Genomic DNA, 55,712 nt, shown 5'->3' with positions numbered 1-55,712 from the left:
TGCGCGAGATCGCGCCCGGTCATCGCATGGCCTGTCATCTGGGGGATACGCAGTTGGGAGGCGCGGCATGAGCGAACCCTTGCTCCGCGTCAGCGGCCTGAAGAAACATTTTCCCGTGCTCGGCGGCCTGTTGTCGCGCCAGGTCGGCACCGTCTATGCGGTCGACGGCGTTTCGTTCTCGATCAATCGCGGCGAGACGCTCGGTCTCGTCGGCGAATCCGGTTGCGGCAAGTCGACGACCGGACGCTGCGTGTTGCGCCTGATCGAGCCGACCGACGGCGAAGTCGTGTTCGACGGCGAGGACGTCGGCAAGCTCGGCGGTAACGATCTGCGCGCGATGCGGCGGAACATGCAGCTCGTGTTCCAGGATCCGTTCGCCTCGCTCAATCCGCGCATGACGGTCGGCTCCATTCTCGGCGAAGCCTTCACGATCCACAATCTCGCATCCGGCGCCAAAGAGCGCGAGGAGCGCGTCGCGGGTTTGCTGGTCAAGGTCGGCCTCAAGGCCGAGCACATGCGCCGCTATCCGCACGAATTCTCCGGCGGCCAGCGTCAGCGCATCGTGATCGCGCGTGCGCTCGCGGTCGAGCCGAAGCTGATCGTCTGCGACGAGCCGGTGTCCGCGCTCGACGTGTCGATCCAGGCGCAGGTCATCAACCTCCTGGAAGATCTCCAGGCCGAGCTGAACCTCACCTATCTCTTCGTCGCGCACGACCTCTCGGTGGTCGAGCACATCTCCGACCGCGTCGCGGTGATGTATCTCGGCCGCATCGTCGAGCTGGCGAAGGCGAGCGACCTCTATCGCAATCCGCAGCATCCCTATACCAAGGCGCTGCTTTCTGCCGTGCCGGTGCCGGATCCAAGGCTTAAGCGCAACCGCATCCGCCTCAAGGGCGACGTGCCGAGCCCGATGAAGCCGCCGTCAGGCTGCCATTTCCACACCCGTTGCCCGATCGCCCAGCCGCACTGCGCGGAAAGTGCGCCGGAGCTGAAGGAAGGCGCGGGTGGTCATTTCGTGGCGTGCCATCTGGCTTAAGTTGCTCGGTGCATAGGTCTTCGGAGGTCTTGATTCCAAGGGACTGGCTAGCGTAGGGGGGACGCATGAGCCAGGTACAGGAAGTGACTCTCGGCGCGGTCGATACGACCCGTACGACGGATCGCGACGCGACACCGCGCCGGGCGCTGTGGGGATCGGCGCTCGGCTACGCCATGGATGGCTTCGACCTCCTCATCCTCGGCTTCATGCTGACAGCGATTTCGAAAGACCTCCATCTCACGCAGCCGCAGGCGGCCTCGCTGGTGACGGGAACGCTGGTCGGCGCGGTGGTTGGCGGCGTGGTCTTCGGCATGCTGTCGGATCGGCTTGGCCGCGTGCGGGTTCTGACCTGGAGCATCGTCGTGTTCGCGGTCTTCACCGGACTCTGCGCGCTGGCACAGGGCTATTGGGACCTGTTGGCCTACCGGGCCATTGCTGGCATCGGTCTCGGCGGCGAATTCGGCATCGGCATGGCGCTGGTGGCCGAGACCTGGCCGGCGAGCAAGCGCGCGCGGGCAACGTCCTATGTCGGCCTTGGCTGGCAGTTCGGTGTGCTCGCGGCGGCGCTGGTGACGCCGGTCCTATTGCCCATCATCGGCTGGCGCGGGATGTTTGCGCTCGGCGTGTTTCCGGCGGTGGTCGCTTACGTGATCCGGCGCAAGCTGCACGAGCCGGACGTCTTCATCGCGCACAAGGCGAATGCGGCAAATACCGGTTCGTCACTTCGGGCGCTCGTGGCTGATGCGGAGACGACCCGGATCGGCATCGGAATGATCATTCTCTGCTCGGTGCAGAATTTCGGCTATTACGGCATCATGATCTGGCTGCCGAACTATCTCTCGACGCGGTTCGGCTATGGCCTGACGCAATCGGCGCTCTGGACGGCCGTCACCATTGCCGGCATGGCTCTCGGTATCTTCCTGTTCGGTCATGCGGCTGATCGTTTCGGCCGCCGTGCGGCGTTTCTGACTTACATGCTAGGCGCGGCCGTTATGGTGGTGGTCTATTCGCAGCTGACGACCGCTGGTGCGCTGCTGATTGGCGGGGCCGTGATGGGCTTCTTCGTCAACGGCATGCTCGGTGGCTACGGCGCGCTGATGAGCGAGCTTTATCCGACCGCGGCGCGCGCCACCGCGCAGAACGTATTCTTCAACATCGGTCGGGCGGTTGCCGGCTTCGGTCCGCTGGTTGTCGGCATCGTCAGTGCCGCTTACGGCTTTCCGACCGCGATCGCAGGTCTTGCGCTGCTTTACCTCATCGACATCGTGGCGTTGCTCGCGCTGATCCCGGAGCGGCGCGGCGTCGATCTCGCCTGACATCGAATTCGATCGCCGTCCGCCAAGCAGGCCGTAGCCAGCGTCCGGCCGCGATCCGAGTGATATCGAAAGCGCTGCCGGGCGCAATCCCGGCTCATCCATCCAGCGTGAATCCGACGCGCAGCGTCACCTGGTAGTGGCGCACGGCGTTATTCTCGATGTGGCCGCGCGTCTGCACCACCTCGAACCATTTCATCTCGCGGACGGTCTTGGACGCGCGGCTGATGGCGTTCTTGATCGCGTCCTCGATCGAGGTCTCGGATGATCCGACCAGTTCCAGGATCTTGTAGACATGGTCGTTCTCGGCTGTGGGCATGGTGAGCCTCCTTCGGTCATGCCGCGGCGTTCGTCGCCGCGTGCGCGTCTTTCTGAACGGGCGCGGACCTTTCCGGTTCCGTCATTCGCTATGGCCCGCATGCGCCTGTCGAGGTGGAGCAGGCCGTAGTCATGGATTCGGCGCGGCCTGACAGGAGGATTGGCTTCCTCTGCCTTGGTGTGACGGCGATGGGATGGGCGCTGAACGGGCCGTTGATGAAGCGCTGTTCCAGCAATGGCCGCCGCTGTTCGCACGTGGCCTCGCCGTCATCTGTGCCTCGGTCATCCTCGCCACTCTGGCGCTCGACGCTGGCCCTGCGCTGCAGATCGTCGCGCCCTGACATTGGGAGCGTGTGCTGCGACTTATAAGAGTGTCAAATTAACCAAAAAACTCCAATGATTTTGGAGCGCGTGCGACACATAAGATTGTCGCCTGCGACTCATAAGATCGTATCGGACGGGGGGGTGCGACCCAAAAGAGTGTATCGGAATCGCCGACACGGCGACGGCACAACATCCGGTTGCGCCTTCAATCCACGCAAACGAGCGATTTCGACCCAATTTCAGCTGTGACTTGGCTGCCCGCGAATGCATACTATTGCCTAGACCTCGAGTGCGACATCGATAGCCTGCGTAAGCTCGACGACGTAGAACTTGCCGAACGATTAGTTCAAGAGCCGAAACCAGTTCGACGGCTCAAGATCAACGCCTCTCCGCTGCTGTATCCATTGTGGGACATTGATGCTGATCGATTCCTAGGCCAAACGGAGGAAGAACTGACGCGCCGAGCGTCGTCGGTGCGCGCCGACGATGAATTCATGACGAGAATTGCGCGCGCCGCCGCTCTCCATGAGCCGGTCTACGCACCCTCCGAGCACATCGAGTTACAGATATACGGCGGAAACTTCTTTTCAGACGCCGATGGAGAGCTGTGTCGCCGATTTCACGCCCTACCGTGGGAAGCCAGACCAGATCTGATGTTCCTTTTCGCAGATGGGCGCCTCAGGCGACTGGCACGCCGACTGATATACTTCGAGAGACCAGATCTGCTGAATGATGCGGAGCGGCAGACGATTGCAGCAGACATAGCTCTCAGGCGACGTGGAGAAGGAAAATATGTCCCTCCACAGTGGACGACCATCGCCACGGCTCTGGCCGAGCTCGAGACCATGGGGGAGGAGACATCGGACGCTTTCAAGCGATCGTTTCGCGATCTGCGATAGGGGTCCCACTGCAGAACTGGGCATTCACGGAACAGCGGATAACGGCACAGCCTTGTTGCAGAGCCGCTAGCGGATCCAGTTTGCGCAAGACAGCAATCTGTGGTTCCGTTGTGAGGTAATAGCAATCGGGGGGAATAATGCGTGGCTACTTCGTTGTTGCGGCTATCGGCCTACTCACGTTGGTGACATCCGCACAGGCCGAAACGATTCTTATTGAGCGATATCATCGCTCGCCGGAGGAGCAGGCAAAAAGGGAGAAACAACTAATGCTTGAATGCGCTGTGGGCCAAAGATTGTGCGCCACCGTGCCCCTGCAGAACGATGCGACCGATGACGGATTGGAGGCGGTCACGACTGAGGAGGAGCCACCTTCGCCGCCTATTGTGTCCTCACCGCCTCAGGCACGTCCGGTAGCCAAGCCGGTTGCGCCACCTTCGGGAGGGCGCACATGTTATGAGGCCGGCTGCACGCGCGATGCCCGATAGATCAAGGGCAATAGCACGATCTGAGCCAATCCTGGACGATTGTTGGATTGCCATTTTTGGAGCTTGTTTCATGAATTCACGAGCGATGATCGCAATCATTTGCGTGGCCAGCGCGAGCCTTTTCGGAGGTCCGGCGCAGGCCCTCTTAGGACGAATCTATCTCGATGGATACGTCTGCCAGTCCGTCGAAAGTGGTCAGAGCGACAAGAGTATTGCGGCCGGACTCTGCCTTAAGGACATCCCACAGACGACCGCCACGACCGGGGACCTGTACATCGTCGTGGAGAACGAGGACGGAAAGCCAAAGGACGTGTTGATCGATTGCATGTCGGAATATGCCGACCCGACGAAGTTGTTGGAAAGAGTTACGCTGCATTCAGGCGTCGTGCAGCTCAGTTTGCGTTCCAAAAAATACGACTACTATATCCTCGCTCCGCAGTTGACAAAGGCACACCGGGAAGCCTGGAAATCGCCCACGACGGAGAATGCGTGCCGGTGGAAGGTCCAAGAGGTCGGCGACGAGAAGTCGGACTGCCGTCTATCCTTATGCCGGTGACCCGCATGACGAAGTGCTACCTGCGCCCTATTTCGCGTCAGCGCTCTTGGCCTTGTCGATGGCCGTGACTCCATGTCTCTATGGCACCATGAAGGGAGACCCGTCGCTCCGATGACACGTGTCAATCAATTTAGCCGGTCGAGGATCACTTCCTTGCGCATTGTTGTCGCTTGGGTGGTCGTCGTGTGGTGTGCCGGCGACCGGGTGCTGGCAGCCGAATGCTCGCTGAAGGGAGTCAAGAGTGACTGGGTCGCTGCCTCGATCAGTGGGAGCCTCCCACAAGGTGTGAAGGTCGAATGGCGATCTAACTATTCCAAGGCCTTCAGCGATTGCATGAACGAGATCACGTTACGAGTCTCCAACGGCGGGCAGGCCCCCGTGCACGTGGAACTCGACCGTTGCAGTGTCGACGGAGCCAGGCAGATGGGTGTCGATGTCAAGGTGGCCCCGAGCCAAGCCAGCAGTCAGCTGCTCGCGATGCTGAAGAACGTTCCGGACGTGAAGAACGTCGCTTGTTCGGTCCGGGTTGGCCGCTCACCGGCCGCAGGTACATCGCAGGGACGCTTCAAGGAAATCCTCGAAGCAAAGCCGGCCGATGAGAAGACTGAACGCTCCTTGGTGCTGGAGTTGGTCGGATTGTATCTCGACAAGGTGCAGCACAAGAAAGGCGCGTCGGAGTTGCCGGTTTCGGATAGAATCCAGAACGCGCTCATGGAGGTTACCGAGCTCCGAGAGTCTTCGGGAATGTCGACCAACACGCGGCTTCGGGACGCCGAATACTACCTGCACGGATTCTATGCGGGAGCGAGCGGCGACCTGGAACACAAGATCAGCATGTACCTAGTTCCGACTTACGACACGATAAAGAGCTTACAGCAGCGGTACGGAGTCGACTGGATGCGTGCGAACCCGGCCAATCCGAACTCACCGCCGGGCGGAGCGAAGTGGGCGCTAGAAGGGTTCGAGGACGGGAAAAAGATCAGGGACACGGGCGGTACAGGCGGGGTGACGCTGCCAAGTGGGCCGGCAAAGAACGTGCCGAACTAGGCTGAAGACGACCGCCGCTGAGATTGCGGTAATGCTACGCCGCCTCAGGTGAACAAGTGGAGGAAACCATCGCTAGGCCTGGACACACCTTGGCCTAGCCGATCGTGGCTGAAGCCGGTAGTCCTCTCCGAGGACTCCTTTTCCGCTCAAGAAGATAGATCTCCAGGATCTTCGGCCAGCGGAATGGTGTACCGGAAATGTGAAGAAGCCATCCCTGCCGCTCCCACCCGCCGGAGGACTGGCACGAGACTACTAGAAAACTCCGCGGATTTCGGTGTCCCAAGCGCGATCCAGACTGATCTCGACAAGCAAGTTGAAGCCCGCCTCACCGACAACGATATGCCAGCAGGGACGGCGCCTGGCGCTCCATCCTGGTCCTATCTAAAGCTGTAAATTGCGAGCCTTGAGATTGCTCGGCAGTGCCGAAAGCGTGACACTTTGGGTCTATTGACGCTTAATTGAGTCCCAGTACATCTATCTCAGGTTGTATTGTTGGGGCTTCCGGCCAATCCGGAGTGCCGAAAAACGCGACAGTCTTTTGTGTCTTTTGACAGTCTTTTACGTCCCACTTCAGAGCGATGAGCGTGTCCTACGGATCCAGCTCCGTATCCCAGTAGAGATAGTCCAGCCAGCTGTCGTGCAGATAGTTCGGCGGGAACAGGCGGCCGTTGCGGTGGAGCTGGTGCACGGTCGGCGCGAACGCGCTCTGGCGAGGGAACATTCTTGCCTGCGCCGGCGTGAGATTGCCCTTGCGCAGATTACAGGGCGAGCACGCCGCGACCACGTTTTCCCAGGTGGTCTGGCCGCCTTTGCTGCGCGGGACGATGTGATCGAAGGTGAGGTCTTCGGGCGAGCCGCAATATTGGCAGGCGAAACGATCGCGCAGGAAGACGTTGAATCGGGTGAAGGCGGGATGGGTGGTCGGTTTGACGAAGGATTTGAGCGAGACCACGCTCGGCAGCTGCATTTGCAGCGTGGGACTGTGAACCGCCTGATCGTAATGCGCGACGATATTGACGCGATCGAGGAACACCGCCTTGATCGCGTCCTGCCACGACCACAGAGACAGTGGGTAGTAACTCAGCGGCCGGAAGTCCGCGTTGAGGACCAGCACCGGCCAACTGCCTTGCGAGACATGTGCGTTCAAGTAACGCTCCTGGCCTCCAATATACGCTGCGAAGCAGCATGTATTGACATACTACATGCAGCGTGACGGGATTGTGAAGCCCGTTGAGCGACTTATTCAGGCGCAGGTAATGCGGCGGCGGGGTGGCAAACGCTCAAAAACGCCGTGATTTGGGGAGGGGCCGTGCGAGGCTGGTTCGCCACGCTGCTCGCGGCTGAGGATATCCGACGCGCCCCATCACCATGATCGTGCCAGTCCGGCCGGGCGGGCGACGGGCGACCGACCTGGCGCGGTTCTTCGGCAAACGCCTGAACGCCGTGTTGAAACAGCCGGTCGTGACCGAGAATGTCGGCAGCGCCGCCGGATCGCTGGGCGTCGGCCGCGCCGTACGGCGAGTGAAGATGGAGTGACGGGATCGATCACTCCCGCATTCGCTCCAGCTTCTGCAAACACCGCGTGCCGCGCACTTCGGCAGGCATCTCCTCGTCCGGAAAGCTCGTCTTCCAGTCGGTGACGCCGACTTCGCCGACATAGATGTCGCCCTTCGAATCCAGCGCGATGCCGTGTGGTGCCAGAAACTTTCCGCTGGCGATACCGGGGCCTTCCTCGCCGCCGAGCCGCGCGATGCGCTTTCCCGTGGCGTCGACGATCGACAGGCGCGGGCCGAGATTCGGCACCTTGCGGTTGACGGCCATGCCCGGGCCGAGCTCGCCGATGACAAAGATCGGGCTCTTGCCCCCGCCGCAGCAACATAGCGCGCAGGGACGGTGCAGATTGTTCCACTGCGTCTCGTATTTGCCGTCACCGTTGAACACCTGCACGCGATGGTTTTCGCGATCGGCGACATAGACCCAGCCGTCGGCATCGGTGGCGATGTTGTGCACGATGTTGAATTGGCCGGGATCGGTGCCCGGTTCGCCCCAGCTCTTCATCAGCTTGCCGTCCGGCGTGTATTTGTGCACGCGCGCGTTGCCATAGCCGTCGGAGACGTAAATCTCGCCCTTCGGCGACAGCGCGGTGTGGGTACAGCGGTGGAACGGCTCACCGCTCATGAACGGCGCCGGCTTCGTCGGGATGCCGATTGTCAGCAGCACCTTGCCGTCGGTGGTGCATTTGCGCACGGTGTGGTCGCCGTCATCGGTGCAATAGAGATTGTCGTCGGCATCGATATGTAGCCCGTGCGCGCGGGAGAACAGGCCTTCGCCAAAACTCCGCAGGAAATTGCCCTCGCGATCGAGCACCACCATCGGATGAGCGCCGCGATTGAAGACGTAGATGCGGTCCTTGCTATCGACCGCTACCGAGGCGACGTCGGTGAGCTGCCAGCCGTCGGGAAGCTTCGCAAAGTTTTCGACGACGCGGTAGCGGTGCTCGCCGGTACCGAGGATGGCTGACATTGATTCTCTCCCTTTATCCGCCGCCGCGTGCGACACTGTCTCCGCGTCGTCATTGCGAGCGCCGCGAAGCAATCCAGAATTCTTCCGCAGAGACAGTCTGGATTGCCTCGCTGCGCTCGCAATGATGAGAGGCTTAAGCGGTGGCAACCTCACGTCCCAATATTCCTTCCTCGATCGCCTTGATCTGGAGCGCGAGAAATTTCGAGTTGATGCGGCATTGCGCCAAGCTGCCGGCGATGAACCACAGGCCGGGCTGCCCCGTGCGCGCATACATGTTGCGCAGCTCAAGACTGTCGCCAAAACCCCAAACCGGTCCGACGCGGTCGGCGACGCCGTCGCCGAACAATCTTCGCACCAGATATTCCTGCGGCTTGTAGCCGGTCGAGAGCACGATGAGATCGGCGGCGATGGCCGTGCCGTCGTTCATCTGCGCGCCATCGGTCGTGAAGCTGTCGATATCCTCGAACTGCTTCAGCTTGATCGCACCTTCGACGATCAAGTTGGAACAGCCGACATTGAAGTAATAGCCGCCGCCGCGGGTGAGGTATTTAAACTGCCATCCGGTGCCGGCCTCGCCGAAGTCGAGCTTGAAGCCGACACGGCGGAGGCCATCGAGCAGCTCCTTGTCGAGCTCCTTCGACTGCTCGGTCAGCATCACATGCGTCTTCTTCGCCAGCGGCGTCGGCATCGAGGTCGCGATCAGGTCGTTGTCCTCGAGTGTGCCCTCATTGTAAGTGGCGTAGGCCAGCTGCGCCGACGGCTCGATATTTGTGACCAGTGTCGACGAACGCTGTACCAGCGTCACCTCGGCACCGCTCGAATAGAGATCCTGCGCGATGTCGTGGCCGCTGTTGCCGGTGCCGATGATGATGGCGCGCTTGCCCTGCCAGTTCTCGCCGTCCTCGTAGCAGCTGGAATGCAGCAGCGTGCCCTTGAAGCGATCGAGGGTCGGAATGTCCGGGATGTTCGCAATGCCGCTGACGCCGGTCCCCATCACCACATGGCGCGGATGCATGATGCGCTCGCTGCCGTCGGCGCGGCGCAGCGTCACTGTCCAGTGTCCCTTGGCCTCGTCATAGGCGCCGCCTTCGAATTCGGTGCCGGTCCAGAAATTGAGCTCCATCGCGTCGACGTAAGCTTCGAACCAGTTCGCGAGCTTGTCCTTGGGGATGTAAGTCGGCCAATTCAGAGGAAACGGCATGTAGGGCATGTGATTGACCTGCACCTGGTTGTGCAGGGTGAGCGCGTGATAGCGCTTGCGCCAATTGTCGCCGATCCGCGCCTCGCGATCGACGATCAGCGTGTCGATCTGCAACTGCTTCAGCCGTGCTGCGATCGCAAGCCCGGCCTGGCCGCCGCCGACCACCAGCACTGTGGGATCGCGATCGGCATAGTCGCGTGACGCGTTGCGGAGATCTAGCCAGTTCGGTCCGCGGAAGTCGCGCGAATAGGCCTGTCCGCGCGGCCGCGAGGTGCCGAGCTGTTCTTCGAAGCCTTTGAGCTCGTCGAGCGCAGTGAGCAGGGTCCACGCTTTCAGACGGTCGCGGTCGCCGGCATCGGGCACGAGCCGCACGATGCCGCTGCCGCGGCCGAACGCGGTCTCGAAATTGAAGATCGCCTCGATATTGTTGGTGCCGGCACGTGTCACCCAGCGCGGCGCCGCGCGGTTCGGGGTAATCTTGAAATTGCTCGGTGTCGCTTTCGGCGCAAGCGCAGTCAGCACTGGCGCGACGGCATCGCGGCCGGCAAGCGTCTGCAGGTTCCAGTTCAGCGCCAGCACGTCGCGCCAAAAACTGTCGGCGAGGAAAAGCTGGTTGAGCGCTGCACGATCAGGCTTGCCCAGCGCACGCTCAAATTCATCGAGCCAGGCTTGCGCGGAGACGGCAATGTCCTTCGTGCGATCCAGCATGCGCGACCTCGTAGCCGTCTTCGCGGCGTTTCGTCTGAGGTCGAACGCTACACTGGTTCAAGCTATGCCAAAAGCGCTTTACCCGAGCAATGAGAGCATGTGGCCCTGCTCGGGCGGAATGCGCCCTTTCAGTGTGTCGAGGTAGATACGCTGCACCGCTTCGGGCCCGCGGCTCTCGACTACGCTCAGGCATCTTTCCAGCATTGGTGCAAAGCCCGACCATGCTGCGCCAAAACGCTGCTCGATGCCACCCGGGCCCCACTCCTTGGCGCGCTTGCGGATCTGGTCGGGCGCAAAGAACCAGCGCGGCTTTGCGCCGGGCAGCTCGCCCTCGTCGGAATCGGTGGCGCGATGCGTCAATCCGACGCGTATCGAACATTTCATCCGGTCACCGAAATGCCGGTGCAGTTCGGCGCGCAGTGCGCTATTGCCGGCCATGTCGGTGAAGGCGACCGGTGTGTCCGATGGCAACGACGTCAGCCGGTCATAGGTGACGATTTCGTCATAGCAGCCGAGCGACGTGACGAAGCCGGCGTTGCCGGCCGAAGTCAGTCCGATCACCTTGCGGCCGCGGCTCTGCAGGAGATGAGCAAGCCCGAACGCAGTCTTGCTGGAGGCGCTGGAGAGCAGCACACTGCTCGCGCCAAAATCGTCGTTCTCGGCGAGGAAGTCGTCGACCAGGAACGACAGCATGAACAGCGGCCGCAGCAGCGCCTGAAGGTCGCCCTGATGTCCCGCAAAAGTGGGGTCGTCGGTGACGCGGGAATAGAGATTGTAAACGGGCGAGACCTGCTTGCGATGCTCGGCGCCGTCACGAAGAGCGCGCTTGCTGACGTCGGCGGCCTCGATGACGAGATGCGTCGCCATCGGGAAATAGCCGAACAACCGCTCGCCGACCGCGACGCCGGGATGTTTCGAGGCGACCACCTCGCCAAAGCCCCACACCGGGATGTTGCCAAAGCCCTGCGGCGCCGGAAAGATCTGCCAGTATTTTAGCTCGTCGCCCATCACGGCATAGGTGACGTTGTTGGCGGTCAACGCGAAGCGCTCGACTTTCACCAAAAGCGTATCAGCCGGGAGCGCGGCTGCGTCCGGAATGGCAGTCTCGATCAGCTTGCACTGTCCAAGATCGTTGCGCGCAACGATGAAGTCGGTCGATGTCATGACGATAGTCCCGGCTTTTTCCGTGCCGGCATCTTCTCTTTCACCCGTGAGGGCTTTGCAACAGCAACATTGTTTGAAACGGCGTTTGCTTCGCCAGCGATGACGCCTTCGCGCTTCTTCACCGCGCGGTAATAGCTCCACCACAGATGCGCGGCAGCACCACGCAACGGACGCCAGGGTTCGGCGATCGGCGCCATCTGCTTTTCCGTCGGCCGTGCCGGGAGGCCGAGGCCAACCTTGATCCCCTCCTGCACCGCGATATCGCCGGCCGGCCAGGCGTCGCCATGACCAAGGCAGAACAGCAGATAAACATCGGCCGTCCACGGCCCGATGCCTGGCAGCGCAATCAGCGTGTGGTGCGCAGCCTCGGCATCCTCTTCCGCGAGCACGTCGAGGTTCAGTCGCTGCGCGGTGAGCTCACGCGCGAGATGTTTCAGCGTCTTGATCTTGGCGGCCGACAGGCCGAGCCGCCCTAGCCGGTCGGTTCGGGCACGGCGCACGGCCTCGTGGTCGAACGGATCGAAGGCCGCGGACAGCCGTCCCCAGATCGCCGCGGCGCTCGCGGTCGAGAGCTGCTGTCCGCAGACGATGTGGGCAAGTCCGGCAAAGCCCGGCTCGCGCCGCCGCAGCGCCGGCATGCCTGCGGTTTCGAGCACGGGCTTGAGGCGCGGATCGCGCTTGATCAGCGCGTGGATTGCTTCTTCGAGATCGGACTGGGTTTCGAGGTGGATGGTCATTATGGCTCAACTCGTTATGTGCGGCTTGACCCGCGCATCCATCTCCTATCGTAACAGAGTCCTGGAAGATGGATGCGCGGGTTATAGGCGAGCGGAAGCGACGCCGTCCTTGACGGCTATGCCCGGCCATGACGAGATCTTGCCATATGCCGCCACCCGTTTTCCGATTTGCCCCCAGCCCGAACGGCCACTTGCATCTCGGCCACGCCTATTCGGCGCTGCTGAACTTCGACCGCGCGCGCGAAACCGGCGGGCGGCTGTTGCTGCGGATCGAGGACATCGATGCGACGCGTTGCCGGCCGGACTATGAGGCGGCGATCTACGAAGACCTCGCCTGGCTGGGGATCGCCTGGGAGAGGCCCGTGCGGCGGCAGTCGGAGCATCTTGCTGAATATCGCAGTGCCTTGGAAAAACTCTCCGTGCTCGGCCTGGTCTATCCCGCCTTTGAGAGCCGCGCCGAGATCGCGAACCTCGTGGCTGCGCGCGAGTCCAATGGATCATGGCCGCGCGATCCTGACGGTGTGCCACTTTATCCTGGCGATGCGAAGTCGTTGCCGGCCAGCGCGCGCTGGCGTCTGATCGATTCCGGCGTGCCCTACGCGCTGCGGCTCGACATGGCGGCCGCCTGCCGGCGCGTCCCCGGCCTGACCTGGAACGAGTTGGGCGAGAGTCCCGATGGTGAGCGCGGCACGGTCGCCGCGCGGCCCGAGGCGTGGGGGGACGTGATCCTCGCCCGCAAGGAGACCCCGACGAGCTACCATTTGTCCGTGGTGGTCGACGATGCGTTCCAGGGCGTGAGCGAGATCGTGCGCGGCCAGGACCTGTTTCACGCGACCTCGGTCCACCGCCTGCTCCAGGCTTTGCTCGACCTGAGCGAGCCCGCCTACCGCCACCACGCCCTGATTCGCGATGCCGACGGGCGCAAGCTGTCGAAATCAGACTGCTCAACCGGCCTGCGGGAGTTGCGCGCAGGTGGCATCTCGCCCGCCGGCATCCGTATGTCCGTGGGATTAGGCTAAGTTTCTCTGGGGGTTAGCGAAACGCCGCCGTGACTCCGGGGGTTCCGCCGTGCGATGCTTGGCCGATTGCCCGGGGTTCGAAGAGGATACTTCGAAGGGGATTTATGGCGGCCAAAACGCGCACAGCGCGCACCACGCGAAAGTCCAGGCAACCGCCTCGGAAGCGGTCCGGGGCGGTCGGGAAGGTGCGCAAGCGCAGCACCAGGGCCACCGCGTCGGACGTCGTCCAGGCCGCGCTCGCCGCGTTCGCCCACGAGGTCCGCACACCCCTGACCGGCATTCTGGCAATCAGCGATCTGCTGTCGACCTCGGATCTCGGCGAACGGGAACGGCGCTGGGCCGACACCATCAAGGCCGGCGCCGAGCATCTGGCGAACCTTGCGACACTGTTCGTCGATGCCGCCAAAACGGGGAGAGGTGCGGGGAGGAGCGGAAGCTCGCTGCGGCAGGATCTGTTCGATCTGCGGGCACTGGCCCGCACAACCGGCGATTCGCTCGCCGGCCGCGCCGCTGCCAAGGGGCTCCAGGCCGAGGTCGGGATCTCCGACAAGCTCCCAGGCCTCGTGGTTGGTGACCCCGTTCGTCTGCGCGCCGCGCTCGAGAATTTGATCGATAATGCAGTCAAATTCACCGATCAGGGGGGTGTCGCGATCTCGGCTGTGCCCTGGCGTCCCGCCAAGGGCACAGCAAGCGGCAAGGCCAAGGCGAACGACAAGCGCAAGGTCGGTGTCGCCTTCGCTGTGTCGGACAGCGGCATCGGGCTGACCATGGCCGAAATCAAGCGGCTGTTCCGCCCGTTCACCCAGGCTAATGTCACCATCGCCTCGCGCTTCGGCGGTGCCGGCCTCGGGCTGTCCTCTGTGAAGCAGCTGGCGCGCGCGATGGGCGGCGACATCACGGTCGCGCCGCGACGTGGCGGCGGCGCCACCTTCACGCTGACTGTCACGCTCGATGCGGCGGGACCGGCGAAGTCCCGCAAGTCGGGCCAGAGCGAGGCGGATGCGCTCGCGGCGCTGCGCGTGCTCAGCGTCGAGGACAATCCATTCGGCCGCGTCGTGCTCAACACGATTCTGACCGAGCTCGGCCATCATGCCGAGTTCATCGGCCGCGGCGAGGACGCGGTCAACCGGCTCGCGCAGGGCGCGTTCGATGCGGTGCTGATGGACATGGTCCTGCCCGGTATCGACGGCGTCGAGGCGATCAGGCAAATCCGCAAGATGCAGACGCCGCTGGCTCAGATCCCGATCATCGGCGTATCCGGCCGCGGCGAGGACGAGGCGGCGTCGCGCGAGGCCGGCGCCGACGCCTTCCTGGTCAAGCCTGTGTCCCCGCGGGCTTTAGCGACTGCGCTGCTTGAAGCGAAACGCCGTGAGGAAGCCGCGACTTGATGATCGCGGCGTTGAGCTCGCCGCCGAAGACGAAAATCGCGGCGATGAAATACAGAAACACCAGCGCGATGATCACCGAGGCGAGGCCTGCATACATCGTGACGTAATTGTTGGCGAAGCGCGCCAGATATTGGCCGAACACGATGCCCGAGATCAGCGATGCCATAATGGTGAAGACGATGCCGGGCAGGATCTGGAGGAAGCTGCGCCGTCCCGCCGGCAGCCAGGCATGCAGGATGATCAGCGCCACGACCAGCGCGCCGATGGTGATGCCGTAGCGCAGCCAGGTGAGAATGCTCTCGTTGGATTCGACGAACAGCGGAATGTGGCGCCGTGCCGCCTCGATGAAGAGCGGGCCGAGCACGATCAGGAAGGCCATGGCGAGCGCGGTGAAGGCCGCGACCAGCGTATAGCCGATCGACTCCAGCCGCAGCCAGTACCAGCGCCGCATCTCCACCACCGCATAGGCGCGGTTCAGCGCGACCCGCAGCGCCTCTACGCCGTTCGAGGCGAAGTAGACCGACAGCACCGCGCCGATCGTCAGCACGCCGGTGCGGGTGGTCGTCAGCACGTCGTGGATCTCGCCGGACAGCGAATCGGCTACCTGCCTCGGCCAGACCTCAAGCATTAATCCCGCCGCCTGGTCGGCGAGCTCCTTGGAGCCGAAGAAGCCGGCGAGTGATGTCAGCACGATCAGGAACGGGAACAGCGCCATCAGCGTCGACAGCGCGATGTGGCTCGCGATCGCCCAGCCGTCGTCGGCCAGGAACGTGTAGAAGGCGTCCTCCACGACAATGTAGATGGTACGGATTGCTTTCACAGTCGGCCCCGTACTGCTCCCTTTCCCCGCAGAGGGGGAGAGGCGAAGGAGGCAGGCAATGCGCGCAAATCAGAAATCATCCAGCCAGCTTCTGACATTATTGGCTTAAAAGCCAGATTGGGAACGCCCTGGCGGAGCGCCGCACACGGTGTTATCACCCCCAAATGGCATCTCTCCTGAGTACTTTCATCCTGCCCGTGGCAGCCGGCGCCGTGGCGATCGTGCTGCTGCTCGGCCTCGTCAACATGATGCGTGGCGGCTCGCCGAACACCTCGCAGAAACTGATGCGCCTGCGTGTTCTCCTGCAGTTCGTGGCGATCGTCATCGCGATGATCGCGGTCTGGGCGATGGGGCGCTAACATGGTCACGCTCAACCGCATCTATACGAAGACCGGTGACGACGGCACGACAGCGCTCGGAACCGGCGAACGCCGTCCGAAATATGATCTGCGCATTGCGGCCTATGGCACAGTCGACGAGACCAATGCCGCGATCGGCGTGGTGCGCCTTCACACCAACGATGCGCTGGAGCTCGATGCGATGCTCGGCCGGATTCAGAACGATCTGTTCGATCTCGGCGCCGATCTCGCGGTGCCCGAGCGCGAGGGTAAAGCGGAACGGCTGGGGGTGGTGGCAAGCCAGGTCGAGCGGCTCGAGCGCGATATCGACGCGCTCAACGACAAGCTCGCGCCGTTGACCTCCTTCGTGCTGCCGGGTGGTACACCGGCCGCCGCCTACCTTCACGTCGCCCGCACGATTTGCCGCAGGGCGGAACGGGTAATGGTGGAACTGGCAACTCAGCCCAACGAGCAGGTTGGTAGCGCTGGCATCCAGTATATGAACCGCCTGTCGGACTTTCTGTTCGTGGCCAGCCGTGCGGCTAACCATAACGGCGCCGGCGACGTGCTTTGGGTTCCGGGCCAGAATCGCTGACCCATTGAGATCAGCATTTCAGGGGTCTAAAATTACAGCCCTTCGCGCGTTGACCGGGCCGGATCAGGCCTTTAGGTTCCGCGCCAGTTGAATAGCCCCCCTCCGAAATTGAGTGAAAGAGGATCGATGAAGGTCTTGGTGCCGGTAAAGCGGGTGGTCGATTACAACGTCAAGGTCCGCGTCAAGAGCGATGGATCGGGCGTTGAACTCGCCAACGTGAAGATGTCGATGAACCCCTTCGACGAGATCGCGGTCGAGGAAGCCCTGCGCCTGAAGGAAGCCGGCAAGGCGACTGAAGTCGTGGTGGTCTCCATTGGCCCGGCGCAGGCGTCGGAGACGATCCGCACCGGTCTCGCCATGGGCGCCGATCGCGGCATCCTGGTGAAGGCCGAGGGCGCGGTCGAGCCGCTCGCCGTCGCCAAGATCCTGAAGAAGGTCGCTGACGAAGAGCAGCCCGGCCTGATCATTCTCGGCAAGCAGGCGATCGACGACGACAGCAATCAGACCGGCCAGATGCTGGCCGCGCTGCTCGGCTGGTCGCAGGCGACGTTCGCCTCGAAGCTCGAGGTCGAAGGTTCTGATTTCAAGGTCACCCGCGAAGTCGATGGCGGCCTGCAGACCGTGAAGCTCAAGGGACCCGCGATCGTCACCACCGATCTTCGTCTCAACGAGCCGCGCTATGCGTCGCTGCCGAACATCATGAAGGCCAAGAAGAAGCCGATCGCGGACAAGACGGTCGCCGATTACGGCGTCGACGTCACCGCGCGCCTCGAAGTTCTGAAGACGGCTGAGCCCGCGGGCCGCAAGGCCGGCGTCAAGGTCAAGGACGTCGCCGAGCTGGTGTCGAAGCTCAAGAACGAAGCCGGGGTGCTCTGATGACGACGCTGTTGATTGCCGAACACGAACACGAGGTCCTCAAGGACTCCACCAACAAGGCGCTGACCGCGGCCTCTCAGCTCGGTGGCGACGTCCACGTGCTGGTCGCCGGTGGCGGGCAGGGCACCAAGGCTGCGGCCGATGCTGCCTCGAATCTCGCTGGGGTTGCCAAGGTGCTGGTCGCTGAAGGCGAGCCCTATGCGCACGATCTCGCCGAGCCGCTGGCCGCGCTGATCGTTTCGCTGGCGCCGTCCTATGACGCGATCGTCGCGCCCGCGACTTCGCGCTTCAAGAACGTGATGCCGCGCGTCGCAGCTCTGCTCGACGTCATGCAGGTCTCGGAGATCACCAAGGTCGTCGCGCCCGACACCTATGAGCGTCCGATCTATGCCGGCAACGCCATCCAGACGGTGAAGTCGAAGGACGCCAAGAAGGTCATTACGGTCCGTACCTCCACCTTCCAGGCCGCCGCTGCCGGTGGCAGCGCGCCGGTCGAGAGCGTCCAGGCTGCGGCCGATCCGGGCCTGTCGTCCTTCGTCGGCGAGGAAGTCGCCAAGAGCGACCGTCCGGAGCTGACCTCGGCCAAGATCATCGTCTCCGGTGGCCGCGCCATGCAGAGCCGCGAGAACTTCGCGAAGTACATCGAGCCGCTTGCCGACAAGCTCGGCGCCGGTGTCGGTGCCTCACGTGCGGCGGTCGACGCCGGCTATGCGCCGAACGACTGGCAGGTCGGCCAGACCGGCAAGGTCGTGGCCCCTGAGCTCTATGTCGCGGTGGGCATTTCCGGCGCGATCCAGCATTTGGCCGGCATGAAGGACTCCAAGGTAATCGTTGCGATCAACAAGGACGAGGACGCGCCGATCTTCCAGGTCGCCGATTATGGCCTGGTCGCCGACCTCTACCAGGCGGTTCCTGAGCTCACCGACGCGCTCGGCAAGCTCGGCAAGTAAAAACGCGGTAAAAACACCGGCCGGAGTGCTACACTCCGGCCGGTGTTTCTTTTTTGAGGCGTTTTCTTTGGCGTGGGGCACGCCGGGACAGCGATCCAATCTAGGTTTCGAGCCAAGGTTCTGGTTAAATCAGGCCTCCCGGCTCGGGGATTAAGCAGGCGCGACATGCGCGCCGTTCCGGTGGATGACATTATGGCGGCAGTGATCAAGAAGGTCGGCGTGATCGGCGCGGGGCAGATGGGCAGTGGCATCGCGCATGTCGCGGCGCTGGCCGGCTTTGACGTGATGCTCAACGACGTCTCGGCTGATCGTCTCAAGTCGGGCATGGCCACCATCAACGGCAATCTGGCGCGCCAGGTTTCCAAGAAGGGCGTCACCGACGACGACAAGGCCAAGGCGATCGGGCGCATCAAGCTCGCCGAAAAGCTGGACGACCTCGCCGACTGCGATCTCGTGATCGAGACCGCGGTCGAGAAGGAAGAGGTCAAGCGCAAGATCTTCCACGATCTCTGCGCGGTGCTGAAGCCGGAAGCGATCGTTGCCTCCGACACGTCGTCGATCTCGATCACCCGGCTTGCCGCCGCCACCGACCGGCCCGAGCGCTTCATCGGCATTCACTTCATGAATCCGGTGCCGCTGATGGAGCTGGTCGAATTGATCCGCGGCATCGCCACCGACGATTCGACCTTCGAGGCATCCAAGGAGTTCGTTGCCAAGCTCGGCAAGCAGGTAGCCGTCTCCGAGGATTTCCCGGCCTTCATCGTCAACCGCATCCTGCTGCCGATGATCAACGAGGCGATCTACACGCTTTACGAAGGCGTCGGCAATGTCGAGGCGATCGACGCGGCGATGAAGCTCGGCGCACACCATCCGATGGGCCCGCTGGAGCTCGCCGATTTCATCGGCCTCGATACCTGCCTGTCGATCATGCAGGTGCTGCACGAGGGACTTGCCGACTCCAAGTACCGGCCGTGCCCGCTGCTGGTGAAATATGTCGAGGCCGGCTGGCTCGGTCGCAAGACCCAGCGCGGCTTCTACGACTATCGCGGCGCCAAGCCGGTTCCCACGCGCTAAAGCAGCGGTGCCGGGTGGGCAAAGCGAAGCGTGCCCACCGCTTCATCCAATCTGCGAACAGATGGTGGGCACGGCGCAAGCGCGCCTTTGCCCACCCTTGCTACGGCACCTCGGCCGTGGGTCGACCTTGTGACAATTCATGCCGCGTTAACCCACTCCGCCTAGGGTGCAGCCTCTACGAGGGTTTGCGTAATGGACACGATGGCGATGGTCAGCACCATGCTGGCCTCTCAGCAGGGCGCGCTGCAGTCGAATATCTCGGCGACGCTGATGAAACAGAACGCGGATGCGGAGAAATCCGCTGTCCTGACGTTGTTGGGCGCCGGTCAGCCCTCGCTGGCCAATGTCGGCGCCGGCGTCGGCGGCAACCTGAATATCTCTGCCTAAAGCGACGCGGCAGCCGGGCCTAACGCGGCCCGAAGCAGCTTGAGTGCGTCGTCGCTTGCCCACTCCGCCGGCCCTGCGATGGTCGCGATCTCGCAGCCCTGCGGGTCGACCAGCACTGAGGTCGGCATGCCCAGGGCCCGGCCTATCGATTTAAGATCCTGGAAAACCTTGGCTTTTTGATCGGTGAAATAGCCGAGCCTGGTCAGATTGGCGTCTTTCAGGAAGTTTTTCGGCTTCTCGGGGTCGCGGGTGTCGATATTGATCGCGACCACTTCGAAATTCGGGCCTGAAAGCTTGGTCTGGAGCTGCTCTAGCGCCGGCATTTCCTTGCGGCAGGGCACGCACCAGGTCGCCCAGAGGTTCACCAGCAGCGTCTTGCCCCGGAAATCCGACAGCTTCTTCGGCTTGCCGTCGGCGTCCTCGAAGGCCAAATCCGGCAGCTTCAGGGGCGTGCTCGCCATGGTCAGCGCCGCCACCTCGCCATGAGCGAGCGGGGCGATCTTTTGGGCCGTGGCCACCGCTGCCCGGCAGGCCGGGTCGCCTGACGGGGCCCGGCTCAGGCCCAGCCCGTACAGCGCGGCGAAGCCGGCCAGCCCGCCGACCGCCACGGTGGCGATAACGAGGGGGATCCGGCGTGTGGCGGAGGGCTTCTTGTCGAGCATATCGTTTGTCATCCGGTCGCAGATATGGCTATCAGGGGCCTCTTAATACGGCTGGCGCGAGCCAGCAAACGTGGCCAGCGGCAAGCAAGGCGTGAGCAGGGGATCATGAGCAACAAGATGTGGGGCGGCCGGTTCTCGGAACGTCCCGATGAGATCATGGAAGAGATCAACGTCTCCATCGACGTCGACCGTCACCTCTTTGCCCAGGACATTGCCGCATCCAAGGCCCACGCCGCGATGCTTGCCAGCCAAGGCATCATCACGGCTTCTGATGCGAAAAATATCGGCAAGGGTCTAGACACGATTTTGTCAGAGATTGGCAAGGGCGGCTTCGAATTCAAGCGGGCGCTCGAGGACATTCACATGAATGTCGAGAGCCGCCTGACGGAGCTGATCGGGCCCGCTGCCGGCCGCCTGCACACCGCTCGCTCGCGCAATGATCAGGTCGCGACCGACTTCCGTCTCTATGTCCGCGACATCGTCGACGAGACCGATGCCGCGCTCGCCGCGTTCCAACAGGCGCTGGTGGACCGCGCACTGGAGCATGCCGGCACTGTAATGCCCGGCTTCACGCATCTGCAGACCGCGCAGCCCGTCACCTTTGGCCACCATCTGCTCGCCTATGTCGAGATGGCCGCGCGCGATCGCGGCCGTTTCCAGGATGCGCGCAAGCGGCTCAATGAATCGCCGCTCGGCGCGGCCGCGCTCGCCGGCACCTCGTTCCCGATCGACCGCCACGCCACGGCGAAGGCGCTTGCCTTCGACCGTCCGATGGCGAATTCGCTCGACGCGGTTTCCGATCGCGACTTCGTGCTGGAGACCTTGTCGGCCGCCTCGATCTGCGCCGTGCACATGTCGCGCTTCGCCGAGGAGATCGTGATCTGGACCTCGCCGCTGGTCGGCATGATCCGCCTCAGCGACAAGTTCACCACCGGCTCCTCGATCATGCCGCAGAAGCGCAATCCTGATGCCGCCGAGCTGGTGCGCGCCAAGACCGGCCGCGTCATCGGTGCGCTCAACGGTCTCCTGATCGTGATGAAGGGCCTGCCGCTCGCCTATCAAAAGGACATGCAGGAGGACAAACAGGGCGCCATGGAGGGCTTTGCTGCGCTGTCGCTCGCGATCCGCGCCATGACCGGCATGGTCCGCGACCTCGTGCCCGACGAAGCCAAGATGAAGCTTGCTGCCGGTGAAGGCTATGCCACCGCGACCGATCTCGCCGATTGGCTGGTGCGGACGCTGAAGATGCCGTTCCGCGAGGCCCATCACGTCACCGGCCGTATCGTGGCCAAGGCTGCCGAGGGCGGCGTGGCGCTGCACGAACTGCCGCTCAAGGACATGCAGGCGATCGAGCCGAAGATCACCAAGGAGGTGCTCGGCGTGCTCTCGGTCGAATCGTCGGTAAAGAGCCGCACCAGCTTCGGCGGCACCGCGCCGAAGAACGTGACGTCGCAGGCCAAGGCCTGGGCGAAGCGGCTGGAAAAAGAGCGAAAATTGGGCTGAAGGCAAAATTTCGCTTATGTTTCATGGTCATCCGGCTCTCGCCAGAGCGCGCCAATCTCTGTATGGTACGCCCCGCGTAGTGGGGATTTCGTCGTGACGTCAAAGTTTCGCCCGGCCAGCTCGGGGTGGGCCATCATTGTCTTGAGCCTGAGCGTGCTTGCGCTCGCTGGCTGCGGCCGCAAGGGCCCGCTCGACTTGCCGCCGACCGCCTCCAACGCGTCCACGGCCAACATCGCCGCGCCGACCGACACCGAGACCGAAGCCCAGAAAACGCCGAGCGTGTTCAATCCGACCTATGGCGCGGATGCCCCACCGGCGGCGACCAAGGGCAAGAAGAAGCCGTTTATCCTCGACCCGCTCCTGGACGAAAAGCCCGGCCGATAGGCTGGGGTAACTGAGCCAACGCCATGAACCATTTTGACTACCGCAACGGCGTGCTGCACGCCGAGGCGGTGAACCTGTCCGAGCTGGCTGCGACAATCGGCACGCCGTTCTATTGCTATTCGACCGCCACGCTGGAGCGGCACTACCGCGTCTTCACTGACGCCTTTGCCGGCGAGAAGGTGCTGGTCTGCTACGCCATGAAGGCGAACTCCAACCAGTCGGTGTTGCGCACGCTTGCCAAGCTCGGTGCCGGCGCTGACGTTGTCTCGGGCGGCGAGCTGAAGCGCGCGCTGGCCGCGGGCATTCCCGGCAGCAAGATCGTGTTCTCCGGTGTCGGCAAGACCGAGACCGAGCTGCGTGCCGCGCTGGCCGCCGACATCCTCTGTCTCAATGTCGAATCCGAGCCCGAGCTCGAATTGCTCTCGCGCGTTGCGACCGAGACGGGCAAGACCGCGCGGATCTCGATCCGCGTCAATCCGGACGTCGATGCCGGCACGCACGCCAAGATTTCGACCGGCAAGTCCGAGAACAAGTTCGGCATTCCGATCGTCCACGCCCGCGAGGTTTACGCGCGTGCGGCGAAGTTGCCCGGCATCGAGGTGACCGGCACCGACGTGCATATCGGCAGCCAGATCACCGATCTCTCCAAGATGGAGACCGCGTTCCGCATCCTGTCCGAATTCGTGCAGACGCTGCGCTCCGACGGCCACAACATCAGCCACGTCGATTTCGGCGGCGGCCTCGGCATTCCCTATTACATGGACCGCGAGGCGCCGCCGGCGCCGGATGCCTATGCCGCGATGGTCAAGCGCGTCAGCCACAATCTCGGCTGCACGCTGATGTTCGAGCCGGGCCGCATGATCGTCGGCAATGCCGGCATCCTGGTCGCCAAGGTGATCTATGTGAAGCAGGGCGACGGCAAGAATTTCGTCATCATCGACGCCGCCATGAACGACCTCATTCGCCCGACGCTGTACGAGGCCCATCACGACATCCTGCCGGTGACGGAGCCGGCAAAGGGCGCGGCGACCATCAGGGCCGACGTCGTTGGTCCCGTCTGCGAGACCGGTGACTACCTTGCCTTGGACCGCACGCTGCCGACGCCGAAGCCGGGCGATCTCATCGCCGTCATGACCGCGGGCGCCTATGGCGCCGTGCAGGCCGGAACCTACAACACGCGGCCGCTGGTGCCGGAGGTGCTGGTGAAGGGCGGTCAATACGCGGTCGTGCGCCCGCGCATCGAGGTCGAGCAGTTGATTGCGATGGATACGCCGGCACCGTGGCTGTGAGGACGCCGGCGAGGCTGGACTCGCCGGCGCTGCCTGTTCGTCACGGCCCGTATTTCGGAGCCGGCTTCTGGTTGAAATCGTTCTCGTCGGCGACGCAGGTGAAGCTCGCTGCGTTGTTGGTGTCGCCGCTGCCGTTGTACTTTGCGACCTTGGGGAAGAGGCAAAGAGGCCGGGTCATCTGAACCGCCGGCGGCGTATCGGCCACGAACTTCGTGGCGAGGATCGTTTCCGGCGCGACGCCAGCCTCGACCCATTTGACCAGCGGCGTGAGCGCATCGAACGTGTTGGGACCGGGTCCACCGGAGCAATGGTACAGCCCGGGCACCATGAACAGACGCGCGTAGCTCTGGGTCCGGCGCAGCGCCGGATTGCCGTTGCCATGATCGAACAAGGCGACCGGTTGGACGCCCTGCTGGAATCCCGGGCCTTCATTGCCCACCAGCGCCAGGAAATAGTTGATGCTGCTCTGTGACGGAATCAGCGGGTCGGCCCAGCCGTGGTACATCAGCAGCTTGCCGCCGTGTCCCCTGAATTCGCCGAGATCGGTGCTGGTCGCGTTGAGCACCGCGGCGAGCTGGTCGTCGACCTTGTCGATGTCGCGGTGGAAATCGAAATTGGCATAGTTGGTTGCGCTGGCCGGGTAACCGAAGCTCGGGCCGAATACCCAGTAGAACAACCCGTCGAACGCGGGCTCCGGCAGTCGCTCCTGAAACGCCAGGCCGAGGGCAAGGATGTCGTCGGTCTCGTTGCCGCGTTCGGAGCCCGGATTGACGAGCTGTCCGTTCACCGGGTCGATCGTGCCGGCGTAATAGCGCTGCATGGTCGTGACCTGATCGGAGGTCAGGCATGCCGGCGGCAAATTGCTACCTTTGCAGAGCAGGACCTTCGGATCGAAACGACAGTCGCGCGGATCGGTCAGGAACTGGTCGGTCTGGGCGCCGCCGTCCTGGCCGACGCATTGCTTGAGCACGGCCTGGTTGATCAGCGTCATCTGGCCGGCCTGGATGAAACGGCCCGGGCTCGCGTGCGTGTTCTGCCAGCCATAGAGCCCCGCGATGTGCAGGTGGGTGCGGTTGAATGCGGCCGCGCCGGCAAGGATGCCGTCATAATCGTTGGGGAAGCGCTGCGCCTCCATCAGGGCGTTCTGGCCGCCGGTGGAGCAGCCGGCGAAATAGGCCCGTTGCGATCGATGGCCGTAAAACGCGCTGACGATCTCCTTGCCTCGCTCGGTCATCAGATGGATAGCGCGATAGCCGAAATCCTTGATCCGCTCGGGATGCCCGAACAGGCCCGTCGACGGCGCCGTCGGATCGCCGAAGTCGATCGCGAGCGGATTGCCCATGTTGCCGGCCGAGCCGCAGAACAGCGGATTGCATCCGGATGATCCGGTGCCGAGGTCGGTGTTGGTCGCGGCAAAACCGCCCTGGATGCCGATGGCGAGCTCGTTGTAGGTGATCTGGCCCTGGAAGCCGCCGCCGCCGGTGCCGAGGAACCTGCCGTTCCACGTCGTCTCCGGCAACCAGACCTCGATCTTGATGCTGGAATCCGAGCTGGGAATCAGGGTTGCGGTGACGCGGCAGAATGCGGGAAGGCCGGTGATCGGGCTCGAGCCAGGCGGCACGAAGGTGCCGGTCGTATTGTCGTCCGCCGAATTGATCACCGTGTGCTGGAGTTGCAAGGATCGAAGATTGGTGCACGCCGTCGCCATGGCGGGCGAGCTGCCGAATGCGACACAGGCAAACAGGGCCGTGGTCGCACCGACAAGTAAGTGTCGATGACGCTTCATTCCGTCCTCCCTGATGTTTTGCAGGCTTGTAGAGAGGACAGGATAGCTTACAGAGGTTACAACTCAAGGATGAATGGCGGCGTCGCGAAAAAACAATAAGCACGCGCCTCGGTTGTGAGCGAGTAGCCCGGATGAAGCGCAGCGCAATCCGGGACTCTCCAGGTCGTGCAACAACCCCGGATTACGCGCAGCGCAATCCGGGCTACGGGACTGATGTTATTTCTTGCCACCGACCACGACGCCAGCCTTCTTCTCGATCGGCTTGATCGCCGCGGTGAAATCGGATTCGGCGCCTTCCGCGCTGATGACCGTCTCCCACAGGCGACCGACGGCATCAGCGACCTCCATCGACAGGCCGAGCTGCTTCATCTCCTCCAGCGCCAGCCGCACGTCCTTCACCATCAATCCTGTGGCGAAGCCGAAATCGAAGGTTCGCGGCAGCACCGAGCGCGGAAACTTGTCGCGGCTCGCGGTGTTCATGCCCGAGCCGGAATTGATGACGTCGATCATCACGGCCGGATCGAGCCCGGCCTTGACGCCCATCACCACCGCTTCCGACGTCGCCACGATGGCGGTGGCCGAGAGGAAATTGTTGGCGAGCTTCATGGTCTGCGCCGCGCCGGGCTTCTCGCCGATGAAGAACACCTTTCCGATCACATCGAGTGCGGGCTTCAACAGCTCGAACTCTGCCCTCGGTCCGGACACCATCACCGCCAGCGTGCCCTTCTCCGCGCCGCCGACGCCGCCGGACACCGGGCAGTCGATCTGCACGATGTTGCGTTTTGCCAGAAGGCCGTGAATCCTCGCCGCCATCTGCGAGCCGACGGTCGAGAGATCGATGAACCGCCTGACGTGGCTCCCCTCGATGACGCCGTTCGCGCCCGTCGCGACCTCGAGCGAGGCCTGCAGCGACGGCAGGCTCGCCATCACCGTCTCGACCTTGTCGGCGACCTCCTTCGGCGACGTCGCAGCCGTGGCGCCGCGCCCGACCAGCTTGTCGACGACCTCCTTGCGGGTGTCGAACACGACGAGCTTATGGCCGGCCTCGATCAGTCGCCGCGCCATCGGGAAACCCATGTTTCCGAGGCCGATGAATCCGATATCCATAGTGCTATTTCCTTCCCGTCGTCATTGCGAGGAGCGAAACCACCAAGCAATCCAGACTGTTGCCAGTGTGGAATTCTGGATTGCTTCGCTTCGCTCGCAATGACGGAGCAATAGAGTTAAGAGCGGTTGGCTTGGCTCACGCCTTCCCATCAATCTCCGCGAACACCTCGCGCGCGATGCGGAAGCTGTCGACGGCGGCCGGCATGCCGCCATAGATCGCGACCTGCATCAGGATCTCGCGGATCTCGTCGCGGCTGACGCCGTTGGTGAGCGCGCCCTTCAGATGCGCGCGGAATTCGTGCTGGCGGTTGAGGATCGCGATCATCGCAATGTTGAGCATGCTGCGGGTTTTGCGCGGCAGCTCCTCGCGGCCCCACACCGTGCCCCAGCAATATTCGTTGAGCATTTCCTGGAACGGACGGTTGAAGTCGTCGACGCTTTTCAGCGCGTTGTTGACATAGGCTTCGCCCAGCACCGCTTTGCGGACTTCCAGGCCCTTGTCGTGCATCTTCTTGTCCATGGCGTTCCTCTACTTCCCTTGCATTTCCTTTGGAATGGCGCCGCGGAAACTACGAGGTTGCGTCGGACCAGTCACGTCCTCGTGTTATGCGGGAAAAGGGGTGTCTCCCGTGCAGGAACGGATGCCTCAGTGCCGCCGTTGTGGTACGCTTAACTCTGCCGGGTAACCTGGAGAGTTGATTGAACGGCGTCACCCCCGACCCGTCAGACCCGATCCGCGATGATGAGGCTCTGTCGCGGCTGAAGCTGGCGCAGGCCCTGAAGCGGTCCACTTATGCCATCGCATGGGAGCGTGCCTGGCCGGGTCTGGCGCGTGTTCTCACCGTCATCGGCTTGTTTCTGGTGGTGTCCTGGGCCGGACTCTGGCTGGCGCTGCCATTTGTCGCCCGTGCGATCGGTCTCGTCATTTTCGCAGGCCTTGCCGCTGTCGCCCTGTTCCCCCTGATTCGGTTTCGCTGGCCAAGCCGCGAAGAGGCGCTTGCCCGGCTCGACCGTGGTTCGGGCATCCGTCATCGGCCCGCCACGACGCTCACGGACACGCTGACCTCGCAGGACCCGGTGGCGCAGGCGCTTTGGCAGGCGCAGCGAGAGCGCACGCTGGCCTCGCTCAAGCGCATCCGCGCCGGTTTGCCGCACCCGCGCCTCGCCATCCATGACCCCTGGGCGCTGCGTGCGCTGGTCATGGTGATGCTGGTCGCGACCTTCTTCGCCGCCGGCGATGAGCGCGGATTGCGGCTGGGCGCGGCCTTCGACTGGAACGGCGTGCTGGCGCCGACCAATGTCCGCGTCGACGCCTGGGTCACGCCGCCACTCTACACCGGCAAGCCGCCGGTGATCCTGTCGGCCGCCAACAAGGAGGCCGCCGCACTTCCCGCCAGCGGCCCGCTCGCCGTTCCCGCCGGTTCGACCCTGATCGTGCGCTCCTCCGGCGGGAGCCTCGATGTCGTGGTTTCCGGCGGCCTCAAGGAGGCCGAACCGACCGAAGCCGCGCCCAAGGGGACCAACGAGAAGCATTTCACCATCACCGGCGATGGTACCGCGCATGTCCGCGCGCCCTCGGGCCAGCCGCAATGGGCCTTTGCGGCGACGCCGGACCATCCGCCGACGATCGCGCTCGCCAAGGATCCGGAGCGCCAGGCGCGCGGCGCGCTCCAGCTCGTCTACAAGATCGAAGACGATTACGGCGTCACCGGCGCCGAGGCGCAAGTTGCCCCGCGCTCCGCAGATGCCGGCAAGGACAATGATCGCAAGACCGCGGCGCGGCCCCTGTTCCAGCCGCCGCAATTCCCGCTCGTGCTGCCGAACGCGCGCACCCGTAACGGCGTCGGCCAGACGGTGAAGGATCTCAGCGAGGATCCCTATGCCGGCGCCGATGTCATGCTGACGCTCACCGCCAAGGACGAGGCCGGCAACGAGGCGAAGAGCGAACCGTTCAACATGCGGCTGCCCGAGCGGCTGTTCAGCAAGCCGTTGGCGCGTGCGCTGATCGAGCAGCGCCGCATCCTCGCGCTCGACGCCAACAAAAACTCCGACGTCTACACCGCGCTCGACGCGCTGATGATCGCGCCCGAACTGTTCACGCAGGAGATCGGGCAATATCTCGGCCTCTACAGTGTCACGCGCCAGCTCGAGGCCGCGCGCACGGATGATTCATTGCGCGAGGTCGTGGCGAGCCTGTGGGCGCTCGCGGTGACGATCGAGGACGGCAACATCTCCGACGTCGAGAAGGCGTTGCGCGCGGCGCAGGACGCGTTGAAACAGGCGCTGGAGCGTGGCGCCAGCGACGAGGAGATCAAGAAGCTCACGCAGGATCTACGGGCGGCGCTCGACAATTTCATGCGCCAGCTCGCCGAGCAGTTCCGCAACAACAAGGATGCCCAAAATCTCGCGCGTCCGCTTGATCCCAACACCAAGATCCTGCGCCAGCAGGACCTCCAGAACATGATCGACCGCATGGAGCGCCTGTCGCGCTCCGGTGACAAGGATGGGGCCAAGCAGTTGCTCGACCAGCTCCAGCAGATGCTTGAGGGGCTTCAGATGGCGCAGCCGGGACAGTCCGGCGAAAGCGACATGGAGCAGGCGCTCAACGAACTTGGCGACATGATCCGCAAGCAGCAGCAATTGCGCGACAAGACCTACAAGCAGGGCCAGGATTCCCGGCGCGACCGCATGCGCGGCAAGCAGCAGCCTGGCGACCAGTCGATGTCGGACCTCCAGCAGGACCAGCAGTCGTTGCGCGACCGCTTGAAGAAGCTCCAGGACGAAATGGCCAAGCGCGGCCTCGCGCAGAAGGGTCAGAAAGGCCAGCAAGGACAGAAGGGCCAGCAAGGTCAGCAAGGCGACCAGGGTCAGCCCGGCCAGGATGGCGATCAGGATGCCGACCAGGGTGATGATGACGGCGGGCTCGATTCCGCCGACAACGCCATGGGCGATGCGGGCTCGAAACTCGGCGATGGCAATGCCGACGGCGCGGTTGATTCCCAGGGCAAGGCGCTGGATGCGATGCGCAAGGGTGCGCAGAAGATGGCCGAGGCGATGCAGCAGGGCGACGGCGACGGCCAGGGCGACGGTCCCGGCAATCGTGCCGGACGCCAGCAGAGCGGCGGCAACCAGACCGACCCGCTCGGGCGTCCGCTGCACGGCCGCGAATTCGGCGATGATTATACGGTCAAGATCCCCGGCGAGATCGATGTCCAGCGCGTCCGTCGCATCCTCGAAGAACTCCGCCGCCGCCTCGGCGACCCCTCGCGCCCGCAGATCGAACTCGACTATATCGAGCGGCTGCTGAAGGATTTTTGAGGGCTACGCTCTCGCCTCATCCTCCGTCATTGCGAGCGCAGCGAAGCAATCCAGACTGTCTCCGCGGAAAGATTCTGGATTGCTCCGCTGCGCTCGCAATGACGACGTTGGAGCAGTGCGGTAGCTCGGACAAGCCGCTCATGCGGGCTACGACACTGGCGTCGCAGCTACCCCTTCTTCGCCGCAAGCGCATCCGCCACCGCCGTGCGAATGTCCGCGACCGAGAACGGCTTGGTCACGACGTCATGCACCAGCGCATTGAGGTTCGATGCCCGCTCGCGCTGATCGGCAAAGCCGGTCATCAGCAAAATGGTCAGCTGGGGAAAATCACGCGCGGCGGAGAGTGCGAGCGCGATGCCGTCCATCACCGGCATCTGGATATCGGTGAGCAACAGGTCGAACGCGCCGTCCTCGCGGGTCAGGATTTCCAGCGCTTCGGCGCCGTCCTGTGCGGTGACGGTCTCATGGCCATCCATGGCGATGGCGCGCGCCACCAGCTGGCGCATCGAATCCTCGTCATCGGCGATCAATATTCTTGGCATGGGACCAACCTCCCGTGCGGACCTTGCGGACTTGATTATACGCTGCCGCCGGCAATGTCGCGCCGGTTGAAGAAGCGAACGTCGATATTGCGGCCTTCCGGCGGCGGCGAGGCCAGGCGCGAGCGGAAGAAGGCGCGCTCGCCGGGTTGCAGCACGGTCTGCTCCAGCACCGAATTCCAGGCGTAGATCTCGGCGCCTTGCGCGTCGCGCACGGCAAAGCGCAAGCGCGGGATATCGAGCGCCTTCTTGCCCTGGCCGACGATCACGCCCTCGATCACCAGCACCTGCTTGCCGTCCACGGTCTCGCTGGAGAGCTTGACGTCCTTGAAGGCGAGCCCGCGCAGATTCACTTCGAGGCCGGCCATCTTGTAGAAGGCCGCGGTCTGCGGCAGCAGCCGGACCATGTCGCCGCGCCAGATCACCAGCGCCAGCACCACCGCACCCATGGCGGCGCAGGCAGTCGGCAGGCCGAAATAGGACCTTCGCCGGGCCACGGCCGGGGCCGGGCGGCTCACCTTTGCCCCACGGCGGCTGAACAGGCCGCTGAACCAGGACTGGTGCTGCGCGCCGACGACTTCCTCCTCGGCTTCCCGGGCCGCCGCCGACCACTCGTCCTCCGGCTCGGCAGCGTCCTCGGTCGGCCAGTCGCTGGCGATCGAGGGGCTGTCGACCACCGGGGTCTCGGCGGCATCGTCCTTGGCGTAGGAGTTCCACTGCTCGGCGAGGTCGGACTGGTCGTCGGCCTGGCTGGCCGCGGCCATGGCCGGTACGGCCACCTCCTCGACGGCATCCTCCGGATGCGCCATCCAGGTCTCCTTGCAGCGGGAACAACGAACCGTCCGGCCGTTGGCCCCAAGGCTTGCAAGCTTGATGGCGTAGGATGTCGTACAATGGGGGCAGACGATATGCATGGACGGCCTCGACCAAGACTTGTCGCGCGGAACCGGGCGCCAAGGAAACTGCTAAGGATATTGTCGAGGATGCTACAGGGCGACCGTTAACGAACCGGAAACCATAACGGCCGCACAACCCCTTGATCGCATGCGGCGAAATCTCGCTGGCAACGCGCCTGCGTCACCTCTCGAACGGAGCTGAGCTTGGTTCGGTTCGAAAATGTCGGATTGCGTTACGGTCTGGGGCCGGAGGTCCTGCGCGACCTCAGTTTCCAGATCCCGGCGCATTCGTTCCAGTTCCTCACCGGCCCGTCCGGCGCCGGCAAGACGTCGTTGCTGCGCCTGTTGTTCCTGTCGCATCGGCCGACGCGGGGCCTCGTCAATCTGTTCGGCCACGACATCTCCCAGCTCGGCAAGGATGAGATCGCGGATCTGCGCAAGCGCATCGGCATCGTGCTGCAGGATTTCCGCTTGCTCGACCACATGACGACTTACGAGAACGTGGCGCTGCCGTTCCGCGTCATGGGCCGCAGTGAATCGAGCTACCGCAAGGAGGTCATCGACCTCCTGCGCTGGGTGGGTTTGGGCGAGCGTATGGATGCGCTGCCGCCGATTTTGTCCGGTGGCGAGAAGCAGCGCGCGGCGATTGCGCGCGCGGTGATCTCGCGACCGCAACTGCTGCTCGCGGACGAGCCGACCGGCAGCGTCGATCCGACGCTGGGGCGACGATTGCTCCGGCTTTTCATCGAGCTCAACAAATCAGGCACCGCCGTTATTATCGCAACCCACGACATCGCGCTGATGGACCAGTACGAAGCGCGCCGCTTCGTCCTGCATCAGGGACGGTTGCACGTCTATGAGTAGGACCGACGAGCGCGGCGTATTGATCGATCTCGGACAGGAGCGTCCGCAGCTTCCGGCCAGGGCGCGCAACATGTCGCCAATCGTGCCGCGCGCCTCGATCCATGGCCGCGCGCTGGTCGCCGTCGTCGCCATCATGACCTTTCTTGCTTCGATGACAACGGGCACGGTGCTGCTGGTGAGCGCCTCGGCCGCGGAATGGCAGTCGGATGTCGCGAGCGAGATCACCATCCAGGTCCGCCCACAATCGGGACGCGACATCGAGCGCGATACGGCCGCCGTCACCGAGGCGATGCGCGCGCAAGGCGGCATTGTCGAGGTCAAGCCGTTCACCAAGGAGGAGAGCGGCAAGCTGCTCGAGCCCTGGCTCGGCACCGGGCTCTCGATGGACGATCTGCCGGTGCCGCGCATGATCATCGCGCGCGTACAGCCGGGCACCGCGCTCGATCTCGGCGCTTTGCGCGCGCGTGTGACGCAGGTGGCGCCAAGCGCCAGCGTCGACGATCACCGCGCCTGGATCGAACGGATGCGCTCAATGACCAATGCCACCGTGTTCGCCGGCATCGGCATCCTTGCGCTCGTCATCGTCGCGACCATCATCTCGGTCTCGTTCGCGACCCGCGGCGCGATGGCGGCGAACCGCCCGATCGTCGAGGTTCTGCATTTCGTCGGCGCCGGCGACCGCTACATCGCCAATCACTTTCTGCGGCATTTCCTCAGGCTCGGCCTCGAGGGCGGTGTCATCGGTGGCGGCGTCGCCATGCTGCTGTTCGGCTTCTCGGAGTCGATCGCCGGCTGGTTTTCCGGCACCCCGGTCGGCGACCAGTTCGCAGCCCTGCTCGGCACCTTCTCGCTGCGACCGTCCGGCTATGTCGTGCTCGCGGTGCAGGCCGTCCTGATCGGCGCGATCACAGCGGTCGCCTCGCGCCAGACGCTGTTTGCGACGTTGAATGACGTCGACTAGGCCGATAAACCGGACTCCACTTCGCCTCAAAACGTCCTAAAATAATCCGGGGAAGGGATCACCGACATCATATGACCTCGCCGACCGACGATCGATCGCCGAAACTGCCGCGCGGCTGGCTCCGCGCGACCGTCGTCTCGACGATTGCGTTCGTCCTTGTTGGCGCGGCGGCGGGCTTCGTCGCGTTCCTGTCGCAATTGCGCGGCGCCGAGATCGCGCCGGATCGCAAGGCTGACGGCATCGTGGTGCTGACCGGGGGTTCTTCGCGGGTGTCGGATGCGATGGAACTGCTGGCGGCCGGTTACGGCAAAAGGCTTTTGATCTCGGGCGTGCATCCGACCTCGACGGCGAGCGACATCTCCCGGACGCTGCCGGAGAACCAGTCCTTCATGACCTGCTGCGTCGATCTCGACCGCACCGCGCTCACGACCCGTGGGAATGCGGAGGAGGCGCGGCGCTGGGCCGAGGGGCGTGGCTTCAAATCGCTGATCGTGGTCACCTCGAACTATCACATGCCGCGCGCGCTGGTGGAATTCTCGCATGTGATGCCGGAAACCGCGCTGATCCCGTTCGTCGTGGTCGGTGACAAATGGCGCGACGAGCCGTGGTGGACCTCGGCCTCGACGCTGCGGCTGCTGTTGTCCGAATATGTCAAATATGTCGCGGCGGAGCTCAGGGTGCGGCTGGAAGATTTCGGGATTGACCTTTCGCCAGAAGTGTCGGAGCAGCCTGCGGGTCTGCAATCCAGGCGGCCTGCCACGGCGCAGGCCAATTGATCGGATTTTCGATGTTCCTGATTTTCCTGCGCTCGCTGCTGTTCAACGTGCTGTTCTACACGGTGCTGGTGGGCCTCGCGATCGTGGCGCTGCCGACCTTCGCGTTGCCGCCGCGGGCCATGCTGACTGTTGCCAAATGGTGGGCGAGGGCGACGGTTTTCCTGATGCGCGTGGTCTGCAACATCAGGGTGGAATTCCGCGGCGTCGAGAAGATCCCGCAGGGACCGCTGGTGATCGTGGCGAAGCACCAGTCGTTCTGGGAGACGTTCGTGCTGCCGGGCTTCTTCAACCGCCCGATCTTCATTCTCAAGCGTCAGCTCATGCAGATTCCGGTGTTCGGTCAGTTCCTGGTCAAGACCGGGATGATCGCGATCGACCGCAATGCCGGCGTCAAGGCGCTGCTGGACATGACGCGTCGCGCGCGCGAGGCGGTGCGCGCAGGCGGCCAGCTCGTGATCTTTCCGGAAGGCACACGTCGCGCGCCGGGGGCGCCGCCTGACTACAAGACCGGCTTTGCGCAGATCTATTCGTCCTGCGGCGTGCAGTGCCTGCCGATCGCGCTGAACTCCGGCCTGTTCTGGCCGCGCCGGACTTTCATGCGCTATCCCGGCACGCTGGTGGTGGAGTTCCTCGATCCGCTGCCGCCGGGTCTGCCCAAGAACGAATTTCTCATGCGCGTGCAGACGGCGATCGAAGATGCGACCGGCCGCCTCGTCGAAGCTGGCCGCAAGGAGCAGGAGCAGTTGATCGGCAGTGCACCGAGCTACGCTCCGTCAGAGAGCTAGCGGCTGTCTCTGTTGTTGTCGGGAGCCGGCGCGTGCAGCGAATGCGCGTCGCCATGCAGCATCGTCGCGAGCTGATGCAATTGCGTGTCGCGAAACCCCTCGGCCTCGATCGCCTTGACGGTCGCCGTCACATAGTCGCGATTGGCGCCGGACTGGCCATGGCCCTGCAGCACATGGCGATGCTGGTCGGCGAGCGACAGCCGGCCGGCATACTGCACATGCCCGCGGTCGACGACATAGGCGAGCGCAGAGACGCGCTCACGCGCTTCGTTCTCCAGCCACACCGAGCGCATCACCTCGCGATAGACCGACGTCACCTGCTCGCGTGCGCGCAGATAGCCGACGATTTCGGCGCGGTTCTTTTCAGCGACGCGGAAGGCGATGCCGCGGCAGGCGCCGCCCCGGTCGAGCCCCAGCACCAGGCCCGGCTGCTCCGGCGTGCCGCGATGCACGAAGGAATAGACGCAGAGCGCGCGATGCTCGCCGACCAGCCGCGCCGGGACGCGCTCCTCGAATTCGAAGCCCGGCCGCCACATCAGCGAGCCGTAGCCGAACACCCAGAGGTCGCCCTTGGCTGTGGTGACGGAGGGGAGGGTGATTTCCGACATTTCGGGCACGGCTAACAGAACCGCGCCCCCAAGCGAAGCGAATTCTCCGCCTTTCGTCGGAGGCCGGCCTCGCTTACATTTGACAAAATCTGGGGTCAAAGGGTCGCCGCATGTCCGATATGACCGTTGCCGCGGGCCGGCGCTCCCGTTGGGGGCTCTTCATTGCTCCCGTCCTCCTCCTGATCCTTGCAGTCGCCTGGAGCGGCTTCTGGTTCTATGCGGCCTCGCAGGCCGAGGTCGCTGCCGATGCCTGGCGCGCGCAGGAGGCGAAATCCGGCCGCATCTATGACTGCGCCAAGCGCTCGATTGCCGGCTTCCCGTTCCGCTTCGAGGTCCAGTGCTCCGGCGCCAGCGTCGCGCTGGTCTCGCAGAATGCGAGCAAGACGCCGTTCACGGCCAAGCTCGACAACATTCTGGTTCTGGCGCAGGTCTACGATCCCAAGCACATCATCGCCGAGTTTTCGGCGCCGGCAACGCTGACCGATGGTGTCACGCAAAACACCTTCGTGGTGAACTGGAGCAAGGGCCGCAGCAGCGTGGTCGGCTTGCCGGCTATCCCGGACCGCGCCTCCATCGTGTTCGACGATCCCAGCATCAATCGGATGGACGGTAACGTGCAGGTGCCGCTCGCGCGCGCCAAGCAGATTGAGCTGCATGGGCGCATCGCGGACGGATCGCCGGCCGATCACCCCGTGATCGAGACCGTGCTCCAGATCGCGCAGGGCAGCATCCAGGGCGTTCATCCCTTGCTCGCCGAGCCGTTCGAAGCCGACACCCGCGCGAAGATCACGGGGCTCTCCGACCTCACGCCAAAACCCTGGCCGCAGCGCTTCCGCGAGATCCAGGCGGCCGGCGGTCATATCGAGATCGTGCAGTCGCGGATCCAGCAGGGCGAGATGATCGCGGTCGCGGCGGGCACGCTGGGCCTCTCGGCCAATGGCCGACTAGATGGCGAATTGCAGATGACGGTGACCGGCCTCGAGCGCGTCATCCCGGCGCTCGGCATCGAGAAGATGCTGGAGGAGGGCGTGCCGCAGGCGACGCTTGATCGCGTCGCGCCCGGCGTGAAATCAAAGGACCTCAATAATCTTTTCGGCGCGCTCGACCGGGCTATTCCCGGCCTCGGCAAGGTCATCAAGCAGAACGCCAACGCCGGCGTTGCCGCCGGGATCAACTCGATCGGCACCGAGAGCACGCTCGAGGGCAAGAAGGCCCGCAGCTTCCCGCTGAAATTCGTCGACGGCGCCGTGCTGCTCGGCCCGGTCAAGGTCGGTGAGATCCCGCCGCTGTATTGATTCCTGTAGCCCGGATGGAGCGCAGTGAAATCCGGGACAGCGCCAACCGTATCCAGAAATCCCGGATTGCGCTTCGCTCCATCCGGGCTACGAACCCACGTCACGGTCTCTTCGCTGGATTGTGATCGTCTGCCGGGAATGCGGAGCCGCCAAGCCCGCTCTCTCTCCATGTCGACTGCCCACTGAAGTGGGGCCGCCGAGGCAGGAGAGAATATCATGTCCACGTCAAAACTGTTGGTTGCCGCCATCGCCGTCACGGCTGCGTTCGCGACGCCTGCGTTCGCGCAGTGGCAGTCGCATGAGCCGGCTGCGTACGAAGCCCAATTCCCGAACGGCGACCGTCATCTCGCGAGCCCGGCGAGGCGCGATATCATGCCCTACGTGTCTTCCGCGAAATCACCGCGCCCCACGGTGATCCGCGCGACCAAGGGAAAATAGCCGCCATTCCCCTTGAGACGTTGCGCGTCGCGGAGTTGGGCCCGGCCATGTCCGGTCGGGCCCAATGCGCGCTGCATGTGAGGCGGTCATGCGCGTGCGGATCGGACAAGCGGCGAAAATATTCCGAACATGATCGTCAGGAAAACGTGATGCAGAAGATGCGCGGGCCTGCGAATAACAGCCGGCCCATTCAAATCACTCCACACCAGGGAAGCACGCACGCGCCGGAGGAGGCGCGACCATCAGGACAAGCTTCCCAAGTGGAGGGAGGCTTACGTGCGGATCATCAACTACGGGCTGATGCTGGGACTACTCGCTGCCTGTTCGGGACAGGCGCGTGCCGACGACACTGTCACAACCGAAATCCAGGCGTTGAAGGCGAAGCTGAAGGAGCTGCAGCAGCGGGTGGATTCGGAGGCGCGTAAGACGCGTCAAGTCGAAGCAGTGCAGGCCAAAGTCATGCCGATGCCGGGGATCTACAAGGCACTCCCCGTCGAGGCATGTGCGGGCGGCAAGGTCTGCTACAAGGGCGTCACGCTGACATTCGGCGGCTGGGTCGATCTCACCGGTATCTACCGTTCGCGCAACATCGCCTCCGACACCGGCTCGGTTTTCAATTTCATCCCCTATCAGCAGGCTCACAATTTCTACTTCCCGGAGACGCGGTTCTCCGCGCGCCAGAGCAGGTTCTCCGTGCTCGCCGAAGGCAATGCCGATCCCGATACACATCTCGCCGGTTACGGCGAAATCGACTTCGAGGGCGCGGCGCAGACGGCGAGCTCGGTTGCCACCAACTCCTTCAACCCGCGGATGCGGCAGCTCAGTCTCGAGCTCGACCGGACCGATCTCGGCCTGCACTTCCTGGCTGGCCAATCCTGGTCGCTGAACGCGCCGACCAAGACGGGCATAGATCCCCGCGGTGTCGATGCGCCCGGCGTTATCGACTTCGAATCCGTCCCGGGTTTTCTGGCGGCACGACAACCGGGTCTGCGCGTCTGGAAGGATATCGGTCCCGAGTTCAAGCTTGCGGCGTCCGTTGAAAATGCGCAGACCGCCTTCTTCGGCGGCAACACGCCGACGGTCGGCACGCCCGCGGTCGGTCCGCAGGGCGTGCTGAACCCGAACCTTCAGGTCAATCTGACCGGACCGGGCGGCAGCTTCTTCAACAACCTCAACAATGTCAGCTTGAACCAAATGCCTGACTTGACCGTCAAGGCGGCGTGGGATCCGCGGCTCGGACCCTACAAGCTGCACGTCGAAGCCTGGGCGCTTTATCGCCAGCTGTTCGATCGCTTCAACGGTGCCAACCACACCTACGACACCGGCAGCTTCGGCGGTCACGTGTTCGCCGAACTGATTCCGAAGACCCTCGACCTCCAGCTCTACGGCGCGCATGGCGTGCTCGGCCGCTTCACCGCGACGCCGTTCCCCGATGCGGCGGTGGCGCAGGACGGCACGGTGCTGCCACTGACGATCACCGCGGCCGCGGTCGGCCTGATCTGGCACGCAACGCCGAGCCTCGATGTCTACAGCTACGCCGGCCTCGAAAAGGCCAAGGCCAATTTCGCCAATGTCGGGACCACTCCGTTCGGTTACGGCAATCCGCTCTACAACAACACCGGCTGCTTCACCGAGAACACGCCGGCCGCGACCTGTAACGGCAACACCAGGGAAGTTCGGCAGATCACCGCCGGCATCTACGACACCATCTACCAGGGCAATTACGGCACGCTGAAAGCCGGCGTGCAGTACTCCTACACGCAGCGGTTCGCCTTCGCCGGTGTCGGCGGCGCGCCCAAGACCGACGACAACATCGTCATGACGCAGATCCGGTACTATCCGTTCTAATCTTCAGAGGACGGCAATTGTCCGACGGTCTTCTGATCCTTCGGCTCGCGCACGTCGTCGCCCGGCTTGGCCTGGCGATGACGGGTGCGGTCGGCGCCACCTTCGTCGCCGCATTGCTGATGCGGGTCGAGCTGCCCTGGTTCGACACGGTCGAATTCACAATCTTGCTGATCGTACTCGGCATGATCGGCGCCTATCTCGGGATCGACATCCCCCGCTGGCCGCAGCTTCAGGCAGGGCCGGCGCGTCGATCGCCCGCGATTGGTCTTGCCAGCGCGACCGGCACATTCCTCGCGGCCGGAGCCGGCCTGCTCGCGCTCTATGCTTTCGTCTTCGACGAGACGTCAGATCCCGCCGGCAATCTCCTGTTCGGCGCCACCTGGATGCTGGGCGTGTGCATGCAGATCGGCGCAGGCGTTGCCGGCCGACGCCGCATCGCGCGGATCAAGGATCGCTGTTAGCCCGGCTTCTTGTCGAGCTGCCCGTGCTGGCGGCCGAAATCTGCGGCGGCCGAATCCTGGCCGATCTCGACGATGCCGCGGCGGATGGCGCGGGTGCGGGTGAAGTGATCGAACAGCGCTTCGCCGTCACCGCGACGGATCGCGCGGGTGAGCTTTGCCAGATCCTCGGTGAAGGTGCCGAGCATCTCCAGCACCGCATCCTTGTTGGCGAGGAAGACGTCGCGCCACATCGTTGGATCCGAGGCTGCGATGCGCGTGAAGTCGCGGAAGCCGCCGGCGGAGAATTTGATGACCTCGGACTCGGTCACCTGCTGCAGCTCGTCGGCGGTGCCGACGATGGTGTAGGCGATCAGGTGCGGCAGATGGCTGGTGATCGCGAGCACGAGATCATGATGATCCGGCGTCATCACCTCGACCTTGGCACCCATTGCCGCCCAGAACGCGCGCAGATGGGCGGTGGCCGCGGCGTCGGTGCCTTCCGGCGGCGTCAAGATGCACCAGCGATTGATGAAGAGCTCGGCGAAGCCGGAATCCGGACCCGAATGTTCGGTGCCCGCGACCGGATGCGCCGGCACGAAATGAACAGTTTTCGGCAGATGCGGTGCCATATCCTTGACGATCGCACCCTTGACCGAGCCGACGTCGGAGATGACAGCGCCGGGTTTCAGATGCGCAGCGATCTCCTGCGCCACCGGCCCGCAGGCGCCGACGGGAATACAGAGGATGACGAGATCGGCATCCTTCACCGCTTCCGCATTGGTCGCCACGACCTGATCGACGATACCGAGTTCCATCACCCGCGCGCGCGTCTTCTCAGAGCGTGCGGTGGTGACGATCTCGGAAGCCAGGCCCTGAAGCTTCGCAGCGCGCGCGATCGAGCCGCCGATCAGACCGAAGCCGATCAGTGCGACGCGCTGGAAGTGCGGGTCCACGCTCATTTGCCTGCCATGAAGTCGCGCAAGCCGTCGACGACGAGGCGGTTGGCCTCTTCGGTGCCGATGGTCATGCGTAGCGCATGGTGCAGGCCGTAATTCTTCAGCCCGCGCAGCACGAGTCCGCGCTTGGTGAGATAGGCATCGGCCGCGTCCGAGGTCTTCCCGGTCTCCGGGAAATGGATCAGCACGAAATTGGCGACGCCCGGCGTCACCTTCAGCCCGAGCTTGCCGATCTCCTCGGTCAGCCAGTTGCGCCAGGTCTCGGTGAACTGCTTCGACATCGCCTGGTGCGCGGTGTCCTCGATCGCGGCGACCGCGGCATACATCGCCGGCGTCGACACGTTGAAGGGACCGCGGATGCGGTTGACCGCGTCGATGATGTGCTCGGGGCCGAACATCCAGCCGATCCGCAGCGCGGCAAGGCCGTGGATCTTGGAGAAGGTGTGCGTCACCACCGTATTGTCGGTGGTGGCGACCAGCTCGATCCCCATCTCGTAGTCATTGCGCGAGACGTAGTCGCAATAGGCGGCGTCCAGCACCAGCAGCACATGCGAGGGCAGGCCGGCGCGCAGGCGCTTGACCTCGTCGAACGGGATATAGGTGCCGGTCGGGTTGTTGGGGTTGGCGAGCCAGACCAGCTTCGTCTTCGGCGTCACCGCCTTGAGGATGGCGTCGACGTCGCAGGTCAGGTTCATCTCGGCCGCGACCACGTTCCTGGCGCCGACGGCCATGGTCGCGATCGGGTAGACCAGGAAGCCGTGCGTGGTCGAGATCGCCTCGTCGCCGTGGCTGAGATAGGTGTGGGCGAGCAGATTGAGGATCTCGTCCGAGCCGGCGCCGCAGATGATGCGGTTGGGATCGAGCCCGAAAGAACGGCCGATCGCTTCGCGCAGCACGCGCGAGGTTCCTTCCGGGTAGTCTTCCAGATGGTCCGCGACGTGCTTGAAGGCCTCGATCGCCTTGGGGGAGGGTCCGAACGGGGTCTCGTTGGCCGAAAGCTTGAACACCTTGCGGCCCGGCTCTGCGACCGGGCTCTTGCCGGGCGTGTAGGGCGCAATATCGAGAATGCCGGGATTCGGCACGGGGCGGGACATCATTAACTCCGGATAGGCTAGGTCAGTTCGCGATCTACGATTTCAACCCGGTCGGGGGCACCGTATAGCGCGTTGCGTGGCTGCCGACGAGGGCTGTGGAACGCACCGAGGCCCCCGCGTCGATCAGGGCAGCCTTGATTTTGTCGATGCTGGTCGCGCTCGTGACCGAGACCAGAAGTGCCGCGCCGTCGAAGGCGGTATCGGGCACTGCCACGATCTCGGCGAGCGGCGACAGCGCCCGCGCGACCTCGGCGTTCCACCCTGATACGCGCACGCTGAAGGTTTCGACCTCCGTCACCACGGCGCTGTCGGCGACGCGCGAGACCGCGAACACGGGCAGCGCCGCCGGATGATCGGCGCGCTCGACGAAGGGCAGCCGTGCAATGATCTTCGGCGCGCCGTCTGATTCCAGCTCCAGCCACCACGGCGTGCGGCTCGACGTCGCCGAGACCAGCGCCAGATCGCCCTTGGACTTCGCCACCGCCTCGACCGCAGCCTGCGCGCTGAAATGCGCGACGTAAGGAACCGTGAAGCCGAAATGGAAGCGCACGGAATCACGCATCGCCGGCTCGCTCACCGAGATGTCGGCATGCACGGAGAACGGCGCCTGGACATAGGTGAACGTGGAGATGATGACGCGCCAGATGCTCTCGACCGTGTCGAGCGGGAGGATGCCGCGATGGCGCTGCACGATGTCACGCATCATGGACGCCTCGCGCGCCGGGCGGAACGCCGAGCCGACCTCCTGGGTCTGCTTCACCTGGATCAGGCGGTCGATGATGTCGCCGCGCTGCATCAACAGGCGGTGCATGCCCTCGTCGATCGCGTCGATCTCCTTGCGCAATTCCTGGAGCGATGGTGGCGCGGGCGGACGTTGGGACATATCTGACAAGGTTGCTGAGAGGCATTCCAAATGCGGGCGGGCAAGCCGGATCCGCTGCGGGTCAATGTCCTGATTAGGCAGTCAGGGCGGCGAAAGCAAAGGCCTTTTTGGCCGGCGCATCAGGGATGATTTTGGCGAATCCGGACCGCGACTTGACGAAAACCGCCCAAGACAGTAGGTTTTGCCTGTTCCGTGGTCATTTGAGCCGGCCGGCTTGCAGCCACGTTAAAAAACTCGCTAAACAGGCCGGGGACGTTTTCGATCCCGGCCGAACCTATCGTTCAGGCCGGGTTTTTTATGGCCTGATTTCATCGCGGTCAAAAGTCTGATCGCAAACGAGGTCGATGGTCAGATGGTTGGCGTCAAGTCTGTCCCCAGTCCCGCGATCAGTGCCGACGATCGGTCGCATGAGGTCGATCATCCGAGTTCAGAGGTCGCGCAGTTCGGCGCCGACCAGCCGCTGCGGCTCGATTGCGGCATCGATCTCACCCCGTTCCAGATCGCCTACAAGACCTATGGCGAGCTCAACGCCGATCGCTCCAACGCCGTGCTGATCTGCCATGCGCTGACCGGCGATCAGCACGTCGCCAATGTGCACCCGGTCACCGGCAAGTCCGGCTGGTGGGATACGCTGGTCGGCGCAGGTCGACCGCTCGATCCGAGCCGCTACTTCATCATCTGCGCCAACGTGATCGGCGGCTGCATGGGCTCGACCGGCCCGGCCTCGATCAATCCCGCGACCGGCAAGGTGTGGGGCCTGGATTTTCCCGTCATCACCATTCCCGACATGGTGCGCGCGCAGGCGATGCTGATCGACCGGCTCGGCGTGGACACGCTGTTCGCTGTCGTCGGCGGCTCGATGGGCGGCATGCAGGTGCTGCAATGGACCGCGGCCTACCCCAAGCGCGTATACTCGGCGCTGGCGATTGCCTGCTCGACGCGGCACTCGGCGCAGAACATCGCCTTCCACGAGCTCGGTCGTCAGGCCGTGATGGCCGATCCCGACTGGCATAATGGCGCCTACGCCGATCAGGGCATCCATCCGCATCGCGGCCTCGCGGTCGCGCGCATGGCGGCGCACATCACTTATCTCTCGGACGCGGCGCTGCATCGCAAGTTCGGCCGCCGCATGCAGGACCGCGAGCTGCCGACCTTCTCGTTCGACGCCGACTTCCAGGTCGAGTCCTATCTGCGCTACCAGGGCTCGTCCTTTGTCGAGCGCTTCGACGCCAACTCCTATCTCTATCTGACCCGCGCGATGGACTACTTTGACATCGCCGGCGACCATGGCGGCGTGCTTGCGAAAGCGTTCGCGGACATCCAGACGCGCTTCTGCGTGGTCTCCTTCACCAGCGACTGGCTGTTCCCGACCTCGGAATCGCGCGCGCTGGTCCATGCGCTGAATGCGTCGAGCGCGCGGGTGTCGTTCGCCGAGATCGAGACCGATCGCGGCCACGATGCCTTCCTGCTCGACGTGCCCGAGTTCTTGGACATCTCCCGCGCCTTCCTGCAATCGGCCGGCAAGGCGCGCGGGCTCACCGGCAAGAACACTGACAGGAACGACTGACAAGGACGGCTAGCGATGTCTGTACAGGAAGTGCTGCCGCTCAACGGCCTCGCTGCGGAGCAGTCCGGCCCATTTCGCGCCGACCATCTGCTGGTCGCCGAGATGGTCAAGCCGGGATCGAAAGTGCTCGACGTCGGCTGCGGCGAGGGCGATCTGCTTCAGCTGCTGGAGACCCGCGGCATCGACGGCCGCGGCATCGAGCTGTCGCGCGAGGGCGTCAACCGCTGCGTGGCAAAAGGCCTCGCGGTGGTACAGGGTGATGCCGACACCGACCTGGTGAATTATCCGGATGACGCCTTCGATTACGTGATCCTGTCGCAGACGCTGCAGGCGACGCGACAGCCGAAGGTGGTGCTTGAGAATCTCCTGCGCATCGGTCGCTGCGCCATCGTCTCGTTCCCGAATTTCGGCTTCTGGCGGATGCGCCTCCAACTCCTGGTCGGCGGCCACATGCCGCGCACGGAGAATCTGCCGGCCAGCTGGTACGACACCGCCAACATCCATTTCTGCACCATCAAGGACTTCGTTGAGCTTTGCGACACCATCGGCGTCAAGATGGAGCGCGCCGAAGCGCTCGACCTCTACGGCCGCCCGCTGCGGTTGCGGTTGCCGTGGTGGGTGTGGAATCTGTTCGGCGAGCAGGGCGTGTTTTTGCTCAGCCGCGGACAGGGGAAGTAGTCGTTACTCGTCAGGTCTATCCACCGTCATTGCGAGCGCAGCAAAGCAATCCAGAATCTTTTCCTCGAAGGTCGTCTGGATTGCTTCGGCGCAAGGGCTCCTCGCAATGACGGAGCATGTGGTAACGCCTTCGCTCTAATGCGCCGCCAGCGACCGCGGATCGCGCACCGGCCACCGTCCTGCTTCCACCAGCGTCACGAACCGCTCCACACTTTCATTGAACAGCGCGGGCTCCTCGAGATTGAGCACGTGGCCGGACTTGGGAAACATTGCGAGGCCTGCGGCCGGAAGATGCTTCTTGAGGAACAGGCTCGCCCCGACGCATGGATCGTCCTCGTCACCGCAAATGATCAGCGTCGGCGTTGCCACGCCTCGGATCGCGCCCGTCATGGTGTAGATCGACGGCCGTCCGCCCTGGAAACCGCGCATCGTGTTGGCTGAACCCTTGGAATCGTGCCGTGCCAGCGCGGCATAGAAATCGGCGTGGCCGCGCGGGTCCTTCACCAGGAAGGGAATCCGGCTCGGCGCCTCGCGCGTGACCTTGGCGATCTCGGCGGAGCCGAGCGTCTCGAACTGCTCGGAATTGGCGCGGCACTGCTTGCGCCAATTTTCGAGGTTCTCGATCTCTGACCCCGAGCCGACGCCGGCGAGTGTCATCGACAACGCGCGCTGCGGCGCGTTCAATCCGATCTGGAGCGATGAATAGGCACCCATCGAGAGGCCGACGAGATGCGCGCGCTCGATCTTGAGATGATCGAGCACCGCGAGCGCGTCGGTGTAGAAATGTTCGTAGGTGTAGGCCTCGCCATCAGGCACATCAGATGGCGTGTAGCCGCGCGCGGAATAGGTGATGCAGCGGTGGGCGCGCGAGAAGTAACGCATCTGCGGCTCCCAATTGGTGTAGTCAGCCGCGAACTCGTGCAGAAAAAGTATCGGCGTTCCCTGACCCGCTTCTTCGAAATAGATGCGGACATCGTCCCAGGTCGTGGCGTGGGGCATTAACTGTTTCCCTCTCTTCAAGCCGTGACTTCAGGATTGCAGTTAATGCTGTTGTCCGCAATGCGGCAGCCTCAAGCCAGCACTGACGCAAAATCATCGCAGCTATTCGCCGACGTGGCGTCTTTTTCTCGCCACATCGGGCGGCTTAACGGCCTTATCGATGTCGACCACCGCACCGGTCGATTGGGAAGTGGGGTGTCAAGAAGGATGAAGAATGTTTGAGTTGTTTGCGTCTCGCCTGTCGCGTTGTGTTGTCGCGCTGGCGCTGTTCTTCGCGGCGGTTGCCGCGTTCGTTTCTCCGGCCTCAGCGCGGCCGCATCATCGTCATAGCGCAGAGCGGCACGCTTACGTGCACCACGCCAGACATCATCATTATCGCCACCATGCACGCAGCTCGCGCTTCGAGCGCAGCGCGGAGCAATTGCAGGCGAGCAAGTTTGCCAACACCCAGGCCAGCTATGACCCGAATGCCAATGCAGGCGCGGGCGTGAGCGGCGGCTTTGGCGGTGGATCCGGTCTCGTGTCAGAGGCGCGCCGCTATATCGGCGGCAACCCGACCGGGCGTGGCAGCCTGTGGTGCGCGCGGTTCATGAACATGGTGCTGCAGCGCACCGGCCATCAGGGTACCGGCTCCGACATGGCGAGCTCATTCGCGCGTTATGGTACGCGTGTCTCCGGTCCGCAGGTCGGCGCCATTGCGGTGATGGGGCGGCGCGGCGGCGGTCATGTCGGCATCATCACCGGCATCGACGCCCAGGGAAATCCGATCATGATCTCCGGCAACAACGGCAACCGCGTCCGCGAGGCGCCGATCTCGCGCGGCCGGATCTATGCGTATGTGATGCCGAATTGACGTTCGTCATTGCGAGGAGCTCTTGCGACGAAGCAATCCAGACTGTCTCAGCGGGTAGATCTCTGGATTGCTTCGCTGCGCTCGCAATGACGGAGGCTGTTGCGGCAGCGGTGCCCCGTCACACCAATCTCGGCTCCTCTACCGCGACCGCGTCGCCCACGCCGATCTCGCCGTCCGCCACCACCTCGGCATAGACGCCGCAATCCATGTGGCCGAGATTGCGCGACAGCGTCGGTGGTATCTCGAGATCGCGCGCGGCCGTCTCCGGATCGACGTTGACGGCCGGGCAGCGGACGATGCGCTTGACCACTTTCAGCCGGGCCTGGCCGATCGCCAGCGTCTGGCCCACGAGGTCCAACTCGGACCAGGCCGGCCAGCCCTTCACGTAGAGATTGGCGCGGAAGCGCAGCGGATTGACGGCGGCGCCGCCGAGCATGGTCTCGATGGCGCGGACGCTGTTGAGATTGATGATGGACACGACCTTGCGGGCGACGTCGGAAAAGCTGTGGCCCCTGCCGGAGAGCACCTTGGGCGGACCCTTCAGCTCCGGCTGAAAGTTCTCTGCGAAGTAGTCCTCGATGGCGGCGCGCCCGGCCGCGGTTTCGAGATCGCCGCTGGCGACGATCCGGCCGTCCTTGCGGATGGTGAGGCTGTTGGTCGCGTCCTCGAAATGGCTGTCGAGCGAAGCGAGCCGCTCATTGCGGGCCAGCATCAAAAACTGGATCTTCGGCTTCCACTCGGGGGCCTCCGGGTCGAACCCGCTCGGGCCGTTCTCGATGGCGTAGCGGCGGTCGGACGGCAGGGTCCGGCCGGTTCGCAAGGGGACCCGGGGCAGGGATTCCGGCGTCAGGCCCTTGATCGGGTAGCGGTAAAGGCCGGTGATCTCGGCAGTGTGGCCGACTGTTTTTGCGCTGGCGTTCATGGGCCTACTTAGGGGATTCGACCGGCCCGCGCCAAGCAGGCGGATCAGCGCACGAAATTGTGAACTCGCCTCTTCCGATCCGAGGGCACGCTTCCCACATCTGGGTCAGGCCGGCGCCAGCGCCGGCTGATAACGACCGCTGTTGGTTGAGGACCATCAACGTATCAAGCGGAAACCCAGTGAAGATGCCGTTTGGGGTGCCTTAGAGGGCTCCAGGGGCAGGCCGAGGGAAAGAAAAGACCATGAATATCGACAAATATACCGAACGCTCCAGGGGCTTCGTTCAGTCCGCGCAGTCGCTTGCGGTGCGCGAGGGGCACCAGCAGTTTTCGACCCTGCACGTCCTGAAAGTCCTGCTGGACGACAATGAGGGCTTGGCCTCCGGTTTGATCGACCGCGCCGGCGGCAATTCCCGCGCAATTCTGAAGGCGACCGAAGAGGCCCTCAACAAGGTGCCGAAGGTCAGTGGCGGCGGTGCCGGCCAGATCTATCTGGCGCCGGAGCTCGCCCGCACCTTCGACGTAGCTGAGAAGGCCGGCGAGAAGGCCGGCGACAGCTTTGTCACCGTCGAGCGGCTGCTGCTCGGCCTCACGCTGGAGAAGATCAGCGAGGCCGGCACGATTCTCGCCAAGGGCGGCGTCACCCCGCAAAATCTCAACGCGGCGATCGAGGCACTGCGCAAGGGCCGCACCGCGGACTCCGCAACCGCGGAGAACGCCTATGACGCGCTGAAAAAATATGCCCGCGACCTCACCCAGGCTGCGCGCGACGGCAAGCTCGACCCGGTCATCGGCCGCGACGAGGAGATTCGCCGGACGATTCAGGTGCTCTCGCGCCGGACCAAGAACAATCCCGTCCTGATCGGCGAGCCCGGCGTCGGCAAGACCGCCATCGCGGAAGGCCTCGCGCTGCGTATTGTCAACGGCGATGTGCCTGAGAGCCTCCAGGACAAGAAGCTGCTGTCGCTCGACCTGGGCGCACTGATTGCGGGTGCGAAATACCGCGGTGAGTTCGAGGAGCGGCTGAAGGCCGTGCTCCAGGAAGTCACCGCGAGCGACGGTAATTTCATCCTGTTCATCGACGAGATGCACACGCTGATCGGTGCGGGCAAGGGCGACGGTGCGATGGACGCCTCCAACCTGCTCAAGCCCGCGCTTGCGCGCGGCGAGCTGCACTGCATCGGCGCGACCACGCTCGACGAGTACCGCAAGCATGTCGAGAAGGATGCGGCGCTGGCGCGGCGTTTCCAGCCGATCTTCGTCAGCGAGCCCTCGGTCGAGGACACGATCTCTATCCTGCGCGGCCTGAAGGACAAGTACGAGCAGCACCATGGCGTGCGGATCACCGATTCCGCGCTTGTTGCGGCCACGACATTGTCCAACCGCTACATCACCGACCGCTTCCTGCCCGATAAGGCGATCGACCTCATGGACGAGGCGGCCGCGCGGCTGAAGATGCAGGTCGATTCCAAGCCGGAAGAGCTGGATTCGCTCGACCGCGAGATCATCCGGCTCAAGATCGAGCAGGAAGCGCTCAAGAAGGAAAGCGATCTTGGCTCCAAGTCGCGTCTCGAGACGCTTCAGAAGGAGCTGGCCGAGCTTGAGGAGAAGTCCGCGGCGCTGACCTCACGCTGGAGTGCGGAGAAGAACAAGCTCTCCGACGCCCAGAAGCTGAAATCCGAGCTGGACGCCTTGCGCGTCGATCTGGCCGACGCGCAGCGGCGCGGCGAATTCCAGAAGGCGGGCGAGCTGGCCTATGGCCGGATCCCGCAGCTCGAGAAGCAGCTTGCCGACATCGAGGCGCGTGAAAACTCCGGCGAGATGATGGAGGAGGCTGTTACCGCCAACCACATCGCGCAGGTGGTCTCGCGCTGGACCGGCGTGCCCGTCGACAAGATGCTGGAGGGCGAGAAGGAGAAGCTCCTGAAGATGGAGGAGCAGCTCGGACAGCGTGTCGTCGGCCAAGCTGAGGCCGTGCGTGCGGTCGCGACCGCCGTGCGCCGATCGCGCGCGGGCCTGCAGGACCCGCACCGGCCGACCGGTTCGTTCATGTTCTTGGGCCCCACGGGCGTCGGCAAGACCGAGCTGACCAAGGCGCTCGCCGAGTACCTCTTCAACGACGAGACCGCGATGGTCCGCCTCGACATGTCCGAATACATGGAGAAGCATTCGGTCTCGCGGCTGATTGGCGCGCCTCCGGGCTATGTCGGTTATGACGAGGGCGGCGCGCTGACCGAAGCGGTGCGGCGCCGGCCTTATCAGGTCGTGCTGTTCGACGAGATCGAAAAAGCCCATCCGGACGTTTTCAACGTCCTGTTGCAGGTGCTCGACGACGGCCGGCTGACCGATGGCCAGGGTCGTACCGTCGATTTCCGCAACACGCTGATTATCATGACCTCGAACCTCGGTTCGGAGTTTTTGGTGAATCAACCCGAGGGCGAAGACACCTCTGCCGTACGTGAACAGGTCATGGGGATGGTCCGGGGACATTTCCGCCCCGAATTCCTCAACCGCGTCGACGAGATCATCCTGTTCCATCGCTTGCAGCGGAGCGAGATGGGCCGGATCGTCGAGATCCAGTTCGCGCGCCTGCAGAAGCTGCTGATCGATCGCAAGATCGTGCTGACGCTCGACGCTTCGGGGCGCGACTGGCTCGCCGCCAAGGGCTGGGATCCCGCTTACGGCGCCCGGCCGCTGAAGCGGGTGGTCCAGCGCTACGTCCAGGATCCGCTCGCCGAGATGATCCTGGCCGGCGATGTCAGGGACGGAGACAGCGTCGCGCTCTCGTCCGAAGGCAATGTGCTGACCTTCAACGGCAAGGCGCCGCAGACCGCGGAGATCGCGCAGTTCGAGGCACCGGTGTCGAAGCGCAAGCTGAATTGAAGGCTGGCACTTGGGCAAAACGAAAAACGCCCCGGAGAGATTGTCCTCTCCAGGGCATTTCTTTTGACGTCGTCTGATCCAGGAAATTACCGGTTGCTGACCTGGAGCGGGCCGCCAGTGGCGTCCGACATGCGGGCGATGGCGCCGTTGCGGCCGCTCATCATGCCGTCGAGACGGTCGCGTTCCTTCTCGAAGCCCGCGAGCATCGGGCCTTCCAGCGAACGGCCGCGCGGCAGTTTCACGCGCATCGGGTCGACGAAGCGGCCGTTGACGAGAATTTCGTAGTGGACGTGCGGGCCGGTCGACTGGCCGGTCGAGCCGACGAAGCCAATGACCTGGCCCTGCCGCACCTTCTTGCCGGGCTCCATGCCCTTGGCGAAGGCCGACATGTGGCCGTAGGCGGTCTCGTAGCCGTTATTGTGCTTGATGCGGACGTATTTGCCGTAGCCGCCTTCGAGCTGGGCCTTCTCGATCACGCCGTTGCCGGCGGCGAAGATCGGCGTGCCATAGGCGGTGGCCCAGTCGACGCCGGTGTGCATCTTCACATAGCCGAGGATCGGATGGCGGCGGCCGCCGAAGCCGGAGCGCATGATGGCGGTGTTGACCGGCTTCCTGACCAGGAACTTCTTCGCGCTCTTGCCGGTCTCGTCGTAGTAGTCGACGACGCCGTCGTCGGGGCTCAGGTAGCGATAGTATTTCTTGGTCTCGCCGCCGATAGTGAGGGAGGCGAACAGCACATCGTTCTTGTCGACCGCCGTCGAGCCCTCGTCTTCGCCGGCGTAGAACACGTCGAACGAGTCGCCGGGCGCGACCTTGCGCTGGAAATCGACGTCGTAGGAGTAGATCTTGATCATGTCGTCGATGACCGGCATCGGCACTTTGTTGCGCATCGCGGTCTCGTAGATGCTCTGGTAGAGCCGCACGCCGCTGCCGTCATCATCCTCGTCGTCGTCGCTGTTGTTATTGGCCGTGGCGTCGGCGACGGTGTTCATGCTGGAAACATCGACCGCGACGTACTTGCCGAGATCGGACAGCGCCGCGATCGCCTCGACCATGGTGTCGTTGGCGACGACGACGCGGTAGGGCTGGAGGCGGGCGCCGGGGCTTGCGGGCGCCATCAGGATGCGGAGCTTTTCGCCTTCCTTCAGGCCGCCGTCGCGGCCGCGGGGGCCGAGCGTCGCCGCGATCGCCTTGATCTCGTCAGGCGTGGCGCCGAGATCGCGCAGCACGGAGCCGACGCTGTCGCCCTTCTTGACGAGATGAACGCGCTCGCCGTTGGGATTGCCGCCGGTGATCTGCTCCTTGGTCTTGGGCAGCAGCGTGACGTTTTCCGGCACCACGCGGGTCTCGAAACCGGCATAGGGATCGGACGGCGACACCTCGGTGGCGTAGGCCATCTTCATGTCGGAGGGGCCGGTCGCGCCGGAGACGTCGGCGGTAGCATTGGCGATGGATGCGTAGCGCACCCCGCCATTGCCGCGCCAATTGGCGGCATCGCGCACCCGCATCAGGATGTCGTCGAGCGCCACCACCGCGGAAATCTTGGCCTTCGGCAGCACCGACGAGAGGTCCTTGGTGACGAAGGAGACCTCGGCGTCGGGCTCGACGGCTTCTGGATTGTTCGGATCGTCAGCAGCAGTTTTCGGATCGGAGCCGACATCGGTGAGCAGACGCTGCGCGTTGAACGGCGGGATTTTCGCTGACAGATCGCTCGTCGTCATCGACAGATTGCCGGCGATCCGGATGAATGGGCGCACGCGCATCACGTCGCGGTTGCCGACGCGAGCGACCGTCGAGACGCGCACGATGTTGCGCGAGGCGGTGGAGTCGTTCGGCGGCGGCAGGCGGTCGCTCTTGTGCAGCGTGGCGGTGCGATCGGCACCACTGAACGCACCACGGAGCGCGCCTTCGACCCGTTCCGGCACCTTGGCGAAGGTCATTTCGCCGTCGAGAGATGCGAAAACGGCGCCGCCGATCAAGGCTGCGCCGCAGAGTCCGGTCAGAATTGTGCCGCTAAACCATTGCACCGAGACGCGACGGCGATCGATGACGGCGGCCTCGGAACCATCGACGGAAAGCGGCGGCTCGTGGCCGAGATCGATGATCCCGGTCTCACGCCCGTAAGCGCCGCGTGACGTCCTCTGGTTCAACCCAAGTCCCCCAATCAACGACCCAAGACCCTCGCTTCGCGCCTTTCCCCGCTCGCCCTCTTGCAGGGGGATCGCGGTAAAAGCCGTGCCGCACAGCAGCTCGTGCTCAGAAGGCCCCAAGCTGGGGCCCGGCCGAAATTACGAACAGCAAGGCAGGTGAAGGTCTCTCGATGTCTTTCGAATGTCCGAAGAAGGCCGCGTCACCGTCGGATAGCCTTCTCTGAACCCCACGAAAATCGCCGGCAGCCCCCACTGGCGTCCCCGCGATTCAAGCTTGTCTCATACCAGAACGCCGCGGGATTGTGGCTCTAGTACGGCGCCTAACATGGAAAAAGTTTCCTGAACGGCTGGGCGCAAGGGCCTCAGGGAGAGAGACGCCGTAGGCCGCTTTCGGAGCCCACTCTGGAGCCCTTCCCGAGCCCCCTCGGAGGCGAACTTTTTTTCAGATTTTTTGCGGTGCGGCTTCGCCCCGCTCATTCTGTGGTCGTCTAGTGCGCTGGAATCGCTGGATTATTTTCAACAATCCACTGTGCGACGATTTGTTGACGATGGGCGTTGACAATCCCCGGCGGGGGGGCCTATAACCCGACCACTGAGCGCGGCGCCGCCGGGTCACTGACCAAGGCGAGCGAACGCGCCACTGATGCTCCTCACCTCGTTGAGTGCACAACAGCCGACACAAATCGGTTGGAGTTCATTCGTCGCCGGTAAGGGTGTCGGAACCCTTCCACTCTGGAAGGTTGGGGCCTCCTGGTCCCGGGCTGTTTGACAAGTGAAGATGAAGAAAGAGAAACGTGGACGGCGGAGTCCTTGCGGGTCTCGCATTTGAAAAGCTTCGGCTTTTCGGATCGGGACCGGACGAAAGACTTCGGCGGTACACGTTTCAAAGGAAACACCATCGTTGCCAGCGATGTGAATCGCAGGCAGCACATCGATTTCGGTCGATGAAAAAATGGTGGGACCTCGTCAAACGTTGTGATCAGCCGGTTCAAAGTTCAAGTCCAACTTGAGAGTTTGATCCTGGCTCAGAGCGAACGCTGGCGGCAGGCTTAACACATGCAAGTCGAGCGGGCGTAGCAATACGTCAGCGGCAGACGGGTGAGTAACGCGTGGGAACATACCTCTTGGTTCGGAACAACACAGGGAAACTTGTGCTAATACCGGATAAGCCCTTACGGGGAAAGATTTATCGCCGAGAGATTGGCCCGCGTCTGATTAGCTAGTTGGTAGGGTAATGGCCTACCAAGGCGACGATCAGTAGCTGGTCTGAGAGGATGATCAGCCACATTGGGACTGAGACACGGCCCAAACTCCTACGGGAGGCAGCAGTGGGGAATATTGGACAATGGGGGCAACCCTGATCCAGCCATGCCGCGTGAGTGATGAAGGCCCTAGGGTTGTAAAGCTCTTTTGTGCGGGAAGATAATGACGGTACCGCAAGAATAAGCCCCGGCTAACTTCGTGCCAGCAGCCGCGGTAATACGAAGGGGGCTAGCGTTGCTCGGAATCACTGGGCGTAAAGGGTGCGTAGGCGGGTTTTTAAGTCAGAGGTGAAATCCTGGAGCTCAACTCCAGAACTGCCTTTGATACTGAAGATCTTGAGTCCGGAAGAGGTGAGTGGAACTGCGAGTGTAGAGGTGAAATTCGTAGATATTCGCAAGAACACCAGTGGCGAAGGCGGCTCACTGGTCCGGTACTGACGCTGAGGCACGAAAGCGTGGGGAGCAAACAGGATTAGATACCCTGGTAGTCCACGCCGTAAACGATGAATGCCAGCCGTTAGTGGGTTTACTCACTAGTGGCGCAGCTAACGCTTTAAGCATTCCGCCTGGGGAGTACGGTCGCAAGATTAAAACTCAAAGGAATTGACGGGGGCCCGCACAAGCGGTGGAGCATGTGGTTTAATTCGACGCAACGCGCAGAACCTTACCAGCCCTTGACATGTCCAGGACCGGTCGCAGAGATGTGACCTTCTCTTCGGAGCCTGGAACACAGGTGCTGCATGGCTGTCGTCAGCTCGTGTCGTGAGATGTTGGGTTAAGTCCCGCAACGAGCGCAACCCCCGTCCTTAGTTGCTACCATTTAGTTGAGCACTCTAAGGAGACTGCCGGTGATAAGCCGCGAGGAAGGTGGGGATGACGTCAAGTCCTCATGGCCCTTACGGGCTGGGCTACACACGTGCTACAATGGCGGTGACAATGGGACGCTAAGGGGCAACCCTTCGCAAATCTCAAAAAGCCGTCTCAGTTCGGATTGGGCTCTGCAACTCGAGCCCATGAAGTTGGAATCGCTAGTAATCGTGGATCAGCACGCCACGGTGAATACGTTCCCGGGCCTTGTACACACCGCCCGTCACACCATGGGAGTTGGTTTTACCTGAAGACGGTGCGCTAACCAGCAATGGAGGCAGCCGGCCACGGTAGGGTCAGCGACTGGGGTGAAGTCGTAACAAGGTAGCCGTAGGGGAACCTGCGGCTGGATCACCTCCTTTCTAAGGATGATCCTTCAGCGAGCTTCGGCTCACTATCGGATCGTTTTAGAAACATCAGTGGCCAACGGTCGTCAGGATCGTTGAGCTGCATTGGCGGGATTTCGCCGTCTACGTTTCTCTTTCTTCGCGGACGAACACGCGCTGGGCCTGCATGGTTGCGGGATCCCGGTCCTTAACTGGATATGCGTTAGGGGCTTGTAGCTCAGTTGGTTAGAGCGCGCGCTTGATAAGCGTGAGGTCGGAAGTTCAAGTCTTCCCAGGCCCACCAGCCTTCGCGCTTCGCTGCTTCGGCTAGGCAAGCCCTTCGATAGGAAGGCTGCCACGCCGTAGCCTAGGCGAAGGCGGGCTAATCAAACGAGCATTCGTCTTCTGGTTACGGGGCCATAGCTCAGCTGGGAGAGCGCGTGCTTTGCAAGCATGAGGTCGTCGGTTCGATCCCGTCTGGCTCCACCAGATGGTTTGATTGCCGGCGCAGCTTGCACCTAAATCGTCCGCGATACATCACTTCGCACTCACTAGTCCGGATGGACAGTGACGTGCGTGTTTTCTGACATTGTAAAGAGGAGATCGATCCGAGTTGGATCGTGCAGCAAGCAATTGCTACGCGATACTTCATTATCTCCGGATCATTTCGGCGCTCGTGCGTCTTTCAAGGCAGCTCACAAGGCTGCGCTGAGAGACAAGCGAGTTGTAAATGATCCTTTTAGCGAAGCTTGACCGCCTCGCTATCGGAACGATCTTACGAAGCAAGCTGGTCTTTCTAATCATTGTCCGGCTGCAGATAGCGTTCATCGAGGGCGCGTGCCTTAGAGATTTCGATCTCTTGGCAATTCTGCAGACAACATTCTGCCGAGTGTGTGGACATTGATAATGAGAGCAATCAAGTGCCTTAAGGGTGTTCGGTGGATGCCTTGGCGCTGAGAGGCGATGAAGGACGTGCTACGCTGCGATAAGCCGTGGGGAGCTGCGAAGAAGCTTTG

At 63.4% G+C, this 55,712-nt stretch carries 52 protein-coding genes, 2 tRNA genes, 2 rRNA genes and 1 riboswitch (2 of these 57 only partly in view); of the genes, 36 read left to right on the top strand and 20 right to left on the bottom strand.

Features of this window, described 5'->3' with window-relative positions:
* The 3 genes from ABIA96_RS05140 to ABIA96_RS05130 all read left to right on the top strand — a co-directional run.
* Positions 1-71, top strand: partial view of an ABC transporter ATP-binding protein gene (locus ABIA96_RS05140; protein ID WP_354135940.1) — the final stretch only. The gene continues 925 nt to the left of window position 1, outside the view; the window shows 71 of its 996 coding nt (coding positions 926-996); the start codon falls outside the window, past its left edge; its stop codon occupies positions 69-71.
* Complete coding sequence (locus ABIA96_RS05135) at positions 68-1,036, top strand: ABC transporter ATP-binding protein (RefSeq protein ID WP_354135939.1); 969 nt, start codon at positions 68-70, stop codon at positions 1,034-1,036. Before ABIA96_RS05140 ends, ABIA96_RS05135 begins: the two co-directional genes overlap by 4 nt.
* Before the next feature lie 65 nt (positions 1,037-1,101).
* Positions 1,102-2,352, top strand: a complete 1,251-nt coding sequence (locus tag ABIA96_RS05130; protein ID WP_354135938.1) for an MFS transporter — start codon at positions 1,102-1,104, stop codon at positions 2,350-2,352.
* Positions 2,353-2,446: 94 nt separating this feature from the next.
* Here ABIA96_RS05130 and ABIA96_RS05125 read toward each other — a convergent pair whose 3' ends face one another.
* On the bottom strand, positions 2,447-2,668 hold the full coding sequence (locus tag ABIA96_RS05125; protein ID WP_354135937.1) for a dodecin: 222 nt from the start codon (positions 2,666-2,668) through the stop codon (positions 2,447-2,449).
* Positions 2,669-2,861: 193 nt separating this feature from the next.
* Here ABIA96_RS05125 and ABIA96_RS05120 point away from each other — a divergent pair, with 193 nt between their 5' ends.
* The 4 genes from ABIA96_RS05120 (at position 2,862) to ABIA96_RS05105 (ending at position 5,978) form a co-directional block, all read left to right on the top strand.
* Entirely contained in the window at positions 2,862-3,008 is a 147-nt protein-coding gene (locus tag ABIA96_RS05120; protein WP_354135936.1) for a hypothetical protein, read from the top strand.
* Between the two features lie 180 nt (positions 3,009-3,188).
* A complete protein-coding gene (locus ABIA96_RS05115) occupies positions 3,189-3,890 on the top strand; it encodes a hypothetical protein (protein ID WP_354135935.1) in 702 nt (233 codons plus the stop codon).
* Positions 3,891-4,445: 555 nt separating this feature from the next.
* The gene (locus ABIA96_RS05110) at positions 4,446-4,931 is read left to right on the top strand and encodes a hypothetical protein (protein WP_354135934.1); all 486 of its coding nucleotides are present in this window, start codon (positions 4,446-4,448) and stop codon (positions 4,929-4,931) included.
* 153 nt (positions 4,932-5,084) lie between these two features.
* On the top strand, positions 5,085-5,978 hold the full coding sequence (locus ABIA96_RS05105) for a hypothetical protein (RefSeq protein WP_354135933.1): 894 nt from the start codon (positions 5,085-5,087) through the stop codon (positions 5,976-5,978).
* 589 nt (positions 5,979-6,567) lie between these two features.
* Here the strand turns inward: ABIA96_RS05105 and ABIA96_RS05100 are convergent.
* Positions 6,568-7,125 (bottom strand): HNH endonuclease, encoded by a 558-nt coding sequence (locus tag ABIA96_RS05100; protein WP_246925965.1) that lies wholly within the window; start codon positions 7,123-7,125, stop codon positions 6,568-6,570.
* Positions 7,126-7,346: 221 nt separating this feature from the next.
* Between ABIA96_RS05100 and ABIA96_RS05095 the strand changes: the two genes are divergently transcribed.
* Complete coding sequence (locus tag ABIA96_RS05095; protein ID WP_354135932.1) at positions 7,347-7,514, top strand: hypothetical protein; 168 nt, start codon at positions 7,347-7,349, stop codon at positions 7,512-7,514.
* A gap of 9 nt (positions 7,515-7,523) precedes the next feature.
* On the opposite strand, the gene ABIA96_RS05090 is transcribed toward ABIA96_RS05095, so the two are convergent.
* The 4 genes from ABIA96_RS05090 to ABIA96_RS05075 form a co-directional block, all read right to left on the bottom strand.
* On the bottom strand, positions 7,524-8,501 hold the full coding sequence (locus ABIA96_RS05090) for a peptidyl-alpha-hydroxyglycine alpha-amidating lyase family protein (protein WP_354135931.1): 978 nt from the start codon (positions 8,499-8,501) through the stop codon (positions 7,524-7,526).
* A gap of 133 nt (positions 8,502-8,634) precedes the next feature.
* Positions 8,635-10,410 (bottom strand): flavin-containing monooxygenase, encoded by a 1,776-nt coding sequence (locus ABIA96_RS05085; protein WP_354135930.1) that lies wholly within the window; start codon positions 10,408-10,410, stop codon positions 8,635-8,637.
* 78 nt (positions 10,411-10,488) lie between these two features.
* Positions 10,489-11,574, bottom strand: coding sequence for a DUF2855 family protein (locus ABIA96_RS05080; protein ID WP_354135929.1), 1,086 nt, complete (start codon positions 11,572-11,574; stop codon positions 10,489-10,491).
* Positions 11,571-12,311: a DNA-3-methyladenine glycosylase family protein gene (locus ABIA96_RS05075; RefSeq protein ID WP_354135928.1), complete on the bottom strand. Its 741-nt coding sequence runs from the start codon at positions 12,309-12,311 to the stop codon at positions 11,571-11,573. Before ABIA96_RS05075 ends, ABIA96_RS05080 begins: the two co-directional genes overlap by 4 nt.
* A gap of 146 nt (positions 12,312-12,457) precedes the next feature.
* On the opposite strand from ABIA96_RS05075, the gene gluQRS reads away from it, so the two are divergent.
* Both gluQRS and ABIA96_RS05065 read left to right on the top strand, forming a co-directional pair.
* Positions 12,458-13,330, top strand: a complete 873-nt coding sequence (gluQRS, locus tag ABIA96_RS05070; protein WP_354135927.1) for a tRNA glutamyl-Q(34) synthetase GluQRS — start codon at positions 12,458-12,460, stop codon at positions 13,328-13,330.
* Between the two features lie 104 nt (positions 13,331-13,434).
* Positions 13,435-14,718: an ATP-binding protein gene (locus ABIA96_RS05065; protein WP_354135926.1), complete on the top strand. Its 1,284-nt coding sequence runs from the start codon at positions 13,435-13,437 to the stop codon at positions 14,716-14,718.
* Here ABIA96_RS05065 and ABIA96_RS05060 read toward each other — a convergent pair.
* Positions 14,645-15,538, bottom strand: a complete 894-nt coding sequence (locus tag ABIA96_RS05060; protein WP_354135925.1) for a YihY/virulence factor BrkB family protein — start codon at positions 15,536-15,538, stop codon at positions 14,645-14,647. The genes ABIA96_RS05065 and ABIA96_RS05060 overlap by 74 nt on opposite strands.
* A 164-nt stretch (positions 15,539-15,702) precedes the next feature.
* Here ABIA96_RS05060 and ABIA96_RS05055 point away from each other — a divergent pair, with 164 nt between their 5' ends.
* From ABIA96_RS05055 to ABIA96_RS05030, 6 genes are all read left to right on the top strand, one after another.
* Complete coding sequence (locus ABIA96_RS05055; protein ID WP_254134675.1) at positions 15,703-15,897, top strand: twin transmembrane helix small protein; 195 nt, start codon at positions 15,703-15,705, stop codon at positions 15,895-15,897.
* Position 15,898: 1 nt separating this feature from the next.
* Positions 15,899-16,471: a cob(I)yrinic acid a,c-diamide adenosyltransferase gene (locus ABIA96_RS05050; RefSeq protein ID WP_354135924.1), complete on the top strand. Its 573-nt coding sequence runs from the start codon at positions 15,899-15,901 to the stop codon at positions 16,469-16,471.
* A 126-nt stretch (positions 16,472-16,597) separates the two neighbouring features.
* Positions 16,598-17,347 (top strand): electron transfer flavoprotein subunit beta/FixA family protein, encoded by a 750-nt coding sequence (locus tag ABIA96_RS05045; protein ID WP_354135923.1) that lies wholly within the window; start codon positions 16,598-16,600, stop codon positions 17,345-17,347.
* Positions 17,347-18,297, top strand: a complete 951-nt coding sequence (locus tag ABIA96_RS05040; RefSeq protein WP_354135922.1) for an electron transfer flavoprotein subunit alpha/FixB family protein — start codon at positions 17,347-17,349, stop codon at positions 18,295-18,297. Before ABIA96_RS05045 ends, ABIA96_RS05040 begins: the two co-directional genes overlap by 1 nt.
* A gap of 192 nt (positions 18,298-18,489) precedes the next feature.
* Positions 18,490-19,371, top strand: coding sequence for a 3-hydroxybutyryl-CoA dehydrogenase (locus tag ABIA96_RS05035; protein ID WP_354136418.1), 882 nt, complete (start codon positions 18,490-18,492; stop codon positions 19,369-19,371).
* Positions 19,372-19,563: 192 nt separating this feature from the next.
* Positions 19,564-19,758: a hypothetical protein gene (locus ABIA96_RS05030; protein WP_354135921.1), complete on the top strand. Its 195-nt coding sequence runs from the start codon at positions 19,564-19,566 to the stop codon at positions 19,756-19,758.
* On the opposite strand, the gene tlpA is transcribed toward ABIA96_RS05030, so the two are convergent.
* Positions 19,755-20,420 carry a thiol:disulfide interchange protein TlpA gene (tlpA, locus tag ABIA96_RS05025; protein ID WP_354135920.1) on the bottom strand — a complete coding sequence of 222 codons (666 nt, stop codon included), beginning with the start codon at positions 20,418-20,420 and terminating at the stop codon, positions 19,755-19,757. The two genes, ABIA96_RS05030 and tlpA, sit on opposite strands and share 4 nt — an antisense overlap.
* Before the next feature lie 105 nt (positions 20,421-20,525).
* Here tlpA and argH point away from each other — a divergent pair, with 105 nt between their 5' ends.
* The 3 genes from argH to lysA all read left to right on the top strand — a co-directional run bounded on the left by argH (position 20,526) and on the right by lysA (position 23,596).
* A complete protein-coding gene (argH, locus tag ABIA96_RS05020) occupies positions 20,526-21,923 on the top strand; it encodes an argininosuccinate lyase (RefSeq protein WP_354135919.1) in 1,398 nt (465 codons plus the stop codon).
* 93 nt (positions 21,924-22,016) lie between these two features.
* Positions 22,017-22,307, top strand: a complete 291-nt coding sequence (lptM, locus tag ABIA96_RS05015; protein ID WP_354135918.1) for an LPS translocon maturation chaperone LptM — start codon at positions 22,017-22,019, stop codon at positions 22,305-22,307.
* 23 nt (positions 22,308-22,330) lie between these two features.
* Complete coding sequence (gene lysA, locus ABIA96_RS05010; protein ID WP_354135917.1) at positions 22,331-23,596, top strand: diaminopimelate decarboxylase; 1,266 nt, start codon at positions 22,331-22,333, stop codon at positions 23,594-23,596.
* 40 nt (positions 23,597-23,636) lie between these two features.
* Here lysA and ABIA96_RS05005 read toward each other — a convergent pair whose 3' ends face one another.
* The 3 genes from ABIA96_RS05005 to ABIA96_RS04995 form a co-directional block, all read right to left on the bottom strand.
* A complete protein-coding gene (locus ABIA96_RS05005) occupies positions 23,637-25,382 on the bottom strand; it encodes a tannase/feruloyl esterase family alpha/beta hydrolase (protein ID WP_354135916.1) in 1,746 nt (581 codons plus the stop codon).
* 216 nt (positions 25,383-25,598) lie between these two features.
* Positions 25,599-26,489 (bottom strand): NAD(P)-dependent oxidoreductase, encoded by an 891-nt coding sequence (locus ABIA96_RS05000; protein WP_354135915.1) that lies wholly within the window; start codon positions 26,487-26,489, stop codon positions 25,599-25,601.
* A gap of 136 nt (positions 26,490-26,625) precedes the next feature.
* Positions 26,626-27,009 (bottom strand): carboxymuconolactone decarboxylase family protein, encoded by a 384-nt coding sequence (locus ABIA96_RS04995; protein ID WP_027514149.1) that lies wholly within the window; start codon positions 27,007-27,009, stop codon positions 26,626-26,628.
* A gap of 179 nt (positions 27,010-27,188) precedes the next feature.
* Between ABIA96_RS04995 and ABIA96_RS04990 the strand changes: the two genes are divergently transcribed.
* Complete coding sequence (locus tag ABIA96_RS04990) at positions 27,189-29,807, top strand: TIGR02302 family protein (RefSeq protein ID WP_354135914.1); 2,619 nt, start codon at positions 27,189-27,191, stop codon at positions 29,805-29,807.
* A 167-nt stretch (positions 29,808-29,974) separates the two neighbouring features.
* Here ABIA96_RS04990 and ABIA96_RS04985 read toward each other — a convergent pair whose 3' ends face one another.
* Positions 29,975-30,349 (bottom strand): response regulator, encoded by a 375-nt coding sequence (locus ABIA96_RS04985; protein WP_354135913.1) that lies wholly within the window; start codon positions 30,347-30,349, stop codon positions 29,975-29,977.
* A gap of 35 nt (positions 30,350-30,384) precedes the next feature.
* Positions 30,385-31,260 carry an MJ0042-type zinc finger domain-containing protein gene (locus tag ABIA96_RS04980; RefSeq protein WP_354135912.1) on the bottom strand — a complete coding sequence of 292 codons (876 nt, stop codon included), beginning with the start codon at positions 31,258-31,260 and terminating at the stop codon, positions 30,385-30,387.
* 186 nt (positions 31,261-31,446) lie between these two features.
* Between ABIA96_RS04980 and ftsE the strand changes: the two genes are divergently transcribed.
* The 4 genes from ftsE (at position 31,447) to ABIA96_RS04960 (ending at position 34,628) form a co-directional block, all read left to right on the top strand.
* Positions 31,447-32,106 carry a cell division ATP-binding protein FtsE gene (gene ftsE / locus ABIA96_RS04975; RefSeq protein ID WP_354135911.1) on the top strand — a complete coding sequence of 220 codons (660 nt, stop codon included), beginning with the start codon at positions 31,447-31,449 and terminating at the stop codon, positions 32,104-32,106.
* A complete protein-coding gene (locus ABIA96_RS04970; RefSeq protein ID WP_354135910.1) occupies positions 32,099-33,067 on the top strand; it encodes a cell division protein FtsX in 969 nt (322 codons plus the stop codon). The genes ftsE and ABIA96_RS04970 overlap by 8 nt, the downstream gene beginning before the upstream one ends.
* Positions 33,068-33,138: 71 nt before the next feature.
* Positions 33,139-33,843, top strand: coding sequence for a YdcF family protein (locus ABIA96_RS04965; RefSeq protein WP_354135909.1), 705 nt, complete (start codon positions 33,139-33,141; stop codon positions 33,841-33,843).
* Between the two features lie 11 nt (positions 33,844-33,854).
* The gene (locus ABIA96_RS04960) at positions 33,855-34,628 is read left to right on the top strand and encodes a lysophospholipid acyltransferase family protein (protein WP_354135908.1); all 774 of its coding nucleotides are present in this window, start codon (positions 33,855-33,857) and stop codon (positions 34,626-34,628) included.
* Here ABIA96_RS04960 and ABIA96_RS04955 read toward each other — a convergent pair.
* Positions 34,625-35,236: a gamma-glutamylcyclotransferase gene (locus ABIA96_RS04955; RefSeq protein ID WP_354135907.1), complete on the bottom strand. Its 612-nt coding sequence runs from the start codon at positions 35,234-35,236 to the stop codon at positions 34,625-34,627. The two genes, ABIA96_RS04960 and ABIA96_RS04955, sit on opposite strands and share 4 nt — an antisense overlap.
* 110 nt (positions 35,237-35,346) lie before the next feature.
* On the opposite strand from ABIA96_RS04955, the gene ABIA96_RS04950 reads away from it, so the two are divergent.
* From ABIA96_RS04950 to ABIA96_RS04935, 4 genes are all read left to right on the top strand, one after another.
* On the top strand, positions 35,347-36,531 hold the full coding sequence (locus tag ABIA96_RS04950) for a DUF2125 domain-containing protein (protein WP_354135906.1): 1,185 nt from the start codon (positions 35,347-35,349) through the stop codon (positions 36,529-36,531).
* Positions 36,532-36,747: 216 nt separating this feature from the next.
* Positions 36,748-36,969, top strand: coding sequence for a hypothetical protein (locus tag ABIA96_RS04945; protein WP_354135905.1), 222 nt, complete (start codon positions 36,748-36,750; stop codon positions 36,967-36,969).
* 276 nt (positions 36,970-37,245) lie between these two features.
* On the top strand, positions 37,246-38,817 hold the full coding sequence (locus ABIA96_RS04940) for a hypothetical protein (RefSeq protein ID WP_354135904.1): 1,572 nt from the start codon (positions 37,246-37,248) through the stop codon (positions 38,815-38,817).
* 17 nt (positions 38,818-38,834) lie between these two features.
* Complete coding sequence (locus ABIA96_RS04935) at positions 38,835-39,278, top strand: hypothetical protein (protein WP_354135903.1); 444 nt, start codon at positions 38,835-38,837, stop codon at positions 39,276-39,278.
* Here ABIA96_RS04935 and ABIA96_RS04930 read toward each other — a convergent pair.
* Genes ABIA96_RS04930 through ABIA96_RS04920 form a run of 3 tightly spaced genes read right to left on the bottom strand, consistent with a single transcriptional unit; the run spans position 39,275 to position 42,190 of the window.
* On the bottom strand, positions 39,275-40,216 hold the full coding sequence (locus tag ABIA96_RS04930; protein ID WP_354135902.1) for a prephenate/arogenate dehydrogenase family protein: 942 nt from the start codon (positions 40,214-40,216) through the stop codon (positions 39,275-39,277). The genes ABIA96_RS04935 and ABIA96_RS04930 overlap by 4 nt on opposite strands.
* A complete protein-coding gene (locus ABIA96_RS04925; RefSeq protein WP_354135901.1) occupies positions 40,213-41,307 on the bottom strand; it encodes a pyridoxal phosphate-dependent aminotransferase in 1,095 nt (364 codons plus the stop codon). The genes ABIA96_RS04930 and ABIA96_RS04925 overlap by 4 nt, the downstream gene beginning before the upstream one ends.
* Before the next feature lie 34 nt (positions 41,308-41,341).
* Positions 41,342-42,190, bottom strand: a complete 849-nt coding sequence (locus ABIA96_RS04920) for a chorismate mutase (RefSeq protein ID WP_354135900.1) — start codon at positions 42,188-42,190, stop codon at positions 41,342-41,344.
* 182 nt (positions 42,191-42,372) lie between these two features.
* Positions 42,373-42,452, top strand: a riboswitch (SAM riboswitch).
* Positions 42,453-42,542: 90 nt separating this feature from the next.
* Here ABIA96_RS04920 and metX point away from each other — a divergent pair.
* Entirely contained in the window at positions 42,543-43,757 is a 1,215-nt protein-coding gene (gene metX / locus ABIA96_RS04915) for a homoserine O-acetyltransferase MetX (RefSeq protein WP_354135899.1), read from the top strand.
* 15 nt (positions 43,758-43,772) lie between these two features.
* The gene (gene metW / locus ABIA96_RS04910) at positions 43,773-44,435 is read left to right on the top strand and encodes a methionine biosynthesis protein MetW (protein ID WP_354135898.1); all 663 of its coding nucleotides are present in this window, start codon (positions 43,773-43,775) and stop codon (positions 44,433-44,435) included.
* A gap of 135 nt (positions 44,436-44,570) precedes the next feature.
* Here metW and ABIA96_RS04905 read toward each other — a convergent pair whose 3' ends face one another.
* The gene (locus tag ABIA96_RS04905; RefSeq protein WP_354135897.1) at positions 44,571-45,434 is read right to left on the bottom strand and encodes an alpha/beta fold hydrolase; all 864 of its coding nucleotides are present in this window, start codon (positions 45,432-45,434) and stop codon (positions 44,571-44,573) included.
* Positions 45,435-45,648: 214 nt separating this feature from the next.
* Here ABIA96_RS04905 and ABIA96_RS04900 point away from each other — a divergent pair, with 214 nt between their 5' ends.
* Positions 45,649-46,287: an NlpC/P60 family protein gene (locus tag ABIA96_RS04900; RefSeq protein ID WP_354135896.1), complete on the top strand. Its 639-nt coding sequence runs from the start codon at positions 45,649-45,651 to the stop codon at positions 46,285-46,287.
* A gap of 118 nt (positions 46,288-46,405) precedes the next feature.
* Here the strand turns inward: ABIA96_RS04900 and ABIA96_RS04895 are convergent, their stop codons facing one another.
* Complete coding sequence (locus tag ABIA96_RS04895; RefSeq protein ID WP_354135895.1) at positions 46,406-47,209, bottom strand: MOSC domain-containing protein; 804 nt, start codon at positions 47,207-47,209, stop codon at positions 46,406-46,408.
* A gap of 242 nt (positions 47,210-47,451) precedes the next feature.
* Here ABIA96_RS04895 and clpB point away from each other — a divergent pair, with 242 nt between their 5' ends.
* Entirely contained in the window at positions 47,452-50,091 is a 2,640-nt protein-coding gene (gene clpB / locus ABIA96_RS04890) for an ATP-dependent chaperone ClpB (protein ID WP_354135894.1), read from the top strand.
* A gap of 86 nt (positions 50,092-50,177) precedes the next feature.
* Here clpB and ABIA96_RS04885 read toward each other — a convergent pair whose 3' ends face one another.
* Complete coding sequence (locus ABIA96_RS04885; RefSeq protein WP_354135893.1) at positions 50,178-52,241, bottom strand: peptidoglycan DD-metalloendopeptidase family protein; 2,064 nt, start codon at positions 52,239-52,241, stop codon at positions 50,178-50,180.
* 1,002 nt (positions 52,242-53,243) lie between these two features.
* On the opposite strand from ABIA96_RS04885, the gene ABIA96_RS04880 reads away from it, so the two are divergent.
* From ABIA96_RS04880 to ABIA96_RS04865, 4 genes are all read left to right on the top strand, one after another.
* Positions 53,244-54,732 (top strand): 16S ribosomal RNA (locus ABIA96_RS04880).
* A 191-nt stretch (positions 54,733-54,923) separates the two neighbouring features.
* A tRNA-Ile gene (locus ABIA96_RS04875) sits at positions 54,924-55,000 on the top strand.
* A gap of 109 nt (positions 55,001-55,109) precedes the next feature.
* Positions 55,110-55,185 (top strand) — tRNA-Ala (locus tag ABIA96_RS04870).
* A gap of 425 nt (positions 55,186-55,610) precedes the next feature.
* A 23S ribosomal RNA gene (locus ABIA96_RS04865) occupies positions 55,611-55,712 on the top strand; it runs 2,771 nt beyond the window's last position.
* Together the 16S and 23S rRNA genes with 2 tRNA genes alongside form the textbook arrangement of a ribosomal RNA operon.

It is taken from the genome of Bradyrhizobium sp. LB11.1 (assembly GCF_040549385.1).
GTDB lineage: Bacteria > Pseudomonadota > Alphaproteobacteria > Rhizobiales > Xanthobacteraceae > Bradyrhizobium.
Note: the sequence above shows the minus strand (reverse complement) of the source record. Positions and strands in the feature narration are given on the sequence as shown.

Excerpts from the sequence above, each read along its gene's own strand:
- ABIA96_RS05135 (WP_354135939.1), top strand. The coding sequence starts at position 68 with ATGAGCGAACCCTTGCTCCGCGTCAGCGGCCTGAAGAAACATTTTCCC.
- ABIA96_RS05130 (WP_354135938.1), top strand. The coding sequence starts at position 1,102 with ATGAGCCAGGTACAGGAAGTGACTCTCGGCGCGGTCGATACGACCCGT.
- ABIA96_RS05125 (WP_354135937.1), bottom strand. The coding sequence starts at position 2,668 with ATGCCCACAGCCGAGAACGACCATGTCTACAAGATCCTGGAACTGGTC.
- ABIA96_RS05120 (WP_354135936.1), top strand. The coding sequence starts at position 2,862 with ATGGGCGCTGAACGGGCCGTTGATGAAGCGCTGTTCCAGCAATGGCCG.
- ABIA96_RS05110 (WP_354135934.1), top strand. The coding sequence starts at position 4,446 with ATGAATTCACGAGCGATGATCGCAATCATTTGCGTGGCCAGCGCGAGC.
- ABIA96_RS05095 (WP_354135932.1), top strand. The coding sequence starts at position 7,347 with ATGATCGTGCCAGTCCGGCCGGGCGGGCGACGGGCGACCGACCTGGCG.
- ABIA96_RS05090 (WP_354135931.1), bottom strand. The coding sequence starts at position 8,501 with ATGTCAGCCATCCTCGGTACCGGCGAGCACCGCTACCGCGTCGTCGAA.
- ABIA96_RS05085 (WP_354135930.1), bottom strand. The coding sequence starts at position 10,410 with ATGCTGGATCGCACGAAGGACATTGCCGTCTCCGCGCAAGCCTGGCTC.
- ABIA96_RS05080 (WP_354135929.1), bottom strand. The coding sequence starts at position 11,574 with ATGACATCGACCGACTTCATCGTTGCGCGCAACGATCTTGGACAGTGC.
- ABIA96_RS05075 (WP_354135928.1), bottom strand. The coding sequence starts at position 12,311 with ATGACCATCCACCTCGAAACCCAGTCCGATCTCGAAGAAGCAATCCAC.
- gluQRS (WP_354135927.1), top strand. The coding sequence starts at position 12,458 with ATGCCGCCACCCGTTTTCCGATTTGCCCCCAGCCCGAACGGCCACTTG.
- ABIA96_RS05065 (WP_354135926.1), top strand. The coding sequence starts at position 13,435 with ATGGCGGCCAAAACGCGCACAGCGCGCACCACGCGAAAGTCCAGGCAA.
- ABIA96_RS05055 (WP_254134675.1), top strand. The coding sequence starts at position 15,703 with ATGGCATCTCTCCTGAGTACTTTCATCCTGCCCGTGGCAGCCGGCGCC.
- ABIA96_RS05050 (WP_354135924.1), top strand. The coding sequence starts at position 15,899 with ATGGTCACGCTCAACCGCATCTATACGAAGACCGGTGACGACGGCACG.
- ABIA96_RS05045 (WP_354135923.1), top strand. The coding sequence starts at position 16,598 with ATGAAGGTCTTGGTGCCGGTAAAGCGGGTGGTCGATTACAACGTCAAG.
- ABIA96_RS05040 (WP_354135922.1), top strand. The coding sequence starts at position 17,347 with ATGACGACGCTGTTGATTGCCGAACACGAACACGAGGTCCTCAAGGAC.
- ABIA96_RS05035 (WP_354136418.1), top strand. The coding sequence starts at position 18,490 with ATGGCGGCAGTGATCAAGAAGGTCGGCGTGATCGGCGCGGGGCAGATG.
- ABIA96_RS05030 (WP_354135921.1), top strand. The coding sequence starts at position 19,564 with ATGGACACGATGGCGATGGTCAGCACCATGCTGGCCTCTCAGCAGGGC.
- tlpA (WP_354135920.1), bottom strand. The coding sequence starts at position 20,420 with ATGCTCGACAAGAAGCCCTCCGCCACACGCCGGATCCCCCTCGTTATC.
- argH (WP_354135919.1), top strand. The coding sequence starts at position 20,526 with ATGAGCAACAAGATGTGGGGCGGCCGGTTCTCGGAACGTCCCGATGAG.
- lysA (WP_354135917.1), top strand. The coding sequence starts at position 22,331 with ATGAACCATTTTGACTACCGCAACGGCGTGCTGCACGCCGAGGCGGTG.
- ABIA96_RS05005 (WP_354135916.1), bottom strand. The coding sequence starts at position 25,382 with ATGAAGCGTCATCGACACTTACTTGTCGGTGCGACCACGGCCCTGTTT.
- ABIA96_RS05000 (WP_354135915.1), bottom strand. The coding sequence starts at position 26,489 with ATGGATATCGGATTCATCGGCCTCGGAAACATGGGTTTCCCGATGGCG.
- ABIA96_RS04995 (WP_027514149.1), bottom strand. The coding sequence starts at position 27,009 with ATGGACAAGAAGATGCACGACAAGGGCCTGGAAGTCCGCAAAGCGGTG.
- ABIA96_RS04985 (WP_354135913.1), bottom strand. The coding sequence starts at position 30,349 with ATGCCAAGAATATTGATCGCCGATGACGAGGATTCGATGCGCCAGCTG.
- ABIA96_RS04980 (WP_354135912.1), bottom strand. The coding sequence starts at position 31,260 with ATGCATATCGTCTGCCCCCATTGTACGACATCCTACGCCATCAAGCTT.
- ABIA96_RS04970 (WP_354135910.1), top strand. The coding sequence starts at position 32,099 with ATGAGTAGGACCGACGAGCGCGGCGTATTGATCGATCTCGGACAGGAG.
- ABIA96_RS04965 (WP_354135909.1), top strand. The coding sequence starts at position 33,139 with ATGACCTCGCCGACCGACGATCGATCGCCGAAACTGCCGCGCGGCTGG.
- ABIA96_RS04960 (WP_354135908.1), top strand. The coding sequence starts at position 33,855 with ATGTTCCTGATTTTCCTGCGCTCGCTGCTGTTCAACGTGCTGTTCTAC.
- ABIA96_RS04955 (WP_354135907.1), bottom strand. The coding sequence starts at position 35,236 with ATGTCGGAAATCACCCTCCCCTCCGTCACCACAGCCAAGGGCGACCTC.
- ABIA96_RS04950 (WP_354135906.1), top strand. The coding sequence starts at position 35,347 with ATGTCCGATATGACCGTTGCCGCGGGCCGGCGCTCCCGTTGGGGGCTC.
- ABIA96_RS04945 (WP_354135905.1), top strand. The coding sequence starts at position 36,748 with ATGTCCACGTCAAAACTGTTGGTTGCCGCCATCGCCGTCACGGCTGCG.
- ABIA96_RS04930 (WP_354135902.1), bottom strand. The coding sequence starts at position 40,216 with ATGAGCGTGGACCCGCACTTCCAGCGCGTCGCACTGATCGGCTTCGGT.
- ABIA96_RS04925 (WP_354135901.1), bottom strand. The coding sequence starts at position 41,307 with ATGTCCCGCCCCGTGCCGAATCCCGGCATTCTCGATATTGCGCCCTAC.
- ABIA96_RS04920 (WP_354135900.1), bottom strand. The coding sequence starts at position 42,190 with ATGTCCCAACGTCCGCCCGCGCCACCATCGCTCCAGGAATTGCGCAAG.
- metX (WP_354135899.1), top strand. The coding sequence starts at position 42,543 with ATGGTTGGCGTCAAGTCTGTCCCCAGTCCCGCGATCAGTGCCGACGAT.
- metW (WP_354135898.1), top strand. The coding sequence starts at position 43,773 with ATGTCTGTACAGGAAGTGCTGCCGCTCAACGGCCTCGCTGCGGAGCAG.
- ABIA96_RS04905 (WP_354135897.1), bottom strand. The coding sequence starts at position 45,434 with ATGCCCCACGCCACGACCTGGGACGATGTCCGCATCTATTTCGAAGAA.
- ABIA96_RS04900 (WP_354135896.1), top strand. The coding sequence starts at position 45,649 with ATGTTTGAGTTGTTTGCGTCTCGCCTGTCGCGTTGTGTTGTCGCGCTG.
- ABIA96_RS04895 (WP_354135895.1), bottom strand. The coding sequence starts at position 47,209 with ATGAACGCCAGCGCAAAAACAGTCGGCCACACTGCCGAGATCACCGGC.
- clpB (WP_354135894.1), top strand. The coding sequence starts at position 47,452 with ATGAATATCGACAAATATACCGAACGCTCCAGGGGCTTCGTTCAGTCC.